General features: G+C 68.8%; 48 protein-coding genes (1 of these 48 running past the window's edge). 40 read left to right on the top strand and 8 right to left on the bottom strand.

Annotated elements, in window-relative coordinates; translation table 11 throughout:
• Positions 1 to 20 precede the first annotated feature (20 nt).
• The 5 genes from QFZ75_RS39060 (at position 21) to QFZ75_RS39080 (ending at position 7,458) form a co-directional block, all read left to right on the top strand.
• Positions 21 to 3,599 (top strand): glycosyl hydrolase family 28-related protein, encoded by a 3,579-nt coding sequence (locus QFZ75_RS39060; protein WP_307545213.1) that lies wholly within the window; start codon positions 21 to 23, stop codon positions 3,597 to 3,599.
• Positions 3,600 to 3,660: 61 nt separating this feature from the next.
• Positions 3,661 to 4,509, top strand: coding sequence for a hypothetical protein (locus tag QFZ75_RS39065; protein WP_307545214.1), 849 nt, complete (start codon positions 3,661 to 3,663; stop codon positions 4,507 to 4,509).
• 113 nt (positions 4,510 to 4,622) lie between these two features.
• Entirely contained in the window at positions 4,623 to 4,952 is a 330-nt protein-coding gene (locus QFZ75_RS39070) for a hypothetical protein (protein WP_307545216.1), read from the top strand.
• Positions 4,953 to 5,014: 62 nt separating this feature from the next.
• Positions 5,015 to 7,051, top strand: coding sequence for a hypothetical protein (locus QFZ75_RS39075; protein WP_307545218.1), 2,037 nt, complete (start codon positions 5,015 to 5,017; stop codon positions 7,049 to 7,051).
• A complete protein-coding gene (locus tag QFZ75_RS39080) occupies positions 7,039 to 7,458 on the top strand; it encodes a hypothetical protein (protein WP_307545220.1) in 420 nt (139 codons plus the stop codon). Before QFZ75_RS39075 ends, QFZ75_RS39080 begins: the two co-directional genes overlap by 13 nt.
• Before the next feature lie 54 nt (positions 7,459 to 7,512).
• Here QFZ75_RS39080 and QFZ75_RS39085 read toward each other — a convergent pair whose 3' ends face one another.
• The 3 genes from QFZ75_RS39085 to QFZ75_RS39095 form a co-directional block, all read right to left on the bottom strand.
• Positions 7,513 to 8,808 (bottom strand): DUF6545 domain-containing protein, encoded by a 1,296-nt coding sequence (locus tag QFZ75_RS39085; protein WP_307545222.1) that lies wholly within the window; start codon positions 8,806 to 8,808, stop codon positions 7,513 to 7,515.
• Complete coding sequence (locus tag QFZ75_RS39090) at positions 8,805 to 9,341, bottom strand: hypothetical protein (RefSeq protein ID WP_307545224.1); 537 nt, start codon at positions 9,339 to 9,341, stop codon at positions 8,805 to 8,807. Before QFZ75_RS39090 ends, QFZ75_RS39085 begins: the two co-directional genes overlap by 4 nt.
• A 76-nt stretch (positions 9,342 to 9,417) precedes the next feature.
• Complete coding sequence (locus QFZ75_RS39095; protein ID WP_307545227.1) at positions 9,418 to 9,912, bottom strand: hypothetical protein; 495 nt, start codon at positions 9,910 to 9,912, stop codon at positions 9,418 to 9,420.
• A gap of 306 nt (positions 9,913 to 10,218) precedes the next feature.
• Between QFZ75_RS39095 and QFZ75_RS39100 the strand changes: the two genes are divergently transcribed.
• From QFZ75_RS39100 to QFZ75_RS39170, 15 genes are all read left to right on the top strand, one after another.
• Positions 10,219 to 10,539, top strand: a complete 321-nt coding sequence (locus QFZ75_RS39100) for a hypothetical protein (RefSeq protein WP_307545229.1) — start codon at positions 10,219 to 10,221, stop codon at positions 10,537 to 10,539.
• 354 nt (positions 10,540 to 10,893) lie between these two features.
• A complete protein-coding gene (locus QFZ75_RS39105; RefSeq protein WP_307545231.1) occupies positions 10,894 to 14,001 on the top strand; it encodes a hypothetical protein in 3,108 nt (1,035 codons plus the stop codon).
• Positions 14,002 to 14,061: 60 nt separating this feature from the next.
• Positions 14,062 to 14,919: a hypothetical protein gene (locus tag QFZ75_RS39110; RefSeq protein WP_307545233.1), complete on the top strand. Its 858-nt coding sequence runs from the start codon at positions 14,062 to 14,064 to the stop codon at positions 14,917 to 14,919.
• Positions 14,920 to 15,084: 165 nt separating this feature from the next.
• Entirely contained in the window at positions 15,085 to 15,585 is a 501-nt protein-coding gene (locus QFZ75_RS39115) for a hypothetical protein (protein WP_307545235.1), read from the top strand.
• Between the two features lie 39 nt (positions 15,586 to 15,624).
• Entirely contained in the window at positions 15,625 to 16,614 is a 990-nt protein-coding gene (locus tag QFZ75_RS39120; protein ID WP_307545237.1) for an HK97-fold major capsid protein, read from the top strand.
• Between the two features lie 532 nt (positions 16,615 to 17,146).
• Entirely contained in the window at positions 17,147 to 17,533 is a 387-nt protein-coding gene (locus QFZ75_RS39125) for a hypothetical protein (RefSeq protein ID WP_307545239.1), read from the top strand.
• A 7-nt stretch (positions 17,534 to 17,540) separates the two neighbouring features.
• Positions 17,541 to 17,855: a hypothetical protein gene (locus QFZ75_RS39130; protein ID WP_307545241.1), complete on the top strand. Its 315-nt coding sequence runs from the start codon at positions 17,541 to 17,543 to the stop codon at positions 17,853 to 17,855.
• 14 nt (positions 17,856 to 17,869) lie between these two features.
• Positions 17,870 to 18,883: a fibronectin type III domain-containing protein gene (locus QFZ75_RS39135; protein WP_307545243.1), complete on the top strand. Its 1,014-nt coding sequence runs from the start codon at positions 17,870 to 17,872 to the stop codon at positions 18,881 to 18,883.
• 173 nt (positions 18,884 to 19,056) lie between these two features.
• Positions 19,057 to 19,719 carry a hypothetical protein gene (locus tag QFZ75_RS39140; RefSeq protein ID WP_307545245.1) on the top strand — a complete coding sequence of 221 codons (663 nt, stop codon included), beginning with the start codon at positions 19,057 to 19,059 and terminating at the stop codon, positions 19,717 to 19,719.
• Positions 19,719 to 20,588, top strand: a complete 870-nt coding sequence (locus QFZ75_RS39145) for a hypothetical protein (RefSeq protein ID WP_307545247.1) — start codon at positions 19,719 to 19,721, stop codon at positions 20,586 to 20,588. Before QFZ75_RS39140 ends, QFZ75_RS39145 begins: the two co-directional genes overlap by 1 nt.
• A 12-nt stretch (positions 20,589 to 20,600) precedes the next feature.
• On the top strand, positions 20,601 to 20,777 hold the full coding sequence (locus QFZ75_RS39150) for a hypothetical protein (protein ID WP_307545249.1): 177 nt from the start codon (positions 20,601 to 20,603) through the stop codon (positions 20,775 to 20,777).
• Entirely contained in the window at positions 20,777 to 21,442 is a 666-nt protein-coding gene (locus QFZ75_RS39155; protein WP_307545251.1) for a hypothetical protein, read from the top strand. The genes QFZ75_RS39150 and QFZ75_RS39155 overlap by 1 nt, the downstream gene beginning before the upstream one ends.
• 38 nt (positions 21,443 to 21,480) lie before the next feature.
• On the top strand, positions 21,481 to 22,194 hold the full coding sequence (gene thyX / locus QFZ75_RS39160; RefSeq protein WP_307545252.1) for an FAD-dependent thymidylate synthase: 714 nt from the start codon (positions 21,481 to 21,483) through the stop codon (positions 22,192 to 22,194).
• Between the two features lie 149 nt (positions 22,195 to 22,343).
• A complete protein-coding gene (locus QFZ75_RS39165) occupies positions 22,344 to 23,072 on the top strand; it encodes a hypothetical protein (RefSeq protein WP_307545254.1) in 729 nt (242 codons plus the stop codon).
• A 206-nt stretch (positions 23,073 to 23,278) separates the two neighbouring features.
• Positions 23,279 to 23,914, top strand: a complete 636-nt coding sequence (locus QFZ75_RS39170) for a hypothetical protein (RefSeq protein ID WP_307545256.1) — start codon at positions 23,279 to 23,281, stop codon at positions 23,912 to 23,914.
• On the opposite strand, the gene QFZ75_RS39175 is transcribed toward QFZ75_RS39170, so the two are convergent.
• Positions 23,911 to 24,429, bottom strand: coding sequence for an HD domain-containing protein (locus tag QFZ75_RS39175; protein ID WP_307545257.1), 519 nt, complete (start codon positions 24,427 to 24,429; stop codon positions 23,911 to 23,913). The genes QFZ75_RS39170 and QFZ75_RS39175 overlap by 4 nt on opposite strands.
• Positions 24,430 to 24,661: 232 nt before the next feature.
• Here QFZ75_RS39175 and QFZ75_RS39180 point away from each other — a divergent pair, with 232 nt between their 5' ends.
• The 10 genes from QFZ75_RS39180 to QFZ75_RS39225 all read left to right on the top strand — a co-directional run bounded on the left by QFZ75_RS39180 (position 24,662) and on the right by QFZ75_RS39225 (position 34,771).
• On the top strand, positions 24,662 to 26,191 hold the full coding sequence (locus QFZ75_RS39180; protein WP_307545259.1) for a hypothetical protein: 1,530 nt from the start codon (positions 24,662 to 24,664) through the stop codon (positions 26,189 to 26,191).
• A gap of 130 nt (positions 26,192 to 26,321) precedes the next feature.
• Positions 26,322 to 26,831: a hypothetical protein gene (locus tag QFZ75_RS39185; RefSeq protein ID WP_307545260.1), complete on the top strand. Its 510-nt coding sequence runs from the start codon at positions 26,322 to 26,324 to the stop codon at positions 26,829 to 26,831.
• A gap of 4 nt (positions 26,832 to 26,835) precedes the next feature.
• The gene (locus tag QFZ75_RS39190) at positions 26,836 to 27,366 is read left to right on the top strand and encodes a hypothetical protein (protein ID WP_307545262.1); all 531 of its coding nucleotides are present in this window, start codon (positions 26,836 to 26,838) and stop codon (positions 27,364 to 27,366) included.
• 32 nt (positions 27,367 to 27,398) lie between these two features.
• Complete coding sequence (locus tag QFZ75_RS39195; RefSeq protein WP_307545263.1) at positions 27,399 to 27,779, top strand: hypothetical protein; 381 nt, start codon at positions 27,399 to 27,401, stop codon at positions 27,777 to 27,779.
• The gene (locus tag QFZ75_RS39200; protein WP_307545265.1) at positions 27,776 to 29,983 is read left to right on the top strand and encodes a hypothetical protein; all 2,208 of its coding nucleotides are present in this window, start codon (positions 27,776 to 27,778) and stop codon (positions 29,981 to 29,983) included. Before QFZ75_RS39195 ends, QFZ75_RS39200 begins: the two co-directional genes overlap by 4 nt.
• 3 nt (positions 29,984 to 29,986) lie before the next feature.
• The gene (locus QFZ75_RS39205; RefSeq protein ID WP_307545267.1) at positions 29,987 to 30,646 is read left to right on the top strand and encodes a hypothetical protein; all 660 of its coding nucleotides are present in this window, start codon (positions 29,987 to 29,989) and stop codon (positions 30,644 to 30,646) included.
• Positions 30,646 to 30,903 carry a hypothetical protein gene (locus tag QFZ75_RS39210; protein ID WP_307545269.1) on the top strand — a complete coding sequence of 86 codons (258 nt, stop codon included), beginning with the start codon at positions 30,646 to 30,648 and terminating at the stop codon, positions 30,901 to 30,903. Before QFZ75_RS39205 ends, QFZ75_RS39210 begins: the two co-directional genes overlap by 1 nt.
• Positions 30,879 to 31,532: a hypothetical protein gene (locus QFZ75_RS39215; protein WP_307545272.1), complete on the top strand. Its 654-nt coding sequence runs from the start codon at positions 30,879 to 30,881 to the stop codon at positions 31,530 to 31,532. The genes QFZ75_RS39210 and QFZ75_RS39215 overlap by 25 nt, the downstream gene beginning before the upstream one ends.
• A gap of 159 nt (positions 31,533 to 31,691) precedes the next feature.
• Positions 31,692 to 34,187, top strand: coding sequence for a C40 family peptidase (locus QFZ75_RS39220; protein ID WP_307545273.1), 2,496 nt, complete (start codon positions 31,692 to 31,694; stop codon positions 34,185 to 34,187).
• Positions 34,184 to 34,771: a hypothetical protein gene (locus tag QFZ75_RS39225; protein WP_307545275.1), complete on the top strand. Its 588-nt coding sequence runs from the start codon at positions 34,184 to 34,186 to the stop codon at positions 34,769 to 34,771. The genes QFZ75_RS39220 and QFZ75_RS39225 overlap by 4 nt, the downstream gene beginning before the upstream one ends.
• Positions 34,772 to 34,836: 65 nt before the next feature.
• Here QFZ75_RS39225 and QFZ75_RS39230 read toward each other — a convergent pair whose 3' ends face one another.
• A complete protein-coding gene (locus QFZ75_RS39230; protein WP_307545277.1) occupies positions 34,837 to 35,793 on the bottom strand; it encodes a hypothetical protein in 957 nt (318 codons plus the stop codon).
• Complete coding sequence (locus tag QFZ75_RS39235; protein ID WP_307545280.1) at positions 35,793 to 36,557, bottom strand: AAA family ATPase; 765 nt, start codon at positions 36,555 to 36,557, stop codon at positions 35,793 to 35,795. Before QFZ75_RS39235 ends, QFZ75_RS39230 begins: the two co-directional genes overlap by 1 nt.
• A gap of 123 nt (positions 36,558 to 36,680) precedes the next feature.
• On the opposite strand from QFZ75_RS39235, the gene QFZ75_RS39240 reads away from it, so the two are divergent.
• The 9 genes from QFZ75_RS39240 to QFZ75_RS39280 all read left to right on the top strand — a co-directional run bounded on the left by QFZ75_RS39240 (position 36,681) and on the right by QFZ75_RS39280 (position 52,938).
• Positions 36,681 to 37,109 (top strand): hypothetical protein, encoded by a 429-nt coding sequence (locus QFZ75_RS39240; protein ID WP_307545282.1) that lies wholly within the window; start codon positions 36,681 to 36,683, stop codon positions 37,107 to 37,109.
• Positions 37,109 to 38,959, top strand: coding sequence for a baseplate J/gp47 family protein (locus QFZ75_RS39245; protein ID WP_307545284.1), 1,851 nt, complete (start codon positions 37,109 to 37,111; stop codon positions 38,957 to 38,959). Before QFZ75_RS39240 ends, QFZ75_RS39245 begins: the two co-directional genes overlap by 1 nt.
• Positions 38,959 to 40,293, top strand: coding sequence for a hypothetical protein (locus tag QFZ75_RS39250; RefSeq protein ID WP_307545286.1), 1,335 nt, complete (start codon positions 38,959 to 38,961; stop codon positions 40,291 to 40,293). Before QFZ75_RS39245 ends, QFZ75_RS39250 begins: the two co-directional genes overlap by 1 nt.
• 53 nt (positions 40,294 to 40,346) lie before the next feature.
• Positions 40,347 to 44,525, top strand: a complete 4,179-nt coding sequence (locus QFZ75_RS39255; RefSeq protein ID WP_307545288.1) for a poly-gamma-glutamate hydrolase family protein — start codon at positions 40,347 to 40,349, stop codon at positions 44,523 to 44,525.
• Between the two features lie 9 nt (positions 44,526 to 44,534).
• Positions 44,535 to 45,317 carry a hypothetical protein gene (locus QFZ75_RS39260; RefSeq protein ID WP_307545290.1) on the top strand — a complete coding sequence of 261 codons (783 nt, stop codon included), beginning with the start codon at positions 44,535 to 44,537 and terminating at the stop codon, positions 45,315 to 45,317.
• Between the two features lie 89 nt (positions 45,318 to 45,406).
• The gene (locus QFZ75_RS39265; protein WP_307545291.1) at positions 45,407 to 47,020 is read left to right on the top strand and encodes a hypothetical protein; all 1,614 of its coding nucleotides are present in this window, start codon (positions 45,407 to 45,409) and stop codon (positions 47,018 to 47,020) included.
• Positions 47,021 to 47,030: 10 nt separating this feature from the next.
• The gene (locus QFZ75_RS39270) at positions 47,031 to 48,344 is read left to right on the top strand and encodes a hypothetical protein (protein WP_307545293.1); all 1,314 of its coding nucleotides are present in this window, start codon (positions 47,031 to 47,033) and stop codon (positions 48,342 to 48,344) included.
• Between the two features lie 54 nt (positions 48,345 to 48,398).
• Positions 48,399 to 51,386, top strand: a complete 2,988-nt coding sequence (locus QFZ75_RS39275) for a hypothetical protein (RefSeq protein ID WP_307545295.1) — start codon at positions 48,399 to 48,401, stop codon at positions 51,384 to 51,386.
• A 1-nt stretch (position 51,387) separates the two neighbouring features.
• Complete coding sequence (locus tag QFZ75_RS39280; RefSeq protein ID WP_307545297.1) at positions 51,388 to 52,938, top strand: DEAD/DEAH box helicase; 1,551 nt, start codon at positions 51,388 to 51,390, stop codon at positions 52,936 to 52,938.
• A 211-nt stretch (positions 52,939 to 53,149) separates the two neighbouring features.
• Here QFZ75_RS39280 and QFZ75_RS39285 read toward each other — a convergent pair whose 3' ends face one another.
• Together QFZ75_RS39285 and QFZ75_RS39290 are read right to left on the bottom strand one after the other, a co-directional pair.
• Entirely contained in the window at positions 53,150 to 53,530 is a 381-nt protein-coding gene (locus QFZ75_RS39285; protein WP_307545299.1) for a hypothetical protein, read from the bottom strand.
• 453 nt (positions 53,531 to 53,983) lie between these two features.
• Positions 53,984 to 55,225 carry a helix-turn-helix domain-containing protein gene (locus QFZ75_RS39290; RefSeq protein WP_307545301.1) on the bottom strand — a complete coding sequence of 414 codons (1,242 nt, stop codon included), beginning with the start codon at positions 55,223 to 55,225 and terminating at the stop codon, positions 53,984 to 53,986.
• Between the two features lie 662 nt (positions 55,226 to 55,887).
• Between QFZ75_RS39290 and QFZ75_RS39295 the strand changes: the two genes are divergently transcribed.
• A protein-coding gene (locus QFZ75_RS39295) for an ATP-dependent DNA helicase (protein WP_307545303.1) crosses the window boundary here: on the top strand, positions 55,888 to 57,671 show its 5' portion. It continues 286 nt past the right edge of the window; the window shows 1,784 of its 2,070 coding nt (coding positions 1-1,784); the start codon lies at positions 55,888 to 55,890; its stop codon lies beyond the right edge, outside the window.

Genomic DNA, 57,671 nt, shown 5'->3' on the forward strand with positions numbered 1-57,671 from the left:
ACGCCCGGCACACCCACCCGATGCCCACCCTGACCCAGGTGGGCAAGCCGACTGCGCCGCTCGACGTCAACGGCCAGCGCATCATCAACGGCTCCCCCGGCATCGCCGCGAGCGACCTGGCCACCGTCGGACAGCTGGGGCAGTCCCTGCTGGGCTGGCTCAACGTCAGGGACTCGGCGTACGGCGCCACGGGCAACGGCACGACGGACGACCGGGCCGCGATCCAGGCCGCCATCGACGCGGCTCCCGACGGCGGCCTGGTCTACATGCCCGAGGGCGTGTACGCCCTGGGGGCGCCGCTGGTGCCCCGGCCGGGAGTCACCCTGCGCGGGCCCCGGGCGTCCATGATGGACGTCGCCGACATCACCGACCCGCTGTGCTTCCTGCAGCCGCTGCCGTCCTTCGTCGGCTCGGCGCTCCTCCTCTTCAAGGACCAGGCCTCCGGCGGGTACGCCAGCATCCCGGCCGAGCACCGCCTTGAGAACGTGATGCTGGAGGGCTCGACCCTCGACGGCACGAAGCCGGTCGACGGGATCTTCGCGGCGGGCAACATCCAGAACATCCGGCTGGCCAACGTCACGATCCGCCGCATGTCAAACAACGGCATCGTCACCGGCGGCGTCGGCGACGTCTTCCCGTACTCGTGGCGCATGACGAACGTCATGCTCGACAACTGCCGGGCCAACGGCATGCTCGTCACGCGGATGACCGACCTGACGATGATCGAGTGCCAGGCCATCGGCAACTGGGGCCGGGGCCTGGTCCTGTCGAACATCGCCAACAGCCAGATCGTCGGCGGCCGGGCGGAGTGGAACGGCAGCCACGGCGTGCACATCACCGGCGCCTGGGGCAACGGCACCGGCTCCGGCGGCATGCAGGCGACGTCCTTCTCCACCGACCGCAACGGCGGCCACGGCGTCCTGGTCGACGCCACCGGCAACGCGCCCATCAGCATCAGCAACCTCGCCACCCGGCGCGACGGCCGCAACGGCGGCTCCGGCGGCGGCGGCCTCGCGGGCCTGGCCGTCATCGGCGCGACCATCCCGGTCATCGCCAACACGGTCACCTGCTACCCGGGCGTGGACGACGACGGCTCCGGCACCAACTCGCCCGACTACGGCGTGCACGTGTCCGGCTCGGCCAGCGTCCAGCTCGACGGCATGTACCTGCACGCCGCGATCGAGGGCCTGCACGACGACGGCACCAGCACGATCATGAGCGTGGGCCCCACCCTCGTCACGGCGACCGGGCCCACGACCTCCACCGGCCGCACCGTCGACTCCCGCTACGCCTCCGCGCTGCGCCTGACCGGCTCGCCGGGCGTCACCTACGTGGTGTCCTCCCAGGCGCCTCCGGCCGAGCAGGGCCGCGCGGACTACATCTGCGACGGCGTCGCCGACGACGTGCAGATCCAGGCCGCGATCGACGCCGTCCTGACCCAGGGGCGCGGTGAGGTGCTGCTGAGCGCGGGCACCTTCAACCTGGCGGCCCCCATCCGGCTGGAGGGATCCGACGACGTCAACGCCGAGGCCGACGCCCGGCTGCGCGGCATGGGCCCGAAGAACACCACGCTGTACGTCAACAACGGCGTGGCGTCGGGCCTGAACCTGACGAAGGTCGTGCGCGCCCACGTCTCCGATCTGGGCCTGAACATCCGGGGTGCGAGCCACGGTGTGGCGTCCTCGACGACCAACGGCGTGAACAGCGGCCACCGCAGCTTCTGGCACTCCAGCTTCAAGAACATGCAGGTCGTGGGCCCGTGGAACGGCACCCACACCGGGTGGGCATTCCACCTCGGCTCCCCGTTCCGCTCCGTGATGGAGAACATCGAGGTCGGCGGCACCGGCAACGGCATCCGGCAGTTCTCCGAGCACGCCGACTTCAACCCCGGCGACTGCCAGTGGACACGCGTGTTCGTCGAGATCTACGGCAACAACGGCTGCGCCTACGAGATCGACTCGGCCGTCTCCGGCGGCTCGATGAACCAGATCGAGTTCTCCATGGTGGAGGCCATCGCCAACGGCACCGGCTGCACCGGCATCCGCCTCAAGGGCCTCACCTCCACCGCGCACTGCCACTTCCGTGGCGTCAACCTGGAGCAGTTCGACACGCTCCTGGACATCCCGCGCGGCACCGGCAACACCTTCCGCTTCAACTACATCGAGCTGCGCGCGGGCGCGGCGGGCCTGACGGCGTTCAACTTCGCCGCGCCGTCGTACAACAACGCGGTGCTCTCGACCGGCCTGCTGTACGCCTCGACCTCGTGCAAATTGTTCACCGACGCCAACACCGCGCTGCCCGGCCAGCCCAACCGGGTCGAGAACGTCCGCTTGTTCGCCGAGACCGGCGCGAACGTCACCTCCACGGAGAACCCGGCCTACACCACCGTGCGCTCCAACATCGTCGGCACCGGCGGCGTCGCCACGCCTCCCAAGCGCGGCATCATCGTGCCGGACGGCTGGGGCCGGTACTGGAGGCCCAAGCGCAACGCGGCGGCCACCGGCGGCAAGGCCCGCATCGTTGTCGTCGGCGGCTCCTCCAGCCAGGGCTTCTACGCCTCCAACCTGCACACCGGCGGCTGGGTGGGCAACATGCGCACCGCGCTGCAGGCGAAGTACGGCAACGGCGGCTCCGGTTTCTTCTCCACCTCCCGCTCGGCGCAGAAGCTGAATGGCGCGGGCGACGCGGCGGCCCTGGCGGCCTGGACGACCGCCGGGTGCATCGCCACCTCGACCGGCACCTGGACACTGGGCGGGTCCCTGTTCGGGCCGGGCTTCACCTACCTGTTCGCGGACACCACCGGCGCGAGCCTGACCTTCAAGGTCACCGGCACCATCGTGAAGATCTACACGGTCTCCGGCAACGGCGCCCGCCCGGCCTTCACGTACAAGATCGACGCCGCCGCTGCCGTCAGCGTCCCCGACAGCGGCATCTCGGCCTCCAACATCCAGGTGACCACGGTGGCCGGGCTGGCCAACACCGAGCACACCGTGGTGCTCACCTGGAACGGCACCGCGACCGGTACCGGGCAGAACTTCTCCGTGTGCGGCGTGGCGGGCGAGAACACGACCGGCATCGTCGTCGACAACAACGCCAAGGCCGGGGCCTCCTCGGGCAGCTTCGTCACCGGCGCCACGACCGGCGCCAGCACCCCGCTCGGCGCGGCCTGGAACGGCGGCGAGGCCAACCCGTGCGACCTGCTGATCTACACCGCCGGGCCGAACGACGCGGCCAACAACGTCGCCCCGGACGTGTGGATGGCGAACGTCGCGAAGTTCATGAAGGCCGTCAAGGACACCGGCGTCCAGACCGGCAACACCGACATCATGATCGTCGTCCCGCACCTGGGCGTCCACGACGTGACCAACTTCGTCTACGCCGAGTACGCGAACCGGGCCGCCGCGATCGCCGACACCTACGGCGCGGCCGTCGTGAACCTGTGGCGCCTGGGCGAGAACAGCTGGAAGTACTGGTCCGACCTCGGGTACTGGGGCGACGCGAACAGCCCCGGGGCCGCCGTCGGCACCGACTCCGTCCACCCCAACGACGCCGGATACGCCCACATCACCGGGCACATCCTGTCCGTCGTCGACTCCTGATGCTGTCCCTGGACGCCTGACCCTCCCAAGGGGTGAGATCTCGACCCCTGGGGAGGAACCCATGACAGCAACTCCCGACTGGCGCCGCCTGACCGACATCGTGATGGCCGTCCCGGAGCGCATCTACGAGGGCTGGAACTCCAAGGTCGGCTACAACAACCTCACCATCTTCGGCAAGCAGTACGGCTGGGACGGCGTCGCCTGGTGCGTCATGTACGACTGGTGCATGTACGAGGACGCCAAGCTGGAGAAGATCGTCCCGAAGGTCGCCTCCGTCTCCGTCTTCACCGACTGGGCGAAGAGGAACAAGCAGTGGTCGGCGTACCCCTCCGTCGGCGCCTGGGTGAACTTCTCCAACGGCGGCCACACCGAGCTGGTCATCGGCTTCGACGAGACGTACGTCTACACCAAGGGCGGCAACTCGATCGTGGCCGGGGCCGCCGACGCCGGGCAGGGCAACGGCGTCTGGACCCACAAGACCGAGCGCCGCGCGGCCCGGATCGTGGGCTACTTCGCCCCGAAGTTCCCCGACGGCGTCTGCCCGCCCACCGCTGACCCGGCGGACCCTCGCGGCGGCAAGGCCGTGAAGTCCTGGCGCTACAGCAAGGCGGCTACCACGCCGTCCACCGGCACCCCGAAGCCGACCCTGCCCGCCTTCCCCGGCCGCTCGTACTTCCTCCTCGGAGCGAAGAACAGCCACGCCAAGCAGCTGCAGACGTGGCTGGCCAAGGGGAAGTTCGGCCCGGCGTACAAGGTCGGCCCGTCCGAGACCATGTCGCAGATCGACATCGACAAGGTCAAGGCCCTGCAGAAGCACTTCGTGTCCGCGCTCGGCCCGGCCGACGGCCTCTGCGGCCCGAAGACCTGGCAGTACGCGTTCGAGGTGGCGAACGGCCTGCGCAAGAAGTAACCCACCGTGACGGCCCCGGATTGCGACCTTTCGCCAATCCGGGGCTTTCGCGCTGTCGCGGGCCGAGTCACCACAGTCCAAGGGGTGAAGGACATATCACCGAGGAGTTGCGCATGAATCAGCCTGACCCCACGAGTCTGGGCGACCTGTGGACCATGATCCAGCGTGACTCGCAGCTCACCCGTGACGCCGTGAAAAGAGAACTGGACGACGTAAAGAAGCGTCTGGACACCTTCGTCACGAAGGACCACTTCGAGGCCGAGAAGCGCCTGCTGGAAGCCCGTATCCAGCACGCCGAGCAGGCCCTGGCCACCCTGGAGCGAGAAGCCCGGGAGCGCGCCCAGGGCCGGGCGCAGAGCCGCCGGGAGTTCGTCTACAAGGGGATCATCCCGGCCCTCGCGCTGCTCGTCGCCGTGATCTCCATCATCGTCGCCGCGAAGTAGCCCCTGTCCGCCGGGCCCTGACGAGGGCCAAGGGGCGAAGAGAACCCCCGAGGAGGACCACAGTGGGCATCCAGCCTGACATCCCGCAGCGTCGCACACACCAGACGCTGGGCGTGCAGCGCCTGGCCGTCCACGCCGAGGACTGGTGGGACTTCAAGCCGGGCCAGGCGGTCCAGACGACCGACGGCCTGCCGGGCACGGTCAAGGCGGTCCTCGACGGCCCCTTCCCGGGCTCCGAGGAGTACCAGGTCGAGCTGGACCGGGGCATGGGCGGCGGCGCCTACACGGCCAGCCAGCTGAGCCCCGCGTCGGTCGCCACGGCAGCCCTGGAGCAGACGGCGGCGGCGGACTATCCCGAGCTGGCCCAGATCCTCACCGAGCGGCCGGACCCGGCCGGGGTGCAGGTCTACGCCGCCAAGGGCAACCCCTTCGCCGACAAGGACGACTCGGACGACGAAGAGCCCGAGGACGACGGCGGCGACGACGACAAGGACGACTCGGACTCCGATGACGATGACGAGGAGGAGGACGACTCCGACGACAAGGACGACGACTCCCCGCCGTGGGTGAAGAAGGACGCCGCCTCCGTCTTCGCCTCCCTCATCGTCACGGCGGCGGCCGACGCGGACTTCCGCTTCCAGGTCACCTCCGCCTGGAAGGACGTCGTCACCAAGGCCAAGCGGATCCGCGCCGAGGGCGGCGTCCGCGTCACCCTCGCCTCCGACGGCCTGGTCTTCGCCGAGGTCAAGGGCGACACCGAGGTCTACGAGGCAGGCCTGCAGCGCCTGCCGAACAAGCAGGCCGTGCACTCCTGGTCGTGCGGCTGCAAGTGGGGCGCCTACCACTGGGGCGCCGACGACGACTTCAGCAAGTTCTCCGGCCGCATGTGCTCCCACGCGCTGGCCCTGCAGTACGAGGCCCAGTCCCGGGGTATGTTCGGCCGCAACGTCGGCATCGACGAGACCCGCCCTCACTGGGTCCCCCGCAAGGTCGTCGTCCGCTACGACATCGACGCCGACCAGCACCGCCTCGCACCGTCCACGGCCGCTCGGCGCGAGGCGGCGGTCAACCCCCACGGCATCTACCTGCGGTTCGGCGACTGGTCGCATGACGAGCGGTCCAACAACAACCTCACGGGCGGCAAGGAGGACGGGGTCAGCGTCTACGACCTCGACCACAGAGGCAACCCGATGGACCCCGACCCCGAAAATGAGACCGACCACTGGCCGAAGGAGGACATGCACGGCCGGATAGGGAAGGCTCAGGCTGACAGAAAGTGGGGCGATGACCGGCCCCACCAGCGTGCCCACCTCGTCACTGGCGACCACGTGGGATTTGGCGCAGACAACGAGCCCCTTCTGCAGAACGTAGAGCGCGTCGGCGACTGGATGGACCACAGGCACCACTTCATCCCAGAAGCCAACCCGCACCCCCTCGCCCGCAGCGAGGACCACGAAGACTACGAGCCGCCGGAGGTGCCTCCCAGGCATACCCACGTAGCGATCCTGGCGTCACCCCCACTCGACATCGCAGCCCACTCAACCGTGGCGGCCGGTGAGACTCGGGAGGAGGTCGAGCTGGCGCTGGGCGCGATTGGGGTGACTGCCTCGGTCGACAGCCCCTTCGGGGAGCCGTCCGGCACCGCCTATCAGCTGCCGAAGGCGCCGGGTGCGACGTCGCCGAAGTTCCCCTGGGAGAACCCCGCCTCGGCCGGTCCGCTTGCGGCGGCCGACCCGGTGGGCTGGAACCGGCGGCTGCCGCTGGAGTCGTTCGCGGCGCTGGACGACCAGCACTCGATTTTCGAGCCCGGCGGCACGGAGGCCGAGCTGAACGAGGAGCCGGAGGGCGCGCTGCCGTCCACGGACGGCGTGCAGCTCCCCTCCGACGACGAGGCACTGTCGCCGTCCATCGTGGCCGGGGCCGGTCTGCAGCGCCACGCGCTGAAGGACTTCACTCTCGCCCAGCGCGAGGAACTCATCAACGAGGGAGAGGGGGTCCGGGCCGCCAACCTGGACCTGCTGAAGATCGAGGGCACCCACTACGCCGACCTGGAGAGCATCCTGGCGGCACAGGAGGACGACACCACATGGCTGAGCTGATCGCGGGCGACGACATCCCCCAGGAGGCCGTCCGGCCCGGCTCCATCGACCCCTTCGGCGGCGACAGCCAGACCTTCACCTGGGGCCGCGACGTCCAGGTCGGCCAGCTGCAGGCGGAGCTGGACGCGGAGGTCGGGCCGGAGGTACGGATCGTCGTGGCGTTCCCGAGGGACGGTGAGGGCGAGGTGGTCGCGGTCGACGCGCAGAACCCGCTGACCGTGTACGTCACGCCGTCCTCGGCCGACGTGGCGGCGGTGCGCCAGCTGATGGGCGCGCACAAGCCTGACCCGTACTTCGGCATGTCCGACGAGGAGCGCCAGGACGCGCAGCTGCGTGAGAAGATCGCGGCCGGACAGGATCTGACGCAGCAGGAGATGCAGCGGGCGTTCCGCCTGCTCGTCGCCTGACCCGAACACGACGAAGGCCCTCCCCATCGGATGGGGAGGGCCTTCGTCGTACGGTCAGGCCGTCACGCGGCTGCGCCGGTTGAACTTGCCCATGACCACGGGGTCCCGGAGCGTCTTGCAGATCGGCAGGAAGATCCGTGTGGTCGCCAGCGGGTCGTCGGCCGGGGTGAGGATCGGGCAGCCCGGGTTCTCGGAGTGCGGCTTGCTGCCGCTGCGCTTGTAGTAGATGGCCATGTGCAGCATGTAGGCAGGGACGGCGTACTCGGGCAGCCCCAGCTCCCGGGCGGTCGCGGTGGCTTCGTTGCGCAGCTCTTCCGGGAGGTAGGAACGAAGGTGTATGGCGGCGTCGCAGATCTCGGTGACGCGGCGGTCCAGCCGGTGGTCCAGCCGCCTCCAGTTCCAGACGTCGGAGGTGTGGCGGTACAGCCGGTCGATCAGCCTGAAGAGTCTAGGGAAGCGCGGCAGCAGGTGGTCGACGGCCCACTGCTCTCGCCGGTTGAGGTAGATCACGGTGGGCACGGCGTAGGTGAGGGTTCGCCACATCGGCCGCAGGTCGTTCATGGCCTCGTGCATCCTGACCCTCAGGGACATCCGCTCCCACAGCGGGACGGTGACGCCGAACAGGGTGAGGAGGACGAAGCCGGAGAGCGCGAAGGCGGAGGCGACCTCGACGAAGACGTCGCCGCCGAGGAACGGCTTGTCGAACAGCCGCACGACCAGATATCCGATACGCAGCAGAGCATAGGTGGTGCAGAACAGGCAGCCGACCGCCATGGCCTTCATGCCGCGCACGAAGGCGTTGCTGACGTGCGTGGCGCGGCTGGCGGAGGAGAACATCGCGGCGGCACAGATCGTGCCGAAGACCTGGTACGAGTAGAACAGGATCAGGTGCATCGAGCCGCCGAGGTGACCGGCCTGCAGGAAGAGGACGTTCTCACTCTCGCCGGGGACCCGGATGGTGTACGGAAACAGGACGATGCTGGCCAGGATGACCAGCGCGGTCACCACGCGCCGGAGGCGGCTGGTGATGAGCCTGCGGTAGAGGGGCTCAGGCTTGCCGTCCATGCGACCCGGAACCACGGTGGAGACCCACCGGAGCATGAGGGAGATGGTGCACAGGCCCAGGATCCGTTTGACCAGCAAGGTCCCGTCGTCGAGGTGGGTTGCCTGGTCGACGAAGGTCTCGACGTAGCTGATGCGCAGCGCCATGGTGGCGTCCAGGGTGAGCAGGAAGAACCACAGGGAGCGGCTCTTGCTGTTGCGGACGGCGGCGGGCAGGCGTCGCAGGACTTCGAGGCTCAGCGGGACGACGGAGATGAAGGAGACAAGGTCAGGTGGTGTGGCGGTCACCAGTACTCGTTTCGGGTGTCGAGGCTCTCTTGCAGATTGCCGATCAGGCTGGCGCCCGGAGGGAGAGTCCGCGACAGCCAGTCTTCCGCGTAGTAGCTGAAGGCCTCCGCATGCTGTTCTCGCGGATCGCTGAAGTCGGTGCGGCACATCGCGTCCGCCCACAGCCCGGAGGTCTCGCTGGCGGGGCAGACGCTCTGGAACAGCCGGACCATGTCCTTGAGGCCGATCGGGTCCGGGTTGTCCCCGTTGACCATGTGGCCCAGCTCGTGCGCAACTATCCGGCGCTCGTGCATGCCGGACGCGCCGGGATGGATCCAGACAAGGTCCACGCCGTCGGCGGTGAGCCACATGCCGCTCGGGCCGAAGGGAGAGACGACGTTAGCGTCGCGCTGGAGAACGAGACGTTTCCCTCGCACTTGACGGGTGTACTCGCGCAACAGCAGCTCAGGGGTCCTGGGTTGGGCTGGAAGGACGAGGCCCTGGAGAGCCTTGTCCCAAACGTTCTTCTTGTCCCGGCCCAGCCTGAACTTCACAGCGCCCCCTCGTGTCTCAATCCCGCCCTTGCCATATTCGGCCTCCAGCGTATGCCAAGGGGCTGACAGTGGCGGCTCAGGAAGCGGAATTTCCCTTGGCGCGCTTGATGACCTCCAACTGCATGAGGATCATGCCCCTGGCCTCCCTCGGGTCCATCTCGCTGGCTCCCCGCATGAGGGCCATAGCCAGTTGCGGAGCGTCCTCCTGCCCGGCCTCCTTCATCGTCCTGACGAGCTGGGCGACGACGACCATCAGCTCGACCTCGTCCTCAAGGACCGACGTCTCCGGGGTTCGCTCGTCGCCCTCGAAGAAGTAGGCGGGACTGATCTTGAAAAAGAGAGCGAGGTACTGCAGGACGTTCTTGGTCGGGTTGCGCCGCCGACCGTTGAGCATGTCGTTCAGGTACTGGCGGTTCAGCACCGGCCGCTCAGATTGATGCCTCTCGGCGTACAACCTTGAGACGCCCTCGGCGATCTCACCAATGTCGTACTGCTTTTTGTCTTCCCGGAGCTTGAGGTACCTCAGCATCCGGAGTTTGTTGGCGAGCGGGCCAAGCTCGGGCTCGTACACGGGCGGCTGCATCAGTCGCCCTCCCCTCATTTAAAAAAGTTGCCCCCACGGATGTCTTAAGTATAGCGGCGATGTCGACATCAGCGGCACGACCCCCCAGAAGTTGAACTTTCTCGCGTCTGAAGTTGACACGGACGGAGGTGCGGGACGTACGATTCCGTTCACTGGCAGGAAGCAGACAGACGGACGGATGGGGGCAGGGTGACGGTCGCGACGCATGAGGCGGACACCTCTCCGTTCCTGTCCAGGAGCGGAGTTGCGACGGCAGGGAGTGAGACCACTCACTCGGCCCGAGGAGCACTCGTGGTGCAGACCCCCGCAGTCGTCCGTACGATCACCCCCGTCATCGCGGGTGGGATCATCTCCTTCTTCGCCGCCCGTGGCGTCCAGGTCGACGGCATCGGCCGCGACTACCTGGCGTCCGGCCTCACGATCGTGATCACGGCCGCGTACTACCTGATCCCGCTCGTGCTCGAATCTCGCTGGCCCAAGATCGGCGTCCTGCTCGGCTCCACCGCCAGGCCGATGTACCCAGGACGACACCGTAGGGCCAGCCCCAGTCCGGCGACCGCCACGTCGGACAGCTCCGGAAGAACAGCCGTAGACCGCCAACTGCCGCTGAAGTAGACCGGAGGTAGGACCCCGGCCGACCACACTTCCCTACCCAGGAAGGTCGGCCGGGGTCCTCTCATGTGCAGCGGGAGAGGGCTGCTCTCGTCTCGATAACGGCGCCGGGGCCGAGAGGTAGCGGCTTCTTCGCTGCAGATTCTCGACGGGATGTCCGGTGGCCGGATCAGGCCCGCCAATACGTTAACACCGGCCTTACGTAATTCCCCGAGGGGCTCCGTCCTCTCCACGGCTCCTACACAAACCACGTCTGCCCTCAATACGCAGATGCATGCCGTCCTGTTCAGAACCGTTTGAACCTCCTCAAGGGGCGAGGGCGCACCATGCGCCGCCGCCCGCTCAGGAGGACCCGGTGTGCTGAAGTTCGCCACGGCCCAGATCATCGCCGCCAGCCTCGGCGACCAGCAGCGTGTCACCAAGGCGGCTCACCGGGCCGTCTTCCAGTACGACGCGCGGCCGGGCTACCTGTACGTGCGCTCTCGGGCGATCTCCTCGCGGTGCAACGACAACTGGGACGAGTTCCCCGCCGACGAGATCGCGGCGTCCTACCGGACGTTCGTCGGCAAGCCGGTCTTCGTGAACCACAAGAACGACAACCACCGCAGGTCGCGCGGCGTGATCATCGACGCGGCCCTCCACGAGGACAAGAACCCCGACGGCTCGGCCGACACCTGGGCTGAAGTCCTGATGGAGATCGACGCCAAGAACTTCCCCAAGCTGGCCAAGGCGATCCTCAAGGGCGAGATCGACCGCACGTCGATGGGCTGCGACGTCGAGCGCTCCGTGTGCTCCGCCTGCGGCAACGTGGCGACGACCCCGGCCGAGTACTGCGCCCACATCCCCGGGCTGAAGGGCAAGCGGATCTTCCGGCACACCGCGTCCGGCCAGCGGGTCGGCGAGCTGGTGCGAGAGACCTGCTACGGGCTCAGCTTCTTCGAGAACTCGGTCCTCGTCGAGCCCCCGGCCGACCCCACCGCACACTTCCTCGGCGTGGACTCCTCCGGCCTGGGCAAGGCCGCGTCGAAGGCCGCCGCGATCGATTTCAGCGAGTTCGACCACGAGGACGATCTGAAGGAGGAGCCGGACGAGGAGGAGAACAAGGCGCACACCCCCACGCCTGCCTCCCAGCCCGCCCAGCACCCGGCACCGGCCGCGCCGCGCGTCCCGAACGAGGGCACCGCGCACGACACTCAGCGACGTCGTGACGTCGTGACCCAGTCGAAGCCATTCGAGCCGCTCAAGCCGAGCCTGAACACCCTGCAGGCCGAGGCGGGAAGCTACAGGGTCGACCACGAAGCCCCCACCGCCGAGACTGGGCACCCGCTCCACGAAGTCAGCGAGCACGCCCCTGACGACCATGTCAGCATCTACCGCGCAGTCCCCCAGCACATCTCCGAGATCAACCAGGGCGACTGGGTCTCCACGCACGGAAACTGGACACAGGAGCGCGCCGACTCCAGCAAGGGGTGGCACGTCCTGCACGCACGCGTCCCAGCCCGGCACGTCCACGTAGACCGCACGAGCAAGGACACCGACGAGGCTGGCTACCAGGGCCCTTCCTTGCGCGGCCCCGGCGTTGGCCGCTCTACCCACGGAGGCGAGTGGGACCAGGGGCGTCTCTTCGAGGGGAGTCGAAAGACGGCGGCCGGGCCGCAGTTCGAGAACCCGGCCGATCACCCGTGGTTCAAGCAGGCCAAGCTGAGCCATGAGCACGTCCTGAACCACTGGAACCAGGCCACCGACGAGGAGAAGAAGCAGGGCGCCCGCTGGTACTCCGATGCACACCACGTCGCCAGGTCGATCGCGAAGCTGAACCCGGACATCACCGACGACAAGGAGGCCGCGCACAAGGGCGCCGGTGTCCTGTCGGCGTACAGCCCGCAGCAGAACTGGTGGGCCAACCAGCACAACGCGGCGAGGAGCTTTGTCGATAAGAAGGCTGTCGGCAAGGGGGAGGGGTTGATGGTCATGTCCTCTCACGCCAACGCCGCTCAGCGGATTATGGACGGCGAGGACCATCAGAAGGTCCTCAAGGGTCCCAAGACGGCTGATTTCGCGCACCTGATCGAGCACGCCGGGAACAAGCCCCAGGGCGACGAGGACGCCGCAGCGGGCAAGCCCCGCGAGCACTCCGACAAGGTGGTCGTCGACCGGCACGCCTTGTCGGTCGCGGCCGGGCGGCGCCTCAGCGCGGACGACTCCAAGGGGTTTCCGTCCGGCAACCGGCACTACTACGAGCACGCGGCCTCGCACTTCCGCACGGCCGCAGCCGTCATCTCCGACCGCGAGGGGCGCAAGGTGGCGCCGCACGAGGTGCAGGCGACTACCTGGCTGACCCGCCAGCGTCTGAACGCGTCCGAGGACGAGAACTCACCGGGCGGCAAGGGGCGCCAGACCGTGCAGCGCAACCAGCGCGAGCAGTGGAGGGGCCTGGCCGGTGAACACACCCCGCATCTGCAGGATGAAGGGAACTCCCACGTGGCCACAGTCATTGACGCCACGTGCATCGACCACGACGGCACGATCCGTGCCGAGGCGTACGGGGAGGTCAAGGCGCCGCAGGACGTGGACACGCTGCGCGAGGAGAACTGCCCCGTCTGCGGCGACAAGGACACCTACGACGGTCAGTCCTGCCAGATCTGCGGGTTCATCAGCCCGCCCGCCCAGTTCCGCGACCCGGACCTGGACATGGCCAAGCGCCTGGACCTGCGCAAGCAGGTCGTCGATCCCTCCCTCGTCGACAACAACGGGGAGCTGCAGCGCGTGGACGAGGGCGGCGACGCCATGCCGCAGGACGGGCAGGACCCGAACGCGCCCGTCGACCCCAACGACCCCACCGCGCAGGGCGACCCCAACGACCCGAACTCGCAGTTGATGGATCCCGACCAGCTCGACGAGAACGGCCTGCCGCCGTCCCCGTACGGCGACCAGGCCCTGGACGGCACGCAGCAGGGCCCGGCGGTCTCCGACCGCAACGGCGACGGCATGATCCAGCCCCACGAGATCGACATGGACGGCAACGCCAACGTCCAGCAGGACGTGGTGGACCCGGGCCAGGGCGGGCAGGCCGGGCCGCGCGAGCTGCCGGGCTGGGGCAAGGACCGCACCGGCGACTCCTTCACCCCCGGACCGGACATGCCCTACCGGCCCGACGACCCGTCCAACCCGAACGACACCCTGGGCCAGGACGACGACGACCGCGACCAGATGGGCATGCCGACCTCGCCGATGATGGGTCGGCCCGGCGACGGCATCGCGGACCTGATGTGCGGCAGCTGCGGCTTCGCGGCCGACGCCACCCCGCCCCAGAGCCAGAACATGGGCGACCCCATGGCGTCCACCGACGGCGTGGTCGACGGCGACGTCTGCCCCAGCTGCCAGCGCGGCCAGCTGCTGACCCCCGGCGAAGTCAACTCGACCTATTCCCAGGCTCCTGCTGTTGAGCGTCCCGCCTACAGCTGACAAGGGGTGAAGACCGCCCACGGTGCCCGCCGTGAGCGCCCGTCTCAGAAGGAGATCAGTATGAGCCGACCGCTCATGGCAGCTCTGCAGGCGCAGCAGTCCGTCATCGACGAGCTGCGTGCCAACAACGCCATCCTGGGTCAGCAGATCGCGCTCATCGCGCGTCTGGCCGGTGTCAGCACCGAGGTCAACGCGATCGGTGCCAAGACGGCCGACATCGCCAACCCGGCCCAGCCGATCCCGGACCCGGGCGAGCAGGCGCCCTCCGAGACCACGGAACAGGCCGCCACTCCCGAGACCAACGACGACGTGCGCAGCCCGGGTCAGACCGGCAACTCCACGCAGGGCGTCCCGGCCGCGTCCACGGACACCGCGCTCACCCCCGGCGGTACGCTCCCGGCCGAGCCGTACGGCAACCTGCAGGACGTCACCGCGCCGGTCTCCGGTACCAACACCGGCGAGCTGAGCCCCGAGCAGACCCGCATCGAGACCGACGTCCGCGTCGACAACCCGATGGTGCCCGACGTCGCGTTCCCCTGGACCATCTCGGACAACCAGTCCAACAGCAACCCGCCGAGCACCGGCGAGATGAGCCACACCAGCAGCGGATCCCCCAGCCGCACCCACGCCTGCCTGCGGCTGGCCCGCCTGAAGGTCCAGGCCGGTATCGCCACCGGCGACGACCTCACCCTGGCCGCCTCCCTGGAGGCCGACACCGGCCTCACCGACCAGCTCATCAACCACGAGATCAGCATCCTGACCGGTGTCGTGCGCACCGCGACCAGGACGGTCGCCCCGGACGCCCCGGCCCCGCGCACGGTGCGCTCGGCCGCCCGCGTCGCGCCGTCCCTGGCCTCCCAGTCCACGGCCACCAGCACCGCCCGGGAGCACATCGCCGACGGCGACATGTTCCTGTAAGCCCCCCATGGCAACGGGCCCGGCCACAACGGCTGGGCCCGTTGCTGTACCCGGCGCAGAAAATTCCTTGCCAACTCTCCCTGTCTCGTACCCATCAGCCGCCCGTAGGGGGTGAAAGCGGCCTGCCGGTCCTGGCAGCCAGCCGAGACACAGGAGGGCTCGCACATGATCCGCGTCCGGGCGGCCAACGCCCACATCAAGCGCACGTTCCGCCCGACCTACGCATGGACGCAGGCGACCCCGAAGGCGGCCTTCCTCGACCCGGCCTGGGACCGCAGCGTCCTGATCTACCCGGGCATGGTCCTCATGCGCAAGGGGGGCGAGCTGGTCAGCCTGATCGACGGCACCGGCCTCCCCTACGGCTTCGCGGCCGACTACGTCGGTGGTGACGGCTTCGACCCGCTGCTCGACGTCGGCGTGAACGCCACGGCGGTCTGGGTCTTCGGTGCGGACGCCGAGGCCGAGATCCTCGCCCCCGCGTTCGACTCGACCCTCACCTGGACCGACCCGACCAACGGCACCGAGCTGCTCGTTCACGCGCAGACCACCGGTGCCAACCGAGGCAAGCTCGTGCCCGCCGGAACCTCCGGCGCCTCCTCGCAGCCGGTGGCACGCCTGCTCAAGGTCAACAGCCCCAGCAAGATCACCATCGGCGGCCTGCGCTAAGCGCGCCCGAGAGCCGAGCGAGAGGAACGAGAAAACACCATGACCGCAGCGCTCCACGCTGGGCACAAGGGCGGCGTCACCGCCAAGAAGAGCGACGACTACGTCAGCGACATCATCAGCCGCCGCGAGAGCCAGGGCAACGCCCCCCTCTCCACGCAGGCCAAGATGCAGCGCCTCCAGTCCGTCGTCTCCGACCAGACCAACGGCATCAAGCGCCTGGGCGTCGGCATGATCGGCCCCATCCAGCTCAAGCTGCGCTACCAGGGCATCACCCGCAACGTCCTGGTCGAGGACCCCTGCACCCCGGGGACCCCCGTCGAATACGACGTGTGGGATGACCTCGGCCAGGCGTACATGATGTCCGGTACCGAGGGCGAAGTCCGCATCACGCCGTTCGAAGGCAAGCGGATCCAGGTGCGGTTCTTCCGCATCGCCTCGCGCCCGGCGATCCGCAAGGAGGACCTCCTCTACCTGCGGATCAACGCGGTCGAGCAGGCCCAGGACGAGACGAAGCAGGCGATTCTCAAGCAGGAGGACTCGCGCCTCGTCACGATCCTTCAGGCGGCCATCGCGGACTACACGGGCCGCGCCGACCACACGGTCACGCCGAACCACGTCGTGACCGAGGCGAGCGGCTACCTGACCCCGGGCTCGCTCTACTCGGCGGTCTCCCTGACCGACATGCACGAGCTGCAGTCCAGCCGCATCCTGATCAACCCGATGGACTACCGGGACATGTACCGGTGGGACATCAACCAGACCGGCTGGGCTTTCAAGGACCGCGTCGTCGCGGGCGAGACGATCACCTCGTTCGGCGAGTTCCAGATCCAGCGCTCGATCGTCATCCCCCAGGGCGAGACGTTCCTGACGCCGGACCCGCAGTTCCTGGGCGTCTTCCCGGTCCTGTACTCCCTGGACGTCGAGGAGAACCACCGCGTCGAGTCCTTCTGGAAGGGCTGGGTCTTCGACGAGATGATCTCCATGCTCATCCTCAACCCGCGCGGCCTGGCCAAGATCGTCAAGTCGTAACGGCCGATGCAGGACCAGACGCCCCGGGGAGAGATCCCCGGGGCGTCTGGCATGATCGAACAGCAGAGGCCCCTCTCTCATCAACAGTGAGAGAGGAGCCTCTGCGTGCCTGCCATACCTTGGGGGTGGGCCGCCACGGTTAGCTCGGGGTCTTCGTCTGTGCAGGCGGACGGACGAACCTCGCGAGCCCCTCACCCCCGAGGGGGTAAGGGGATCACTCGATGGCGCGCTGTGGGCTGGTCATCTCGGCGGGTGACATGTTTTCACTCTGACACATTCGCAGCACGATGTGTAGTCGATCTCTCCATTTTAGTAGCCCTGCGATTGTTTTTAGCCAACCTGCTGTCCCCGGGCGCGTCGCCCGCCTTAGGGGGTGAGGGTTTGTGGTGGGCCCTCGTGCGGCTCCGTTCTCCGGCCGCCCACTCAACCCCCGGACTCCCTTCCGGGGGTTGAGTGCTGTCCGGGGGCCGGTGGCGCCACCAAGGGGTGACGGATGGCTTCGTGTCCTCATCCCCTAGTTCTGGAGGCAGTCATGCAGGTGCAGCGGATCCAGGTCAGCAACCCCTCCCCGGAGGTGGTCGTCCTCACGCCGGACCCCGAGAAGCCCAAGTCGTACCTCCGTTTCGACGGCAAGGGCGATGTCGAGGGCGGTGACGTGCAGTTCCTTGCGCGCGACACCGTGCTGCAGACGCCGGTCATCAAGGCGGTCAAGCGGGGTGTGCTGACGATCGACACCGATCTCGGCGGCGACGAGGAACTGGAGCTGCTGCTGCGCGTGACGCCCGGCGCGAGGGTCGACCGTACGCCGAGGGCCCTGACGGCCACGCGCGTGGTCTACCAGTACGACGACGAGGCCGAGGTCTACAACCGCGTCGAGAAGGACATCCCCGTCATCGTCGAGCCTCTCGTAAGGGTGTGACCCACGCATGAGCATGAGTGACAACGAGCGGCGGCTGCTGTTCTCGGGAACCCTGGACACCTCGGGCATCGGCGGCGGCCCGCACGAGTTCCTGGCCGAGGTCTCGGAGGCCTGGGGCGAGCCGGGCCTGGAGCCCGAGGTGGAGCCTGAACCTGAGATTCCCGGCTGGTCGGATGCGACGCCGGACGGCAGCGAGCACCGAGTGCCCGAGAAGCCTGCAGAGCCCGCCGCGCCTGCGGTCAAGCAGACGGCGGCGCAGAAGCGCGCGGCGGCCAAGAAGGCCGCATCCACGGAGCAGGCGCCCGCGCCTGCTGACAGCTAAGAGAGGGGGCTGCGATGGCCGCGACGGATCAGAGCAGCACGTACGAGACTGACGGTGCCATCGGCACCAAGGGCGCTCCGGTCCCGGCTCCGGTCCCGGTCACGCAGCCCGACACCAGCGGTGTGGGCCTGGTGAACAGCAACGGCTGGGCCCCGGCCAACACGGGCCTGACGGAGTCGCCGGAGACCCTGGCGTCGACCGTCGTGAGCGTGGAGCCGCCTTACAAGGCGCCTCCCGGCCCGGTGCCCGGCGGCAACAAGGACACGACGCTCACGGACAGCCCGGTCGGCAACGGTACGGACGGCAACGCGCTGAACGCGGCGCTGGCCCTGACCGGAACCCAGGAGACTGGCTCGTTCGGGGCGGTCCCGGCCGGATCCGCGCTACTGCCGGTCGCTCCGGCCGCGCCGACGCTCATCTCCGGGGACCGCTTCGTACGGGTCTCCTGGGCGGCCGTGGCCGACCCGCACGCCTCCGCCAAGGTCACGCAGTACGTCGTCGAGGGCGACACCGGCGGCCACACGTACGCGCCGCGCGCGGCCAGCCCGACGGTGAAGGTCGAGAACGTCACCGGCGGCCGTCCGCAGAAGTACCGGGTGGCGGCCGTGAACAAGAACGGCCACGGCCCCTTCGGTCCGTGGTCGGTGGCGTCGGTGTCGCCGACGAACGAGGACCTGGTGCGGCCCACGTCGCTGGCGGCCGACAACGCGGTGAACCCGATCTACCGCCAGGACGGCACGATCGTGCCGGGCTCGTACGGGCGCCCCACCGCCCCGGGCAAGCCGACGGTGGCGGCCGGTGCGACGACCACGGCCAACGTGACATGGACGGCGCCGACGTCCGGGCAGCCGTCGGGCGGCTACGACGTCAAGGCGTCGTCGGGCCAGACGGTCCACGTCGGTCCGGCCCTGCTCACGGCGAACGTGCCGGGCCTGACGCTCGCGGCGTCGGTGACGTTCACCGTGACGGCCGTGGGTCAGCTGGCCTCGACGGTGTCTCCCGCGTCGAACGCGTTCACCGTGGTTTAGGCGGTGTCCGGGCCCGGAATTACCGCCCGGACCAGAGCGCCAGAGTGAATCCGGATACAAGAGCCCTGACCGCGACAGACAGCCCCGCTCCATGACTCCGGAGCGGGGCTGCTTGCTGTTCAGGCGCCGCCTGCTGGCCGAAGGGGCGGAAGGCGACCGCGAGGAGACAAGGCATGTCCGGTACGACACCCAGGCTCGGCCTGAAGACGTTCGATCAGTCCGACCCGTTCCTGCGGGGGGACTTCAACGACAACTCGTCCCGCATGGACGCCTATCCGGGCGCCTTCATCTGCACGTCGGCGTCGCGCCCGGCCTGGGGTCCGGCCCAGTCGGGCATGCGGATCTACGAGACCGACACCCGGCGCGAGATGGTGTGGACGGGCACGGCCTGGCGTGAGCCCCTGCCCGCGCCGCCGCTGTGGCCGGGGTACGTGCAGCCCGAGATCTCCATGGGCCACGACACGCACGTCTACTACAAGCTCGCCACCTTCAACGTGAACCGGCCGGGCGCTCTGTACGTCGACATGTCGGTGACGTTCCAGGTGCAGTCGCTCTACACCATGAACGCCCACATGCGCCCCCAGGTGGACGGCAACGACTGCTCGCTGGGCTCCGGCACGGCGTCCTTCATGCGCGTGCCGCAGACCAACACCTCGGGCACCGGCTGGTCGCGGCAGTGGACGGTGCCGGTCCAGGGCCTGCGCGCGGTCGGCGTTGGCTCCCACAACTTCGGCCTGCACTTCTTCACCACCCCGACCTCCGTCACCAAGCAGGGCTCCCTGCGCCTGGTGAGCGCGCGCGGTGTCGCCCAGCTGGTCAACAGCTCGGACACGTGATGGACGAATACACGGACAGGGCGTACGTATCGCGGTACAGCGCGGCCGAGTTCGGCCTGCGGGTCATGCGCCAGGGCGTGCCGGGCGACGCGGACGGCACGGTCACGGCAACGCTGGTGCACGACAACACGGCGGCCACGGAGGTCTTCTCGCGGGAGCCCGACCACCCGGCGACCGGCGAGTACACCGTGCGCCTGACGTCCAAGGAGACAGCCACCGTCGGCCCGTACATCCTGGTGTGGGAGTACCAGGTCGACGGCACCGCCGAGGAGTGGCGGGTCTGGCTGGAGGTCGGCAAGTCGGCCCCCGAGTACGACCCTCTGGTCGAGGACATGAAGGGGATCATCGAGACGACGTGGAACCGGTTCAGCGACCTGTTCGATTTCGCGACCGAGGGCCCTCACCTGCAGACGTACATCCAGTCGAACTTCGGGCGCAACCGGCTCGCGCAGCTGCTGCGGATCGCGGTCGGCCGCCTCAACACGGTGGCGCAGCCCTTCCAGTCCTACACGATCGACGGTGACGGCGGCGCCTCGTTCCCGGTCGCCCGCTGGGGCTCGCTGCTGGAGTCGGCGCTGTACGTGGAGTGCCTGCGGCACCTGATGCGCTCCTACGTGGAGCAGCCCGAGGTGCAGTCCGGCTCCGGAGTGTCCCGGCTCGACCGGCGGGACTACCTGGACCGCTGGGGGATCATCCTGCAGGGCGAGGAGGCAATCCTCAAGCAGCAGCTGGACCACTTCAAGATCGCGAACATGGGGCTCGGCCGCGCCCGGGTCCTCGTCTCCGGCGGAGTCTGGGGCCGCTGGGGTCCGACCCGCATGCCGCTGTCCGCCGCCGCCCGGCCGCGCTGGCTCACCCGGATGTACTGAGAGGGAAATCTGATGGCTTATACCGTCGTCATCAAGGCGGGGCTGACGAACGTGGTCCTGCCCAACGGCACCATGTACCAGGCCGGTGACACCGTCATTCTGACCGACGAGCAGTTCGGCGTGATGCCCGCTGCCACGAAGACGGCTGTGCTGCAGTCCTCGGTGATCGTCGCCGTCCCGGCGAGCTGATGTCTTACGTGCGCGGGCGCTACGTCCGCAGCCAGCAGAACTGGGCGGTCGAGCAGGAGCGGCTGCGTCACGAGCAGGCGCTGTGGTCGCTCGGCGAGAACGTCCTCTTCTGCCTGCTGTGGACGGCCCGGGACCACGACGAGGGCCTGGTCGGCCTGTGCCCTACGTGCGCCAACGACCGCGTCTCCAAGGCCTACGGGCAGCCGTCGCGGAACAAATGCCCGGACTGCTTCGGCACGCGCTTCGAGGGCGGCTTCCGAGCACTGATCGTGCGCCCGGCCATCTTCACCGACGCCGACGACAGCCAGTCCTTCACCGCGCGCGGCGTCGTGGCGCCGCAGGAGGTCCACCTGGAGACCACCTCGGACTTCCGGGCACACTCCGGGGACTACGCGATGCGGGCCACCGGCGAGCGCCTGCAGCTGCGCGCGCCGCAGCGCACCACCCTGCGCACCGGCTTCGGCACACCCCTGCAGAGCGAGGACGGCACCGCCTACAACCTGTCGCGCGCGGCCGTCGAGGACTCCACATCGGTGGCCTACGACATCCCGCCGGACACCGACTCCCTCGTGACGATCCTGTCCCGATCCGGGGCGGTACCGCCCACTTTCGGCGATGTGGAAGTAATTCGGGCTCCGCTAATTCCGCTGTACGAGCGAGACTGAGCGGCGTACCCGCCAAGAATCCACCATGTGAGGCCCCGTTGACCCAGATCACCATCCGCAACGACGTCACCGCCGAACTGGTCAAGCACGCCGCCGAGGACACCGACGTCACCTTCGCCGCCCGCGTCTCCACCATCGGTGGAGAGAGTCGCTTCAACGAGGCGACCGAGGAGGACAGCGGCCTGATCAACTACCTGATGCGCGACCGGCACGGCAGCCCCTTCGAGCACAACTCGATGACCTTCTACGTCGAGGCGCCGATCTTCGTCTTCCGCGAGTTCATGCGCCACAGGGTCGGATTCTCGTACAACGAGGAGAGCGGCAGGTACAGGAAGCTGGAGCCGGTCTTCTACGTCCCTGCGCCGGACCGCAAGCTCGTCCAGAAGGGCAAGCCGGGCCGGTACGAGATGGTCGAGGGCACGGAGGAACAGTTCCTCATGACCCGGGACCTGCTGGCCGAGAACTCGTACGAGTGCTACCACATGTACCTGACGCTCCTGGAGGCGGGCGTCGCGCGCGAGGTCGCCCGTGTGGTGCTGCCGCTCAACACCTTCAGCTCGATGTACGTCACCTGCAACGCGCGGTCGCTGATGCACTTCCTGGGCCTGCGCACGACGCACCCCGACGCGAAGGTGCCGTCCTTCCCCCAGCGGGAGATCGAGATGGTGGCCGAGCTGATGGAGGCCAAGTGGGCCAAGCTGATGCCGCTCACCTACGAGGCCTTCAACAAGAACGGCCGCATCGCACCGTAGACACACCGAAGGGCACATCCGTCTTTGACCCTTGGGAAGAGGCTCCGGATGTGCCCTTGGAGGACGTGCCCCATCCCTGAGACACGTTCGGAGCCTAGCACTGTCCATGCCCTCCCGGTCGCCCGAAGAGGTGACGGGAGGGCGTTGTCATGCCGCAGGCTGAAGTCGCCGAGGTGCACCTGGTCACGCACCCGGACCGCATGATCATGATCGAGAAGGACCTGCGCCCCAACCAGGCGCGCGCGGCGGCCCGGGATGCAGTGCGTCTGGCCCGGCGGGCGATGCCGAAGATGTCGGGCGCGGCGGCGCGCGGAATGCAGCCGCTGTACGGCAAGGGGTACTTCGGGATCTCATGGTCGACCGAGATCGTCTGGTACCAGGACCACGGCACGAAGCCGTTCACCATGCGGAGCCTGGCCGGGAAGGTCATCCCGATGTGGATCGACGACCCGACCGGCCAGGAGCGGCGCGACAACCCGAAGGCGAAGACCCGGGTCACGGAGTCCGGCAAGATGCAGGTGCTGATCTTCCGGCGGGCGGCGCTGATCGGCCAGCGCAAGAAGGTCTACAAGCGCGACCCGAAGACCGGCCTGAAGGTCCTGGTGTCCGACAAGCCCGCCTCGTACCCGGGCGCCCCTGGCCGGATCGCGTGGCGGGAGGCGTCGCGGCCGTGGACCCGGACCGGCAAGCGGCCGGGCGCGATCCACCCGGGCAACGTCGGCGTCCGCTGGCGCCACCCGGGGCTCAAGCCGCGCAGCTTCCTGAACACGTCGATGACGGCCGCCGCGCAGAAGGCGGACATGCTGCCGTCGCGGGTCTACATCGCCGACAAGGGATGGCGGAACTACGTCCGCCTCCATGGTGAGGAGTTCAAGTGAGGGTGTTGGGGACTTTTTGGCGAGCCGTACCCTAACGCTTCGCTGTCGCCCGGCGGACCGAGAGGTGGGCGGCTGCGTCCGTTGGCCGTGAGTCCCACTGCGCGGCTGAAGGTGCCCCAACTGCGGCTAAGCACCGGCAGGCTACCACGCGTGAGCCTGTCCGCCCCTTCTCCCGCGCCCCAAGGGGTGACGGAGGAGAGGCGCACGTGTATGTGACCAGGGTCAAGACGCTGCCGATCGAGGCGCTGCACGCGGCGTTCGACGATCAGTACCCCGTGGCGGAGTTCCGGGGGCTGCACTGCAGCCTGGAGTATCCCGTGCGGGCGGTGAACCTGCCCGAGGTGTGGGTGCGCTACTCCGACTCGGCGCCGCTGCGGCAGTCCGGCGTCGCGCACGTCGAGGACGAGCACCCGGTCTCCGGCGGGAAGATCGAGCCGTACACCCGCTGGCGTTTCGAGGGCTCGTGGGAGTTCGTGGTGGTGGCGCTCTCCAGCGTCGAGCGGGACCGGGTCTACGACGAGCTGATCTCGACCATCGCCTGGAGCGGCTTCGACACGGTGCGCGGCCGGTTCCGCAAGTACCTGGAGACCAACGACCTGATCGACCTGACCGTGCGTACGGACCAGATCGAGTCGACCGGCGAGAACGCGGAGCCCGGCACGCCGTGGGGTACGGACGAGGTGCTGTACGAGCGGACGCTGAACGTTGACCTGATCGGCGACTTCGTGCCGAACCCGCAGACCGGCGTCATCGTGCCCCTGTCCAGGATCCAGGTCGTGCCGACGGCGGACCTCTCTCTCGACACCGAGGCGCGCGGCGAGGGCTTCGACGCCTGGCACTAGGGCCAGAGCATGGGCGCTTCCTCCAGCAGCTGGCGCTTGAGCGCCGGATTGACGATGGAGATGATCATTTCGATGCTCGCGGAGCTGGCAGCAGGCCACAGGATGGAGCGGGCCTTCGCATACTTCGCCTCCAAGCGCTCGCGCTGTGCTGGGGAGAGCGCTCGGACTCGGTCAGGACGGCTGTTGTGGGCGTTGTCGGCGATCTTCACCAGCGTGGCGTCACGGTCGGTCGCGATCCGCTTCAGCTTCTCTGTGTAGGACCTGTCGTCGTTCGTGACGAACTCGACGATCCTGACGACGGAGGCCGGAACGCCACGCTGCAGGAGCCGCTCGAAGGTCCAGGGGGTGTCTTCGACGATGTCGTGCAGGAGCCCGGCCATCTGCAGCTCCCAGCCGAAGGGGGCAAGACCGGCGGCCACCGCGCGGACGTGCTCGATGTACGGGACGCCGATCTTGTCGGTCTGGCCAAGGTGGGCCTCTGCGGCAAAGCCGTCTGCTTCTTCGAGGGTAATCACACCTCATTGAACTACCAGAACTACCAGCTCAACTACCAGGAATTACCAGATTAGTAGTTGAACCCCGAAAGCCCTCCCCGGGCCGCCAAGCACTGGGGAGGGCTTTCTCTGAACAGAGGCCGCCAAGCACTCCGTTCACCATCGTTGTGGGCCAAAACTAGCAGGGGTTGCTGTCCGTCAGGACCACTTCGCCCCAAGGGGTGACAGCTGACCGACGCGACTGGTGGGTGGCATGCCCGACATCTCTTCCTCGACGTACACGCCGCCTGGCGTCTACGTCAGCGACGAATCGACTCCGGCGGTCACCCCTCGGTCGGTAGCGACCTCCACGGTGACCATCATCGGCCCGGCCCTGGGCTACGAGACCTTCTCCGAGGTCGTGTCCGTTTTCTCGGCCTCGTCCACGGCGCTGGCGCAGCAGGGCATCTACGCCACGGCGGTGACGGGGCCTCCGGCCATCGCGGCGCCGGTGGTGCGCAACCTGGCTGGCCTGCTCATGGTGTACGGGGACGACTACACGTTCGAGGTCGTGGCGGGCTCCGGCTCGGCCTCGGCGGCCATCACGCGGATCAAGCGCCTGTCCGGCGACGAGGATGACCTGACGGCGCCTTCGCCGAACGGCCTGGTGGACGGTGCGCAGGTGCGGGTCACCTACGCGTTCACCAACCCGTCCTACTACGAGCCGACGCTGCACGAGGACTACGACCAGATCGTGTCCATGTACGGCCCGGCTCTGGTGTCGACGGCGCCTGCCAGCCCGACGGCCTCCCAGGTCGCCTCGGCGCTGACCCTGGCGGCGAAGATCGCGCTGGAGAACGGTGCCGCGTCGGTCCTGTGCGTGCCGACGAACCCGGCCGCCGGTGACTACCGGGTACAGCTGGGCACGGCGTACAAGAAGATCGAGGTCGACTACCGGGCGCAGATCCTGGTGCCGCTCTTCGTGGACGGCGCGTACGACACCAGCACGGGCGCGAACATGGCCAACCTGCTGGCGGACGTGAAGCTGCACTGCGAGACGGCGGCGGCCGACGGGTACGGCCGGATCGCGTTCACCGGCGCACCCGCGAACTTCGACAACGTCGTCGGGCACGACGCGATGGCCATTCAGCAGGCCAGCAGGCGCCTGGTGCTGGTGTACCCGAACCGGCTCCTGACCTTCAACAGCGCGGTCAACGCCAGCACGGAGATCGACGGGTTCTACCTGGCCGCCGCTCAGGCCGGTCGGCTCGCCCGCAACCCGGTGGCTCGCGGGCTGACGCGGCAGTCGCTGACCTCGTTCACCGGCCTGCCCGCCACGGTGGCGCAGGCGATGACGAGGACCTTCCGCAACAACCTGTCTCGCGCTGGCGTCTCCGTCGCGGAGATCACGCAGGCGAACCAGCTGGTGGTGCGCCACGGCCTGTCGACCAACATGCAGGCGGTCCTGACCCAGGAGATCTCGCTGACCCGGGTGGGCGACACGCTCCTGCAGATGGTCCAGACGGGCATGGAGAACTCGGGTCTGATCGGTGAGCCGATCAACGCCGAGATGACCACGAACGTGAAGTCGGCGCTGCTGGGCCTGCTGGAGCAGGCGGTCGGCGACGCGGTCATCGTCTCCTACGCCAACGTGCTGGTGCGTCAGCTGAGCGCCGACCCCTCGATCATCGAGGCGACGTTCAGCTACAAGCCTGCGATCCCGATGAACTACATCGTCGTGAAGTTCTCCGTCGACCTGACGACGGGCGACACGACGGCCGAGGAGCAGACCGCGACTCCGTGAGCCACGCGCGGCGGGCGCTGACGGGCCGCCTGCCGCGCTTTCGAGAGGACCCCGGGGTGAGGGCCCCGGGGTCCTCTGCTGTCCGCTGCCGCGCTGCCCGCCGTAGGGGGTGAGACCTACGGATGGGGTGGTGAGCATGCCTGCGGGCAAGGCACGCGTTACCGGCTCCGGCTACAGCACGTTCGTGTACGCCGGTAAGCCGATCGCATATCTGATCAGCGTGGAGGATGCGGGCCAGCGGGCCTGGTCCGACAAGGGGCAGGCGTACTCGTTCATCCACCCCATGGGCAGCAGGACGCCGACCGAGATCGCGACGTCGCGCGTGCTCTCCGGCGGGACGCTGCAGCTGACGATCCAGGAGCTGTGGGACCAGGCGCACTGGGAGCACATGGCGGGGATGGCGGGGACGAACAACGTCGTCGAAATTTTCGAGCGGCTGTCCCGGACGGCGAACTACGTGACGGCGCAGACGATCATCAAGCCGCCGGGGACGGAGTCGAACCCGTCCAAGTGGCGCGGCAAGATCTACCACAACGTCACGATCGTCGACATCATGGACGGCGACACCCTGACGGTCGGCGGCCTCGACGTCGCCAAGCCGGTGGTCTGCGCGTTCACCCACACCTCAAGGCTGCGGTGACGGCATGACCGATACCCACGGCACCTACGACCCCGCCGACCGGCCGGGGCGCAAGGCCGCCACGCCGGAGGGGTCCACGCTGAAGGCGGAGGACGGCACCGAGCTGCCGTCCTTCGACCGGCGCTACGAGGAGGACTTCAAGGGGCTGCTCTACATCGGGTCCCTGACGGACCGGTTCAGCTGGCTGGGGCACGAGTTCGTGATCCGGACGCTGGGGGTCGACGAGCAGCTGGCCATCGCGCAGGTGCTCAAGCCGTACGTGGGCACCGGTGGCGGCGAGCAGCTGGCGTATGCCACGGCGCTGGTGTCGCTGTGCGTGGTGTCGGTGGACGGCGAGGAGCTGCCCACGCCGATCGCGGAGGACATCAAGCTCGCCGAGTGGGCCCAGCGGCGGTTCTCGTACGTCAAGGACAACTGGTACCAGTACACGATCAACGAGGTCTTCAACCGCTATCTGAAGCTGGAAGACACGGCTTCTCAGGTGGTGGAGGCGATGGGAAAAGCCTTCGCGCCGACGGCCTCGACCCCTGGGTAGAGCGGCAGCTGCGGCTGGCCGAGCGCCGGGGCGTGCTGCAGCAGCGGCACCTGTCCAAGGTCCAGGACCTCGGCCTGCAACTGCTGATCCTCCTCGACGGCTGGGCGGCGAGCGACGCGAAGGCGAAGCAGCGCAACGAGCAGCTGCGGCTGGCGCTCGTGGCAGCCGGGATGTCGCCGGAGGACGTGTACGAGGACCAGGACGTCGAGACGGACCCGGCCAAGTACGACGCCTACGACGAGGCCGACGACGACTACTCGGCCGTGGACTGGACCGAGAGCGCGTCGCCGGACGACTGGGCCCTGCTGCAGCAGCAGCTGGACTCCACCCGCGTGTCGGTGGAGGGCAGCGCGGGGGCCGAGGAATCCGCCCCTGACCTGCCGGACGTGGACTTCGATCGGGAGTGGCAATGACGACGCCTTCGCCTGGCGGCGGGCCCCAGAACATCACGGGGGCCCTGCGTCAGCTGACGATGCAGCTGCAGGCGATGCTGCACCAGAACCAGACGATGAACAACCTGCCGTCCAGCGCCCGGCAGTACCTGCAGCAGGCGCGTCAGCAGATCGCCAACCCTGCGGCGCTGCTGGGCGGGCAGGTGCCGGTCCCGCAGGCGCCGACGGCGCAGTGGCTGAACCAGGCGGCGGCCTCGTTCCTGAGCCAGGTCGTGCTCAACCAGCCCAACCGGGGCACGTCTGGCCAGGGGCCCCGGCCTCCGGCGCCGGGGCCCACGCCGCCGACCACGCCTGCGGCCCCGAACCCGCCGCAGCTGCCCAACCCGTGGATGTACGGCTACCCGGGCTTCATGCCGCAGGGCGGCGGCGGCGCGGGCTACAACGGGCCGCAGCCGGGGCCCTTCGCGGGCCCGCTGGTGGCCCCGCACCACTCCGGGGTGGGCGGAGGCAACGGCGGCGCGTCCACGGGCATCGGCTCCTGGGCCCGCTCCAGCGCGCCGATGATCGGTGCGCGGATCGCTGGCCCCTGGGGAGCTGTTGCTGGCGCGGCCGTCGCGGCGGCCACGCAGATCCCCGCAGAGGTCCGCTCGCAGCGCGACAAGAACGCGTACTACCAGTCGATCGAGGGCGGGTCGAACTTCGACGGCTTCGCCGAGCGCGCGCACGAGGAGGCGTACCGCTGGACCACGTTCGGCGTGCTCAGCAGCGACGAGTCCCGCAAGGCCTTCAAGGGCGTCACGAAGCTGGGCTACAACAGCAAGGTCGAGGGCGGCCCCGGCCGCCAGGACGCGCTGGACTTCGTCTACCACGGCAAGACCCGTCGCGGTGCTTCGGTGGATGAGTCCCTCCAGACCCTGCAGGTGAACTCCAAGAACGCCCTGGGCAGCCTGAACGACCTGAACGACGCCCTCAACGAGGTGTCCGACAGCGCGGGCAAGGCGGGCATCAACTCGCAGATGGCGCGCGCGGAGTTCACCCAGCTCATGGACCAGGCCATCAAGCAGGGCTACGGCTCGTCCTCGTCCGGCGTGGCCGCGCTGGAGCAGAACGTCAAGTCCTCCTACGGCCGCTCCTTCCAGGACGTGGACGCCTCCGGCCGCCTGGGCGTCAACCGCGCCTACCTGGCCGCGTCCATGACCGGCACGAGCGTCTCCGACTACATGACGGCCGGGCCGACGGCCAAGGGCCGGGCCGACGCCGTCACCGACGCCGCCGTGGCGAAGATCGGTCTCAAGCCGGGCGTCGAGGCGTGGATCAAGACGCAGATCGCCAAGTCCGGCGGCAACGTCACCGAGGACGTCGAGCAGCAGATCGCCGAGGAGATGCTGCAGAAGTTCTACCCGAACGACCCCATGGCGCTGGCCGCCGTGGTGGGCAGCCTGTCGGGCTACCCGGACATGGCCTCGAACCCGGTCCTGGCGGCGGCCTGGATCGTCAAGCAGTACAACGGCAAGGGCGCCGGGGCCGAGGTCAAGGAGCTGACGTCTGCGCAGAAGAAGAGGCAGCAGGCGGCCAGCAAGAGGAACTCGGTGTCCACTGGCGTCGGCGACAACCTGCGCGAGCCCGTGGCCAGCGACTCCTCCTCCGCGAACATCCCGCTGGGCCGGGTCCTGGATACCGAGAAGTCCGGCACCACGCTGGGTTTCGGCGGCCACAACTCCAAGGCGGTCGACGCCTACAACGACTGGCACGACAAGAAGGGCGGCCAGGAGGACCCGGTCGTCTACGCGCTGCTCAACGCGATCGAGGGCGACGACAAGTCCAAGGTCGCGGTGAGCACGAAGGACGGCAAGAAGGTCGTCTCCCTGGCCGACGCGATCAAGCGCCACCGCAACGAGCTGGCGTCGGGCAAGGCCGTCGTCGTCGAGGGCGACCAGGCGGGCAAGTCCGTCAAGGACATCCTGGGCGAGAAGGGCGTCGACCCGCTGCGGGACTTCTCCAAGGAGGCCTCCAAGTCGGAGAAGGCGGGCAAGTCCTACCAGACGTGGGAGAAGGACCACACCAAGAAGGACAAGAAGGGCGGCGAGAAGCTCACGATCGGCCTCACGGCCGACGCGCGGCGCCTGCTGACCGTCCTGGACTCCACAGGTGTCAACGGGGCCTCAGCGACCGGCTCAGCGCCTTTGAGCCCGTACGCCGAGAACCCGAGTTACGGCGGGGAGTAGGCCATGGCTCTGGCATCTCTCGGGTTCGCGGGCGGACCCCAGCTGACCTTCCGAATCAACCCCAGCAGCATCGACTGGGGCTTCGACATCCACAGCAGCGTCACGCCGACGGTCGGCGGCCGGGTCGTGCAGATCACCGGCGCGACGCTGCGGGACCTGACGGTCACCGGCTACCTCGGGGAGGACCGCCGGGCGGGCGCCTCCCCGGACGGCCTGGCCGACCACGCGGGCGCGAGCTGGCGCCTGCACGAGGTCTTCATGCGCCGGTGCCGCCAGATCATGGATCACCAGTCCCGGGACGCCAGCCGCGCGGGCATGATGCACGCCCCGGCGATCTTCAACTACCCGGACCGGGACTGGCGCTGGCAGGTCTACCTCAAGAGCGTCGAGGATCTCGACGGCTCGGCCAGCATCGAGCACCGCACGGGCAAGTACTCCCACGGCTACAAGCTGACGCTGTTCATCGTCCAGTCCGGCTCGGCCAGCCTCGTCACCGCAGGCCAGAACAGCAGCGAGATCGACGGCGCGCAGGCCAAGGCCATCGCGGCGTACATCGAGCGCATCAGCGAGGGCATCGGCTGGCGGCAGAGCCAGTACAACGGCGGCCTCTCCGACGCCGACAGCCAGAAGGAGACCGACAAGGGCCAGCAGGAGGACGAATAGTGGCAGACCAGTGGGGCTCCGACGCGCCCGTCTCCATGCCCGAGCCGCTGCCGCACGGCCTGACCGGCCCCACCGTGGCGATGGGCGGCTTCGTCATGACGGAGAACGGCCTCTTCCACGACCTGTCGGCCGCCGACCACGAGCGCATCTCGCGGCCGACGTTCGCGCCGTACGACCCGATGAACCGGCAGGACGAGTCCGTCCCCGACCCCGCCGACGACGAGGAGGACTGGTGGCAGACACAAGGAAGGGGCTGAACTGCACCCTGACCTACCCCGTCGGCGGGGCCAACCGGCAGATGCGCGTGCGCGTCGACATGGTCGGCCACGGCATCACGATGGTCGCCGACGAGTCCAGCGCCCGGAACTCGCGCGCCTACTACCCCCACCGCGTCGCCCCGGCCCGCTTCTACATCCGGGTCCTGCTCAAGGGGTACGGCGAGCGCAAGGCGTTCTCGGACTGGATGCAGCGCTACGCCGACCACGTCATGAACCCGGGCCTGGCCGTCGGCAAGAAGTTCCCCGACATGCGGGTCCTGCTGCCGTCGCGGAACTTCGACCGCGAGGGCGTGCCGCTGACCGGCTTCGAGTGGGGCGACACCATCGGCGCGATCCTGTGGACGCCCACGATCACCTTCGAGACGACCGCCGAGCCCCAGGACACCGAGTCCTGGACCACGAGCACGTTCGTGGACGCGGCGGACCCGGACATGAAGTACTTCTGGCCAGCCGGGACGCAGCTCGGCGGCAACGCGGTGCCCTCCGGCAGCTACCAGAACGTCATCGACGGCTCGGACGGCGGCTCCGACTCGGGCCAGACGCCGCCCTCAACCCCCATGCCCAACGAGGGGCAGCTGCCGAGCGACCGGTACGACTACGGAGACTAAAAAAGCCCGCCCCTGGCGCTGGGCCTGGGGCGGGTCTTCGGTCCTCTCATGCTTCGCGGGCCCGAGGAGACCAGTTGGATTCACCAGCAAGGTAAGAATCCGCTGCAAACCTATCAGCGCCTGTGTTTCAGCGTCCACCTCCGACCCCAAGGGGCGGAGGTGGTCCCCATTCCGAACTTCGTGATGGCGCCGGGCGTGAAGGTCTACATCGCGACCGAGCGCAACGGGATCATCGACGTCTCGGACGACCTGGTCGACGGCGAGATGATCCGCCGCTCGGACGGCGTGAGCAGCTTCCGTTTCAGCCTGCAGAACGTGCGCCGGAAGTACGACGGCATCCTGAGCCCGAACGACCGCGTCGCCGTGCAGATGAAGCGGCTGAAGTGGGTGCAGGTCTACACCGGCTACCTCAACAAGGTGCCCCTGGTCACCGCGTGGCCGCGCGTGGTGCACCTGACGTCCTCGTGCTCGCTCAAGCGCCTGCAGTACTGGTACTGGGACAGCCACGCCGAGGCCTCGCAGATGATGGTCAGGCAGGCCCTGGAGGACGCGGGCAAGGAGTCCGGCGTCTCGGACGGCGGCATGACCAACGTGGCGCTGACGGTCCTGAAGAAGGTCGTCGGCTGGCCTGCCTCGAAGGTCCACATCACCAAGATCCCCGGCAACTGGTACGGCGTGGTCGAGACGCTGGCCAAGCAGATCGACGCGGAGCTGGACGAGGCCGACAAGGTCGCCCGCGCGCTGTACGACTCGCTGGGTCCGGCCTCGGTCGGCTCCGGCGGCGCCGGTGGGGACGCGTCGTCCCTGACGGGCAAGTACGGCGGATTCAACAGCAGTGAGCAGAAGTCCAACGCGGCGACGATCTACACCGTCGGCAAGCAGAAGGGCGGCTCGACCAGGGACTGCATCATCGCGATCATGACCGCGATGCAGGAGTCCGGGCTGAACAACCTGGACCACGGCGACCGGGACTCGGTCGGCCTGTTCCAGCAGCGGCCGAGCCAGGGCTGGGGCACCAGGGCCGAGATCATGACGCCCTCGTACGCGGCGGGCAAGTTCTTCGAGGCGCTCTTCAAGATCAAGGGCCGCAACTCGATGGAGCTGTGGGAGGTCTGCCAGGCCGTGCAGCGCTCGGGCCACCCGCGCGCGTACGAGAAGCACGAGAAGCCCGCCACGGCGATGGTGAAGGACCTGGAGAAGGGCGGCGGCTCGGAGGCGGAGGGCGCCAGCCTGGACTCCAAGCCGCAGGGCACGTCCAGCGGTCTGGCTTTTGCGCAGATGGGTGTGAATTTCTGCAAGAAGTACCCGAATATTCCGTATACGCAGAAGTATGGCGGCACGCAGATGGCCGTGCTGTCGAAGAACCCTCCGCCGGGGCTGGACTGCTCCTCGTTCGTGCAGTCCATGTACCTGCGGACCATGGGCAGCCTCTACAACGTGCCCCGGGTGGCGTCGGCCCAGTACGCGTTCTGCAAGCCGGTGTCGGTCGCCAAGGCCCTCAAGACGCCCGGCGCGCTCGTCTTCAAGGGCGGCTCGCCCGGCAGCATCCACCACGTCGAGGTGTCCCTGGGGGACGGCAAGAACACGGTGGGCGCGCACAGCTCGCGGGCCAACCCGCAGGTCGGTGTCGGCCCGGCGCTGCCCGCGAGCTACTGGGACTACGGCGGCTTCCTGCCACGCCTGGCGTACACCACCGGCGCGGGCAGCGTCATCTTCGAGGGCACCGACGGCACCGAGGGCGCTCTGCCGTCCGACATCCAGGTCGTCGAGCTGGTGACCGGCGCGGACGCGCCCGGCTACAACCCGAAGGACCCGTTCGACAAGATGTTCGGCGACAACGCCTGGCTGCCGATCTCGACGGCCGAGAACGACCCGAACTACGCGATGGCGCAGATGCTGGCCGGGCCGCGCGCGCTGCTGAACGACCAGCCGCTGCTGCCCTACCTCAAGAACCTCTTCAACAGCACCATGCGGAGCTTCTGCAGCGCGCCGAACGGGGACCTGATCGCCTGGTACCCGGACTACTACGGCATGTGGGGCGCCGCAGCCAAGATGGTCATCCAGCCGATCGAGGTGCAGGACTTCGAGGTGTCCTGGTCGGACGACTACATGGTCACGCACCAGTACGTCGTGACGAGCCCGCAGGGGTCGACGAACACCTTCGACCCGTCGACCGGCACCGCGCAGTCGATCACCCAGGACTACCTGGCGACGGCCGCGATCTTCACGACCGGCGTGGTGTCGATCGACTTCCCCGGGGTCTGGAAGGCGCTCTTCGGCATGGATATGACGGAGAAGCAGGCCAAGAAGTACGCCGACGACATCAAGAAGCGCTTCGGCGCCCGGCCGGACTACCAGCAGCTCCCGGGGCTCGTCGGCCCGAAGGCGGCCTTGTTCGCCGCGATCTTCCTCTTCATGCGGCAGTTCGCCTACCAGTACCAGGCGTCGGTGCCGCTGACGTTCATGCCCGAGCTGTACCCCGGCATGATCATCCAGATCCCCGAGTTCAACTTCCAGGCGTACGTCACGACCGTGACGCACAGCTTCAAGTTCGGCCCCGACGGCTATTTCAACACGTCCGTACAGATCGCGGCTCCGGCTCGCCTCACCGGCGACAAGAAGCTGCTCGGCCTCCCGATGGCAGGTGGAGCGTGATCCGCAGCGCCGCGACGAGAGGGCTCGCCTGGACGTACAAGCAGGTCCAGGTCAGGGAGATCCTCCCGGCCAAGCGGATCGCGCTCTGCGTCGACACCGAGGGGCTGTACGTCGAGGTGTCGACGCTGTTCCGCCGCAGCGACGCGGCTCCGGCCGTGGGGCAGATCTGGATCGTCGACCGCGAGCTGGGAGGGTGGGCGTTCGCCGCCCGGGTGGACATCGCGCCGCCGGACGCCACCGGCGGGCAGTGGACGCCCCTGGTGCTGAAGAACGGCTGGGTCGTGTCCGCCGGAGCGGGGGACCCCGCGCCGCAGGCCCGGCTGAGCGACGGGTGGATCGAGCTGAGCGGCGTCATCTCCGGCGGCACCGTACCCGCGCTCGGCCTGGACCTGGTGGCCGCCTCACTGCCCGAGGGATTCCCGGCCCGGCTGCGGGGCAACGCGGTCCTGGCCAGCGCCCTCCCGGGCACCAACGGCTACATACGCGGGGCGCTGGCGGTGAACGGCGATGTCACCATCCGCGTGTCCGCCACATACGCACCCGCGTGGATCGACCTGACCGGCCTGAAGGCCCGGGTGACATGAAAAAGTGAGACCCATGGGTCTCACTTTTTCGGCCTCGAACTGAGACCCATGGGTCTCAGTTTTGGCTACCCGACAATTTCAGCCGCAGCCTCGTAGGCGCGCTTCAGATCCTCGACGTACTGCTGCACGGCCTCCGGGTCCTTCTCCTTCGCGTCCCTGAGCACCTCCAGGGGGAGGATCCGGTTCGTCCGGCGAGCCTTGGCCAGCTGATCTGCCGCTCCTGGCCCCGAGTCAGCGCCGGGCTCGGGCTCGATGGCCTCGGTGTCCCTGCCGAGCATCAGGACCCTGCGGGCAGCGACTGCCCCCGCCGAGGTGATTTTACCCATCCTCTTCATCTCGGCGAACTGGTCGCGCAGAAGCTGCTGTCGCTCCGGGGAGACGTTGGGCTCCCCGTCGGCCGTAACGGGAATCTCCCCCTTCTCGTCCACGATGGTCGAGTACAGCTCACGGTAGGTGCGTTCGTTGAGGGCGCCCTCGATCATGTCCCCGATGATCCTGTGCACGGGGACTGCACGACGAAGGCGATAGACGTCCTGGGTGGTCAGTCCGAGGGGCTCGGCGAACTTGGCAACGGATTTGAACCCTGCCGCCTTCAGCCGGGTCCCCTGAGTGACCCACCACAGATACTCGCCCGCCGAGGTGACGTACCCCCGCTGCAGTCGTCCGAGGCCGTTCTCCAGTGCCCGGTTGGCCTGCGCGATTCCGCGTCTGGCCATGCCGACCTGTTCCAGGGCGTCCAAATCCTGGGGCGGCTTGACGAACTCGAAGGAAGCGTCGTCCCTCTCTGAGGCTTTCACCACGTCGTCCTGATGCGGCACGTGAACGGCACTCTCGGCCTGGTGAGGAACAGCGGCCTGGGGCTCCTCGGCCGGGGCGCTCACGGCTGCCTCAGCGGCCGAGACGAGGTCGTCGTCCTCTCCTCGTCGGGCCTGGGCGGTGACGGCGCTGGACGCCTCCAGCGCGGCCTGGGCGCGTTTCTGAGCGGCGGTCGGCTTCTTCGAGGGGACGGTAACGCGGGCCATCAGGCGACGATTCCCTTCATCAGGTGGCGGAACAGGTGACCGAACTCTTCGAGGTGCGGTCGCTTCGGGGTGGTCTCCCAGGAGCGGATGTAGTCCGGGGAGCCGCTGATCTGGAACTCCTCAGGCACCAGAGACACCTGCACCTTGGCGGGATCTTCTGCGCTGACGATGGCCTGAAGGACCGGCCTCTGCTCCTCGGCGAGGGTGTTGTTGCCGGAGCACCTCACCAGGTAGACGGAGACGCGAAGGGCGGAGTTTGCCTTGGTGCCCTTGGATGCCTGGCGGAGCGAGGCCTTGATGCGGGAGATCTCGAAGCCGGACGGAGCAACGGGCAGGACCAGCATGTTGGCGACCTTGCACATCTCCCAGTAGGCCTCCTTGCCCGCGCCGCCGCTGTCGACGATGACGACCTGGTACTCCTCCTTGAGGGCCTCGATGACGTCGTCGAGGTCGGAACCCTCTTCATCCTTGGGGTCGTAGGAGACGATGTCGAAGGCGACCTTCTCGTCCCGCTGTTCCCTGATCCGGTACCAGTTGTCGACGGTCTGGGAGTTGTCGTCCGTGTCGACCACGACGACCTTGAGGCCGAGCATGACGGCCAGATAGAGCGCGAAGAAGATCGCACTGGTCGTCTTGCCGGTGCCTCCCTTGAGGACGCCGACGGCGATGACGAGGCAGCCGTTTTCGTCGATCCAGGCCAGGATTTCTTCTCGTGTGGCCATGAACGTCTTGAGGCGCTGCCGGGGCAGCGTAGAGGTCTTCACGATGGTCCCTTCCTTGGCGGGCTCGTTGTGCTGCCCCATCCTGCCGCAAGATCTGGCTCCATAGGTGCAGCTGCTCATGTCTCGGCCCGCCGTCGCGTCCTTCAAGGGGCGAGGAGGTGGCGGATGAAGACTCTGGCGCTCGTGGGCGGCGACCTGGCCCCCGGGGATGGCGGATACCGGTTTCTGACCGGTGCCCCACGGCTGCGGCAGGACCTGGCGCTCGCGCTGGCGGAGCCGTACGGCCATGACCCGTACCACCCCGAGTACGGGTCGGTGCTGGCGTCGTACATCGGTGAGCCGTTGACGGCTGAGCTGGAGTTGCTCGTGCGCGCCGAGGTGGTGCGGGTGGTACAGCAGTACGTCGCGGCGCAGCAGGCGAGCATCGCGGCCGACTCCCTGTCGGGCTCGCGCTCGCGCTACTCCTTCCAGGACGTCGTGAAGAACGTCAGGTCCATCACGACCGAGATCAAGTACGACGTGCTCAAGGTCGCAGTCTCGCTCACCACGGAGTCCGGGGCGACGGTCAAAATCCTGCGGACGGTGGACGTGTAATGGCAGTCTCTCGCGACGACATCGTCACCCAGCTGCGGGACGCGCTGCTGATCTCCGATCCAGAGATCGACACCTCCGTCGGCACGCCCCTGCGCAAGATCATGGACGCGTTCTCCGCCTCCCTGGCCGACGCGTACATCGAGAACCACCTGCTGTCGTACGCGTACGACATCGACTCGAAGAGCGACGCGGATCTGGATGCGTTCACGTCCCTCTTCGGCATCTCTCGGATCCCGTCCCGGCGGGCGTTCGGCACGGTGACGTTCTCCCGGACCGGAGACCTGACGCCGACCGTCTTCATCCCGGTCGGGACCGAGGTCGCCTCGTCCTCGGACACGGCGCTGATCGTGCAGCTGGTGACCGGGGCGACGATGATGCCCGGGTCGGCGTCGGTCACGGTGCCGGTGCAGGCGGTGGCGGCCGGGCCGGAGGGGAACCTGGGGGCTGGTGTGGCTACGGTCGTCACCTCGCCGATCCAGGGGGTCAACTCGGTGGTCAACACCGCCGCGCTGACCGGCGGCACGAGCCGGGAGACGGACACCGAGCTGCGGGCCCGGTGGAAGGCTACGGTCTTCCGGTCCATGGCCGGGACGGAGCAGATGTACCTGGGCGTCGCGCTGGACGACACCGACTGCTACGCGGCCCAGGTGGTCGGCTCCTCGAAGACCCGCTCGGAGATCCTGCAGGTGCCGCTCAGCGGCGCCACGCCCGCGCAGATCACCGACGCGAAGTACGTCTACAGCAACCCGGTGAACGTGGCGAAGGCGGACGGCACTCCGCTGGTGAAGGACTACGACTACACGTGGATCCCGAGCAACCCGCCGCAGCTGACCGGGCTGTCCACGGCGTTCCCGGCCGCCGGTGAGCTGCTGACCGTCGAGTACCAGTACCTGCCGGTGGTCAGCCGCAACGACCCGGCGGCGAACATCACCAACCGGGTGGACCTGTTCACCGGCGGCACCCGGGCCCAGGCCGCCCAGGCCAGCCTGATCTTCAAGCAGGACAAGAAGTGGCAGACGGTCTCCAGCGTGGACCTCTACACGGGGCACTGGCTGCGCGCGGACCAGACGCGGCCGGAGGCGCTGAACGTCTTCATCCCGCTGCCGTTCGGGCCCATCCTGACAGTGCCCACGACCATCACCATCGGGGCGACGACGTACGGCCGGGCGACGAAGGCGAACCCGCTGGGGACGGTGACGAGCGGCATCACGTACGCGTACCAGATCGTCCACGAGGACACCGTGGACGGCTGGACGCCGACGAGCCGGTTCGGGCTGGAGTGGCACCGCAACTACCTGCCCGCCAACGGCACGGCGTTCGTGGTCGGCGGGAACGGCGACTACACCTACAACGAGGTCCCGGCCTCGGTGCAGGACGCCGTCAACCGGTGGCGGCTGGCGGGCATCGACGCAAAGGTGCACCAGGCCAAGCAGCGCTGGCTGCGGTTCGCGCTGGGTGTGATGTACACGGCGTCGTCCACCGGCGCGGTCGCCAGCGTGCAGGACGCCATCCGTACGGCACTGAGCGACTACCTGAACCGGATGGGCTTCAACTCGAACATCCAGATCAGCGACGTCCTGGCGGTCGTCCATCAGGTGCCCGGGGTGGACAACTGCCGCCTGCTGCACGGCAGCGACGTGATCGGCTACAGCTCGGCGAACCCGAGCGCGTCCATCGTCGGTATGCAGCAGATCGCGCCGGACAGCGCCCCCGAGTCCGGCGCGCTGACGTCGTACGTCGAGGCCGCCACCGGCCGGGCGAAGGACATCTACTTCCAGGACGATGAGCTGCCGGTCCTGGGCGCCGTGGTCTTCAAGACCCTGGCCCGCAACTCCTTCGGGGTGCTGTGATGACGACTCCTCTCCACCAGGGCTCCAGCCTCTACACCGGTGACGTCGTCTCCGGCGGCCTGATGCCGCTGCAGGCCGACGTCACGGTGCCGCAGTCGACGTCGCTGGCGAGCGCAACCGGCATGCTCGTGGCGGACGTCGCCATCGCCGAGCAGATGCGGCACTTCCCCGAGGAGGTGTACGACCTGCGGCCGACCTCCCACCTGGTGCGGCTGATGCAGGTCCTGCTCGGGGAGTCCGGTGTCGGCCAGCTGAGGAAGCGGCTCCTGCTCGCGCAGCTGCAGACCCTGTCGTCCTCGGGCGCGCGGTTCTTCGACCTTGACCGGTTCTACGGAGCGTTGTTCGGGGCAACCCGGTCAAGTGCCGAGCAACTGGCGATCAATCCCATGGAGACGGCGACGGCAACGGCCGCCGAGTGGGAGTCAATCGAGGCGGCCGACGCGTCGTTCCGGGACCGGATGACCGCGCTGGCCCAGTCAATCGCCATGGGCGGCACCATGCCGGGCCTGACGGCGGCGGCCGAGGCGATCACCGGCGCCGAGTGCGACGTCTTCGAGTCCTGGGCGCTGCTGGAGGCCGTCGAGGATCCGGAGGAGGCCGGGCATACGTGGGAGTGGATGGGCGGCGCCCCGTGGTCGGAGTACGAGGGGCAGATCTGGGGTGCGCTGGAGGGCACGCCGTTCTACGGCCGTTCCGGGGTGTTGACCCGGTCCGAGGTGCTGGTGCGGGTCAACCGGGACTACCCGGCGACGGCATCGGGCCGGGCCCAGCGGGCGAGCGACGAGTGGGCGTTGGTGCGGGTGCTGGAGCGGCTCAAGCCCGCGCACATCCTTCTCACGGTCGACACGCAGGGCACCTCCGCGCTGTTGCCCCGGGGCATCTCGGCGGTCAGCGCCGACAGCGAGCACTGGGAGATCGCGACCCGGGTGACCCCGGGCGGGCAGGTGCCGTTGGGGTCAACTCCGTACCCGCTGTCGCCGCAGCAGGAGGCGGATGGTGTTGACCCGGGGTCGCCTCGGGTGTTGCCCCGGCCGCCGCTGGTCACCAAGGTCGGTGACGAGTGGGCGTACGGGTCACAGATTCCGACCTGCCGTACGTACGCGGTCATGCCGACGGACGACGTCGACTTCACCGAGCCGGGGCCGGTGGCGGACCTGGGCGGCGAGGCAATTGACCAGTCGGTTGTCTGGCGTGACGGGGCAACCACGGTCTACCGGGCCACGCTCGGGGCGATGGACCCGCTGCTGAGCCAGGCGGCGCGGGCGGGTGCCGACGGAGTGCTGGTGGCCAACCCCTACAGCGGTGACCGGCGGATGGTCCTGCCGACCGACTGAGTACTGTCCGTGTCCTCTCCTCGGCCTGCAAGGGGTGAGCCGAGGAGGAACCCGTGGCAGACCTGTATCCGAACTACGCTGCTCTGGCCGCTGCCCGCCAGATCGGTGTGGACTACCGGCTGCTGGTCCGCACCCCGGCGGGCTCGCGGCTGGCGCATCTGGCCATCCACGGTGGCGGCATTGAGCCGGGCACCACTGAGGTCGCGGACTACCTGGCCGGGTCGGCCAGCCGCTTCTACAGCTTCGACGCGATGCTCGCCTCGGGCAACGCCGACCTGCACCTGGCCAGCACTGCTTTCGACGAGCCGCAGGCCCTGGAGCTGGTCTTCGCCAGCGACTTCGTCATCTCCTGGCACGGCGCGGCCGGGGACGAGCCGATCACCTACATCGGCGGCCTGGATACCGATACGGGCACGCGGATCAAGGAGACGCTGGAGCAGGCCGGGTTCGCGGTCGGGGCGACGCCGACGGAGATCGGCGGGAGCAGCCCGGACAACATCGCCAACCGGGGCGCCCGCGCGGTGGGCGTACAGATCGAGATGACGGCCGCTCTGCGCCAGTCGTTCTTCGAGGACTTCACCCGCGTGGGCCGGGACAGCGGGGCCCGGACGTCAGATTTTTACACCTATACGACGGCGATACGGACCGCGCTCAACGGGCTGGATGTCCCGGGCAAGGCCCTGGGGGCCGTGTGGCGTGACCGGATTGCCCGGCCGGTCAAGGGCACGGGCTCGGTCTCCGGCGACTTCGGGATCCCGGCTCTTGCCCCGCTGACCGTGGACGGCATGCCCCTGGACGCGGTCAAGGACGCTCTGCGCCTGCAGGTCAACAACCGGCAGGTCAACAGCAGCAGCGGAGAACGGTTCTGGTCGAGCGAGCCACGGGCCAACGGTGACCGGCTGCGTGAGGTGTACGAGTTCAGCTTGACCTCGGAGAGGCCGGTCAACCGCCTGTCATTCTCTCTGGCGCGGTTCCCTCAGCGGGCCTGGGTGCAGTGGCGTGACCGGGACGGGGTGTGGCATCCGCTCACGCATGCCCGGACGCGGGCGCCGGTGATGCTGAGCATCATCGACTCGTTGCCCGCGATCATCCCGACCGGCGTGCCGGATGACTCCAAGCTGCACCCGCAGCACTTCGGGGCCGGGCACTGGATGCCCCAGCTGGTCGATGTTGCCCCGGTCAACTCCTCCCGGTTCCGGATCATCATGACCCGGTTGCCCTCCTCGTCGGCGCCGGTGGGCACGGACGGGCAGCCGGTGCCCTACTCGCTGGGAGTCAGGGACGCGCAGGTGTCCTACCGTGCGGCGTCCCTGAACGACCTGCCGTGGCTGCCCCAGACGGATGCCGAGTACACCGCGCCGATCACCGGGTCAACCGACCTGCTGGGCTCGCAGATCGAGTACACGGTGCGGCGCAACCGGGCCTCGAACCTGCTGCCTCCGGCCCAGGGGGTGTGGCGCTGCGCTCCGCAGCCGGTCCCCAACGCCGTGGTCAGCCTGCACCTCGATCTGCGGAACGCGGCGGGAAAGCCGCAGGTGATTGACCGGCTGTACGTGGACCCGGTGACCTCGGGCCCCTCGGTCAACCTCTACTACACGGACGACACGACTGTCCCCGAGAGATTCGCGCCGTCAAGCACGGCGTTGACCCTGCCGCTGGTGCGCCCGTCGGCCGAGTTGCCCGTGGCGGACGGCGAGGGCGTGCTGTTTGACCACGTGCGCTCCTACCTGGACGTGGACAACCGGGCCTGCCAGTTCACCCCGTCCAGGGCGTTCCTGCTGGCCATGGTGGTCCACCCGCAGTTCACCTCCGACGACCCGGGTCAACACACGGTCCTGGACGCCGGGCAACTGTCGGTCACGTTCTCCGGCGGCCTGCTGATTGTCCGTCTCGGTGACCGTCAGGTCGAGATGGACCCGGTCACCTTCGGGGTCAACGCCGCAGTTCCCCTGGCAATCGCGTACGACGGCACCCTGTTGACCGTGCGGACGCCGTGGGGGCGCCGGGAGCAGCAGGACATCCACCTGCCGCTGGACCCGCCGGGGACGCTGCGCCTGGGCGGGCCGCTGACGGGCGAGGGCGGGGCACTGCGGATCCGGAGCCTGCTCCTGGCCCAGGGCCGGGCGGCCGACGTCGAGACGATCGAGGCGTACTGGGACGACCCGGCCGGGTACGCGATGCCGCCGGGGCTGGATGGCGACGAGACGCAGCACACGAGCGCCAGCGCGATCCTGCGGATGGACCCCAGCCTGATCACGCCCGGCGTGGAGTCGGTGTGCCCGTGGGGGCTCATCGGCGGCCCGGCGATCTGTTACGACACGCAGGTGTGGACGCCGGTGCCGGGCGACTTCACGCTGCGCAAGGGGCTCTTCAAGTTCCGGCCGATCAAGGCCGCGCACGTGAAGATGGAGTTCACCAACCTCGCGCCGATCGTGCTGACGCCGTCCCAGGCGATCCCGATCGTGAGGACGAAGCTGTACCCGGCGGACTCCGGCCGGGGGAACATCGTGGCCCGGTCGGCGGGCGAGGAGTCCGGGGCGCTGCCGACGGGGGCCCGGGTCGCCACGGAGCAGGGGGCGGTGTACCGGTACGTCGATGCCAGGAACGTGACGGAGGCCGGGCCGTCGGCGGCGTACCTGCCTACGGAGGCGCTGTACGCGCCGGATCCGCTGGACGCGCAGGTGCTGCGCCGCTCGGGCCAGCGCTTCCCGTATCAGCCGCTGCCGGGTACGACGGCGCCGCGTTTCACGAGCACGGGCGTGCACCACTACCGGGTGGCCGAGCTGGCCATGGACACCAAGGTCGGCTACACCGTGGCGCTGGCCCAGGTACTCGCCTACGCCTCCGACCCGATCGCGCAGCGGGACACAGAGCAGTACGTGGATCTCTTCCACGACACGGCCTACCTGTCGGGGTACTCGGACAGCGACCCGAACGGCTGGCGGCACAACGGCGAGGCGATGGTGACGCACGAGCAGCCGCCGTGGCTGGGTACGCGGATCATGTCGAAGACACTCGTGTCCAAGCGCCGGGTGCTCGCCGTGCAGTTCGCGGCGCAGGCCTCCGATCCCAAGCAGCTGGCGCGCGACCCCGATTTCGACGACGAGTCCCTGCACTTCTGGCGGCCGGTGGGCGATGCGACGATCGAGTCGTCGTCGCGGTACTCGGCCTCCATCGGCCGCATGGCCCAGGTGACCCGGGGCCATGCGTCGTCCTCCTGGGGTGCGCTGGAGCAGCAGTTCCCGACGTGGGGCGACATCGAGGAGTCGGACCCGCTGCCGAACCGGCCGCTGTGGTACGAGGTGGAGAACTCCACCGTCGAGGCCAGCAACGGCGGCATCGAGTCTCTGCGGCCGGTGACCCCGGCGCCGGGCGGGCGGCTGTACGCGGCGGCCCGCGTCTACACCGAGGGCCCGCTGGCGCAGCCGCTGCGGCTGCAGCTCGTCAACGGCGACGGCCGGATCCTCGCGGAGGCCGAGCAGGTCATCGACTCGGCGCAGGTCGTGGAGTGGTACGTCGGCGCGACGATCCGCACCGGCAACCCGGTCGGCATGCCCTCATGGACTTCGGTCGAGGCGCTGGGCTCCTGGGCGCAGGTGGAGGCCGTCGGCTCCTGGGGCGATGTCTCCCAGGACTGGGGCATCGACAACGTCTACGACGTCCGGGTCCGGCTCGTCCAGGAGGGCACGGCCGGGACCGGGCAGTGGCTCACGGACTCCCTGGCGATCTACAACGACCCGCTGGTGTGGGAGGTCTCCAGGGACGGCGGCCTGACCTGGCACGAGATGGTCTCGATCCGCAACAACCCGCGCGGCGTCTTCACGTTTCCTGACCTGGAGCCGACGGACCGCACCGGCGGCACGCAGCTGCGCTGGCGGGTGACCGGCTACTCGGCCGGGCTGTCGATCTCCTCCATGGTGCTGCGGCCCTGGTACGCGACGCTCTCGGGCGCGGTGCCCTACCTGGACACGCTGCAGGCGGCCGGGGCGGCGACGTCGCTGGCGGACTACTACCCGGCGATCGAGTCCGACCCGCTGTTCCAGGGGTGGCAGCACCCGATCCCGCAGGAGTGGTGGCTGGCGGCCCGCCAGTGGCTCCAACAGACCTACCCGCCCACCGGCCCGCTGCCCCCGATCACACTGCCGGAGGCCGTGGCCGAGGGCACCGACGAGGGCAGCCCGCCGTCGGCCGCGCGGCACACCCTGCCGAACGCCTTCGTCCTCAACCGCTAAGGAGCACCCGTGCGCGCGCACTTCAACCGCCCTCTGACCGACCGGGAGGGCAACCAGATCGACGAGGCCGTGGTGCGCCTCCTGGTGACGGGCAGCACCACGGAGCTGATCTCCGACATCGTCTACTCCCAGGCGACGGGAAGCCTGACCCGCACCAACCCGTGGAACATCACCAACGGCGAGGTCGACTTCTTCCTGGACGCCCCGGCCCGGCTGCAGATCGGGGTGAAGGTCGGCGCCGACCCGGAGGAGTTCTGGGACAACGTCGACGTGCTCGCGGTGGCCGCCGAGTCGACGCACCCGGGCACCGGGGAGGGCTCCATGTCGATCGGCACCGGCGCCGTGGCCTCCGGCACCGGTGCCATGGCGCTGGGAGCGGCGACGCTGGCGGACGCGGACGCGGTGACCGTCATCGGATATCAGGCCTCGGGCTCCCAGGCGGGCTCTACGGCCATCGGGGCGCAGGCCTCGTCCACGGAGGCCGGAGGGCTGGCGGTCGGCCAGTCAGCGCTCGCCCAGGGCCTGCAGGCGGCTGCTCTGGGCAGCGGTGCGCAGTCCGTGTGGGACCAGGCCACCGCCGTTGGCGCGGGCGCCCAGACGACCCGGCCGAACCAGGTAGTCCTGGGCACCGATGTCGACCTGGTCGACATCCCCGGTGCGGCCGTCCTGCACAGCCCGGACGGGACTCCGTTCCTGCTGCAGGTCGCCGACGACGGCACCCTGTTCACTCAGCAGCTGGCGCCCTACGTGGTCGAGGAGCTGCCGGACGGGCCGCCGGACGAGATCCTGTAGCCACCTCGAACTGAGACCCATGGGTCTCACTTTTGCTGTGCCTGCCTCTCTCTGCGCCGCCAAGGGGTGACGAGAGGGAGGTAGGCACAGTGGCGCGAGCACACGTGATGCGGCCGATCATCGGCGAGAACGGCGACCTGCTGTACGGGGCCACGGTCACTGTGCGCGAGGCCGGTCTGTCGGTGCGGCTGGCCCAGGCGCTGTACGCCGGACCGACAGGGGCCGCGCAGCTGTCCAACCCTCACGTCGCCACCAGCGGCTTGATCGACTTCTGGGTCGAGGTGCCCCAGCGAGTCTCGGTTCTGGTGCAGCGCGATCAGCACTCCGACATCCTGGTCTATCTGGATGCGGGGGCTCCGCCTGAGGAGACCGCCCGCACCGACACCCCGCTGCTCATCACGGGCAGCCAGGTGCCGGGCAACGTGCTCATGGCGGGCAACACCCCAGGTCAGGCCGTGTGGGGGGCGCCGACGATCAACGCGGGTGTGACCCCGCTGGTGACCGTCCTGAGCGAGGCCTTCGCCCTGGCCCGCGACCCGGCGGGCTGGACGTTCACGCAGGCCGCGAACTCCGCGCGCGACTACACCGACGCCGTCCCCGAGGGGCAGGGCTACACGAAGTCGCTGCGCGCCCGGCACACCGGCAACTCTGGCAACTTCGCAGCTGTTTCTCCGGGATTCACCCTGACCGAGCCGGGCTTCGTCTCGATGTGGCTGCGCCCGAGCCTGACCACCGGCGAGAGTGCCGTCATCGCGGTGACGAACCAGGCCAACGTCAAGACGGTCCTGCAGACCATCACCACGACCCGGGACTGGGGCTTCTACCGCTTCCCGCTGGCGGCCGGTACGTACAAGTCGGTCTCGGTGGAGTTCCCCGGGGCCGCGATCTTCACCGGCAGCACCGGGCACGAGATCTGGGTGACCGGCCTCAAGGCCCAGTACGGCGGCTTGGTGCCCGCGCACACCCACTCCGGCGCGGGCGCCAACTCGGTCCTGCTCGGCCCGGCCGCCGCAGCGGCCGGTGTCAACGCGGTCGCCGTGGGCAGCGCGGCCACCGCCTCCGGCCTCAACTCGGTTGCGTTCGGCCGCCAGAGCCAGGCGACCGCCGAGGACGCCACGGCGATCGGCCCCGAGGCAAAGGCGGTCGCGGAGGACGCGGTGGCAGTCGGCGTACGGGCGACCGGCTCGCTGGCCTCCACCGGCTGGACGGCCGTGGGCGCCGAGGCCTACGCCGACGCCAACGAATCCACGGCCATCGGCCACAACGCCAGGGCGTACGGCCTGCGCAGCGCGGCCGTCGGAGCAAACGCCTACGTCGGCCCCGGCGCGGACAACGCCCTGGCGCTCGGCCAGAACGCGCAGGCCCTGGCGGGCGCCGCCGTGGCGATCGGCATCAACTCCGTCGTCGCGGCCGGACACACGGCTTCAACAGCCATCGGCGAGTCCGCCTCGACCACCGGCGCGGGCCAGATCATGCTCGGCAGCGCGAACACCGCCTACCGCATGGTCATCGCGCTCGGGCGTCTCTACGCCGTGGGAGCCGTGAACCTGGGCACCGACGCCACCTCCCGCCTCGGCTTCTACGGCAGCGAGGGGACGATCAAGCCCGTGGTGACCGGCTCCGACGGCGGCAACATCGCGCTGCGCAACCTGCTGGCCGCGCTGGCCGGGCTCGGCCTGATCACCAACAGCACCACTACCTGAGCGGGCGACCATGGGACTGACCTCTGTGCCCGGCCAGGTCTCGGCCGGACCGATCGACGGATACCTGCGCGACGACGCCGGGGACGGCACCCTGGGCCTGCCCGACCTGTCCCAGGTGCCGTACACGTACGCGCCGCTGCTCGGCGAGGTCGACGCCGGGGCCTCCTGGTCCGTGGACAAGTTCCGGCTGGGCGGGTTCGCCGCTTTCAAGGGCAGTCCGGACGGGTACGGCGCGCTGCGCTCGGCGGGCGGGCCCCGGGGCGGTGCAGGTATCGCGGTCAACCCGGCGCCCACCGGGACCAGGGCCACCAGCCCGGACGGCAGCCGGGGCGCGGACTACACCTGGGGGCCGCGCGACTTCGCCATCGCGGTACGCCACCCGGGTACCGAGGCCTGGGCGCCGGGCAACATCCGGGCCTACGTGGCCTTCACGCAGTCCACGAACAGCGCCGGGATGCGCCTGACCACGGCGGAAGCCGAGGGGCCCTGGGACGCGGAGCTGGCCGACTCGGCCGCCGTCTCCCTGACCGGTCGGGTCAACCTCTGGGACGGCGCCCCGCACACCTTCCACGTGGCGACGTTCGGCCAGAACGTGTTCCTCCTGATCGATGAAGTGGTCGGGATCCCGTTCCGGGCGCCGAGGGCCTACAAACGCAACGCGAACGGCACGACCAACCCGGCCGTCTTCGCCACGATGCCCACCACCGGCGACTACATCGGCTACGACTGCCGGGGCGCGGACAATGCCCTGTGGTCCTGGCAGGCCCTGCAGCCCGCCAGCGGAGATTTTTTCTACTACGACATGGGCGCGACCGCCGTTCAGACGCCGCCCGTGACGACCAACGGCCTGACCGTGACCTCCTCCGGCGAGGCCTGGACCGTCTCCGGCACCGCGACGGCGTCCAAGGACGGCGTGCTGCTGGCGGCCAGCGCGATGGCCACCTTCAACGTCGCCCACCCCTACGGGATCCTGGCCACCCGGTGGGGCACCTCCACCACCGAGGGCGGCCTGGTGTTCCGGCGCCAGGATGCGAACAACTATTTCATGGTGACCGCGAACGGCCTCTGGCGATCCGTCGGCGGCGTGCTGGGCCGCTTCCAGACCTTCCCCACCCTGCTGGTCCCCGGCGACCATGTGACGGTCCGCAACTGGGCCGACCGGGTCCGAGTCTGGATCAACGGGGTGTCCGTGGCCTACTTCCTGGCCTCCGACTTCCCCACCGCCGCAGGCGTCGGCTTCCGCGCGTCCCCTTCCGGCACCAGCCAGTGGCGCTACATCGCCTACCAGCCCATGGTCTCCGACCCTGTCCTGCCCACCACCTGAGAGGCCGTCGTGGACCGCTGCCACCTGTACCTGCCGTTGATCGATTCCTCTGGCGTGACCTATCAGTTTGCCGAGGTGACGCTGCTCGATCCCGAGACCAGCACGCCGATCGACACGCAGGTCTTCCTGGAGCCGAACGGCGGCGCGCCGCAGGAGTGGCCGGTCCTCTTCGACCCGGCCGTCATCGACCTGTGGCTGGACACGCCGCAGAGGGTCACGGTCCTGGCGCTGCTGCCGGGCGGCTCGACCCTGACCCGGACGGGCGTGGACGTCTCTCCTGCCCCGGCCGCCACCGTCCGGACGGAGGCGCCCCTGCACATCGGGTCGGCCGAGGGGCTCAGCAGCCAGGCCGTGCTGGCGGTCTCCCCGGACGGCTCGGCCGTGTGGCAGTCGCTGGACGTGCTGCGCGACCACCGGCACGAGGGGGACTCACCCGACTCGACCGTGCTGGGGATGCTGGACCTGCAGGACATCTACCCGGGCCAGACCTGGCTGGGCCCGGCCATCAGCGGCGAGCAGGGGCCCGACGCCGCCGCAATGGGCTACCAGGCGCACCCCGGCGGCGCGGAGGCAACCGCCGTCGGCCGAGCGGCGGGCGCCGGGGCCCGGGGCACCGCGCTCGGCGCAGACTCCAGCGCGGGCGCCGAAGCAACAGCGCTCGGCGCCAACTCCAGCGCGGGACACCAGGAGCAGGTGGTGGCCGGGCGCAACACCAGCGCGGCGGCCGGGCCGCCGGGCGCCGTCGTTCTGGGAGCCCAGCTCAACGCCGAGGCGCTGGCCTCCGTCCGAACACCGGGGGTGCGGGTGTACGAGGACGGCCGGGTGGTCCTGGGCCAGGGCGTCCTGCCGGACATGAGCTGGGCCGACGAGGCGTACACCGCGATCCTCGGCTCGGCCGTCGTGCCTAAGTTCTTCGGCGCCCGCAACGACGCCACGATGGCGGGCCGCGCGCAGACGCTGGGGTTCTTCGGCGCATCCGGGCAGACGGTCCCGCTGCTGAGCACCTCCAGCGTCGCCGTCGGCACGCCCGGCCGGGACGCGCTGCTGTCGCTGATGTCCGCGCTGGACCGCATGGAGCTGATCCACCTCACGGACGGGGCCATCGACGACGAGCTGGCCGACTTCACCAAGTCCTTCGCGCACAACGCCAACGCTGTCATCGAGACCGGCGCGGACAACGGCACGAAGCCGGGCGAGACCAGCCTGGTCAAGCGCAACGCGGCCGGGCCCGCCACTCTCACCTACCGGATCGCGAACGGCATCCGCGACTTCCGCTCCCGGGTCTTCGTCTGGTCGACGACCGGCAGCCCAGCCTCTCCGACCACCGAGCTGGTGGCCGACGTCTCGCCCGACAACACGACCTGGACCCGGGTGCCGCTGTCGTGGCAGCCGCTGATCCCCACCACCGACTCCTGGAACCAGTGCTGGGCGGCCAACCAGAACCCTCTGCCCGCCGGAACGCAGTACCTGCGCCTGACCCTGGACAACAACCCCGCCATCTTCACCCCGATGATCGGCCGGGTCATCGTGCGCCCGATCGGGGACCCGGTCCTGACGACAACCGTGCTGGCCAACCCCAGCCGCCTGCAGGTGTCCGACAACACGGGAGTCCTCGCCACCCTCACGGTCGGTGCGAAGACCGTGGCGATGCGCGGGCCGCAGCGGACGTTCACAGAGAGCAAGCGGCCGTTCACGGATCCCTTCGACCGCACCACCAGCGACGGCTGGGGAGTGTCTCCCGAGGGCGGCACCTGGTCGCACGCCAACGGCGCCGATACCGACTACAGCGTGTCAGGCGGGCTCGGCCGGATCCTCGTGACCGATGTCAACGCCTCCCGTCACACCTCGCTGGTCGACAACGTCACCGACGTCGATGCACGCCTGTCCTGGTCCCTCAGCGCGATGCCCACCGGTAACGCCTCCTCCCTGGGGCTGTCGTTCGGGTACACCTCGTCCACGAGCCACTACCGCGCCCGCATGTCCGTGCTCACCTCGGGCAGCGTGCAGCTCGCCCTGGAGTGCCAGACCTCCGGCGGCACCACCACGCTGGGCGCGCTCACCACCATCGGCACCGGCTACGTGGTCGGCGACGTCTGGCACATCCGCGCCCAGCGCACCGGTACCAGCTTGCGCTGCCGGGCCTGGAAGGACGGCACGGCCGAGCCGTCCACGTGGACGCACCAGGTCTCGGACGCCACGCTGGGCGCGGGCCGCGTCGGACTCCGGGCCCTCGCCTCGACGGGCTCCACGGCGGTCCCGTTCACCTTCAATGTGCACGACGTCCAGGTGTACTCCGGCACGTGGCCGGACCCGCCCTCCGTCACCCACACCACCTGGGTCCGTACGCTGGCCCAGCCGTTCAGCGGGACCTGGACTCCGGCTCTCGCCGCGCAGATCCTCGCCTGGGGCGCCGACACCAGCGCCGACGCCCTGGCCTTCGCGATGCGGTACATCACCGGGGCGCCGGTCATCACGAGTCCGGGCCTGGGCGGCGCGCAGGTCGCCGGGCAGGCCAAGTACGGGCCCGACGCGGCCGACGGAACCCGCATCGAGGGCGCGGACTTCCACGACTACATGGCCAGGGACTGGACGTTCCCCAACGGCGAGACGCTGGCGGCGAACCCGGCCGAGCCCCTCTGCATGGACTGCTCGGGCTACGTCCGCATGGTCTACGGCTACAACATGGGCATCCCCATGGTCCGCACCGCGAATCTCAACGGCACGAACCTGCCGCGCATGACCAAGGACATCGGGCCGAGCGGGCCGGGCATCATCGTGGCCCAGGCCACCAACGCGCCCCCGTCGCTGACCTCCCTGCAGATCGGCGATGTCCCGCACTTCGACGCCGACACATCAGACCTGGTCGCCGGGCAGATGGACCACAACGGCATCTACCTCGGCCTCGACAACCACGGCGTACCCCGCTTCATCAACTCCCGAAAGACGCCCAACGGGCCGACCTTCGGCGACCTGGGCGGCACGTCCACCCTGACCGGCGAAGGCCTCTACGCCACCAGCCTGCGCATCATCAGGCGCTTCTGAGATGGCCCCCACCTTCAGCAGCCCGCACGGCCTCTTCCCCTGCCAGCAGGAAGGGGTCGGCTTCGCCTATCTCCAGCGCTCGGGCCTGATGGTCGCGGACACGGGGATCGGCAAGTCGGTCATGGCGCTGGCGCTCGGCGCTCTCCTCTCGGACGAGGGCGGCGAGGACCTGGTGCTGCTGGTGTGCAAGACGAACAAACTCTCCGAGTGGGCCGAGGACTTCGCCGCGTTCACCACGCTCTCCCACCGTGTCCACCACGGCCCCAACCGGCACAAGCAGCTCGCCAGGCACGGTCTGCCCCACGCCCTGATCTCCACCTTCGAGACGCTGCGCACGGACCTGGTGGACTTCGGGGTGAAGCCGGGCAAGCGGGCCACCACGGCCTCGGACGCCCCCCTGCTGCAGGCGCTCCTGCAGGCGCAGGCCGACGGCCGCCGAGTCCTGGTGGTCTACGACGAGATCTCCGACAAGCTGCGCAACCGCTCCAGCCGCATGTACAAGGCCCACTGGTACGCCCTGAACCGGCTGCGCAAGGCCCAGCCGGACATGCGGGCCATCGGGCTCACCGCGACGCCCATGGCGAAGAGCTACGAGGACGGCTTCAACCTGCTGCGCCTGCTGGTCCCGGACGCCATGCCGACGGTGAAGGAGTTCGAGGGCGTCGTCATCAAGAGCCGGGACGACTACGGGCGCCCGCGCTACGACCAGCTGGGCGTGAGCTGGTTCGTGGAGCTGGCCCAGCAGCACATGTGGCGCAAGCGCAAGACCGACCCGGACGTGCGCGGGCTGTTCCCGGCGCGCATCGAGGAGTTCCGCACGCTGCAGATGAACCGCGATCAGCAGCATCTGTACGACGTCGTGACGTCTCTGCAGGACGGAATCGACACTCCGGTGCCCGGTCTGTGGACCGCTCTGCGCCAGATCGCGGCGCATCCGGCCGCGCTCATCCATTCCGCAACGCACGGGGAGTCCCAGATGGCCCGTGCCCTGGTGGGGCAGCTGGGGGAGGAGTACCTGCGGTCGGTGTCGTCGCGGAAGACCGAAGAACTTGTCGAGTACCTGTCACCCATCATCCATGGGCAGGGCGACAAGGCCGTCGTGTTCTCCCAGTTCGGCCCCTCCGTGCTGCCGCTGCTGGCCGCAGCACTTCTCAAGGAGGGCATCCGCAGCTACCTGTACGTCGGCTCCATGAACACCGCCGAGCGCGAGCGCGCCCGCCAGGCCTTCCGCGCCGATGGCTCCCCGTGCGTGTTCCTGACCAGCGACGCGGGCAAGGACGGCATCAACCTGCCCGAGGCCACCTACCTGGTCGAGTACGAGTCCGCGCTGACCTACGAGACGCGCACGCAGCGTCTGGGCCGCATCGACCGGATCTCCTCCACGGCCGCGTCCATCACCTGCACCACGTTCGTCCTGCAGGGCACCGTCGAGAACGGCATCGTGGACACCATGCTGGAGCGCAACGAGATGGCCGACCGGTTCCTCGGCGACACCGGCGCCGAGGGCCACGTGGGGGCCGTACAGCGCCGCGCCAGCCTGCTCTTCGCCTGAACGGCCAAGGGCCCCGGGTCGTGACTCCCAGGGCCCCGCGTCAGCTCCAGCAGGTCATGCTGTTGCTGTGTGGTATCGGCCTGCTTGGACAACCCCCTCTGCGCCCCCACGACGCAGGCGTGTTACTCGTTGTCCACCGATACCCGACTTGCCGCGCAGCGATCACACCAGGTCCCCTCGGCCATGACAAGTGTGCACAGATGAAAAACTGTCATCGGCCAGAAGATGGCCTGTTCCCGTCCCGGTGACGTTCACGGGCCGGGCGGCAGCGCTCCAGATATTTCCGCTGGTCAGAGGCTAGTTTCTCCAGGAACTCACAGAACTCCACAGCTTCGGCTCTGCGTTCCTCCTGCACGCGCACCGCGTCTTCACGAAGCTCCCGCTTCCGCTCCGGCGCCAACGCTGCCTGCCAGGCCATCATCTCGCGCAGTCTCTTGGTTCCCCGTGCTTCATCAGCGATGTCTTCCTCCGACATCTTGCCGCTCAGTTCGTCCTTGACGAACTGAGCGGTCTGTTCCCGCGTCGGTTCCTTGCTCGCAATCTCGTGCCACTTCGCCAGGACCGCAGAGATCGTCTCCTCATTGGTCGCCATGAGGGCACTCCACGCGATCGGCACGAGCGACGGAGACAGCGTCTGCAGGACCGTCCTCAGGTCTCGTGGCAGGTCTGGGTTTCCGAGTTCCATGACGGCATGCTCCCAGTTTTGACCTGTTGCCCACCGGCTTTCTCAGCAACGACTCATCCCCAGAGGGGCGCAGCCTGGGGGGGCTCATTGAATGTGTCAAACCTGAGAATCTGCAGCTCAAAAGGGGTTTACGAATCTACTGAGCCTCGAATCGAAGGCAGTCCCGGCAGTTGAGGCACCTCTTGCCCAGGCTCATGGAGTCCGCGTGGCCCAGCTCAGGATGTCCGCACCGGCACAGGACGGGCTGGGGACGTTCGGGGATGAGTGCGACGACGTACGGATGCTCTCGACGGCGCTGAAGAGCTGCGTTGATCAGGGAGTTCAGGTCTTCCACGGTCTCTCCAGGGACAATCTTGCAGGTCAGGCGGCCTGTGCGAGCTGATTCATCCGGACCAACTCCTCGTACGAGGGCTCCTCGTCGATCACCAGCAACCTGCCGTCCGAGGCGACCACCATGTCCGTGACGATCTCGCCGGTGGCCGGGTCGATGATCTCGTTGCCCCACCGGAAGCGCTGGTCGACCTCGTCGCCCCGCACGGGCTTCACGTCGGCCGTACGGCGCTGACGCAGGCGGGGAAGAGTGATCTGGTGCCACACGAGGCGCTGGGCCCTGTGAAGCTCCAGGCGGCGCTGGGAGACACCTTCGGTGCCCTCGTGGGTTGCGATGCCGTCCCAGCCCTCCCAGGCGCCAGAGAGGGCCTCCTGGGCTGTCTCAGTGAGCGTCCACAGGCTGTCCTCGCGGGTCACCAGGTTGTGCTCGGCAAGGCGGCTGAGGTGGCGGTATGCCGTGGCGGTGCTCACCATGGCGCTCTCGGTCAGCTCGGCGGCCGTCTGGCGGTCCTGCTTGCGCAGGGCGGCCAGCAGCTTCAAGGAGGAGGCTCCAAGGCCCCGGTGGGCGAAGGCGTCGTGGGACATCAGCTGAGTGATCACAGCCCCGTCCAGGTCACCGTTTCTCAGGTTCGACACACTCGACTGTGCCCCCCCAGGCTGCGCCCCCTTGAGGCTGTGTCGCTGCTGAGAACGGTCTTCGAACAGCATCCATTCGGAACCCTTCTCGCCCGAGCCGGACTCCATCAGCCGCACCCAGTTCTTCAGGCGCTGCGTGGTGGCGATGTAGGCAGTCCTGGCGGTGCACCCGGCCATCTCGGCGGCCTCGCGGAAGGACAGCGTGTAGACACGGCCTCCGGCGCGGTAGGCGGCCTTCCAGTGGGCCATGAGCACGCGCAGGGCGGTCGAGCCGGAGGTGCCGCGCCATGAGGAGCTGGCGATCTTGTCCCGCAGGGCGATGAGGTCGATGATCGCGTCCTGGCGGGCGCCGATGACCAGGCCGCTGCCGACGCACTTGCGGGCCCGCTCCCAGACCCGGTCGATGTACTTGTGGGCCGACGGCATGCTCATGTTGCGCACGTGGTTGCCGCCGAGGGACGGCCAGTCGATGAGGGCCTCGGTGAGCTGGTTCTTCGTCCACCCGAAGCGCACGCACCCGGCGGCGAGGGCGGAGGTGACAGCGTGCCCGTGGGCCGTCTTCGCGGACTGAAGGCTGGAGGAGCCGGTCGCGCCGTAGCGGGCCTCGGCGTCGCCGTCGATCATGAGTGCGGCCATGCGGGGGGAGAGCGCGGGGAAGGTCCGTGACCAGTGGTTCTTCTGCAGCTCGCGCGGAGATGAGGCCAGGAGTGACGAAGTCGTCGAAACTCCTGCGAGATTCACGTCACTTTCGGCGTGCGACGGGCTCGCCGAGAGATTAAAATAGCCAGGCACGGATGTTCGCGCCTTCCTGTTCTGAAGTCCAGTGAAGGTCCGGCAACCGTGAGGGCGATCGTCAGACCGACGAGGTCGGGTCGCCTGGTGAGGGATTTGAGGAAGTCCCTCCCACCCCGCTCGGTCTGCTTGGCGGCTTTACCGAGTCGGATGAGACCTCCAGGCGGAGGTCGAGCTGTACGTGAGGGGCGCGGAACCTGTGGCGGGTTCTAGCGCCCCTCCAGCTTTTCCTACGTGGAATCCATGATCGAAATCTCCCTTGGCGGGTGCTGATCAGCGTGCTGACCAGCGAGAAGTGATGGTGGGCCGTGTGATGGCGGGTACGGGCCCAGGGCCATTGAACATCATCCGGAGCCCGGATGGGGAGTCGAGTGCCGAATCCCACCCCGCAGGCGTGTCGGCCCGGCGGATCCGATCGACGAGTTTCGTGAGATGTGGCGACGCCTTGGGTAGCGTGCGAAATCCGCCAAGATAACCGCCACCGCGTTGCCTAGGGGCCCATCACCATGTCTTCAGCCCTCCCCGGAACCTTCCTGTCCTCCCAGGCCGTCCTGGCCGAGTCGCTGCCGTACTACCGGCGCCGCCCGCAGCAGGAGAAGTTGGCCGAGCGCATCGAGTCCACCTTCGCCGAGCGCCCCGAAGAGGAAGCGGACGAGCTGCCGCACATCCTCATGGCCGAGGCGGGCACCGGCACCGGCAAGTCGCTGGCCGCGATGATCCCGCTCGTGCACGCCAGCCGCCGGGGCGGCCGGTACATCGTCGCCACCGCCACGATCGCCCTGATGAACCAGTACATCCGCAGCGACCTGCCGATGCTGCAGCGCGAACTGGGAGCGGCGGGCGTCGACTTCACCTGGGCCCCGCTCAAGGGCGTCAGCAACTTCCTGTGCAAGGTCAAGCTCGCCGAGGGCCCTGCCATCCCGGGCCTGCGCGCGCTGCTGGAGGAGATCAAGCCGGACGACGAGGGCAACGAGACCCACACCGGCGACAAGGACGACATCCAGACCCCCATCGACCACCGCACCGAGTGGTCCCTGCTGTCGGCGTCCTCCGACGAGTGCCCCGGCCGCTCGAAGTGCGGCATGGGCGACGCCTGCTTCGCGATGAGGCACAAGGACGCCGCGATGGAGGCGGGCATCGTCGTCACCAACACGGCCGTCCTCATGCTCGACACCAAGCTGCACCGCCAGACCCGCCTGTCCAGCGCCAGCGGCGAGGGCATGCACATCCTGCTTGGCGACTACGACGGCCTGGTCGTGGACGAGGCACACGAGCTGGAGTCCACCGCGACCAGTCACCTCGGCTTCGACGTCCGCCAGGGCGGCCTCATGCGCTACGCCGACCAGGTGGTCAGCTTCGTTCAGACCCACGGCGACGACACGGCCGCCGGGGCCGAGATGCAGCAGCAGAAGGTCCTCGACCACCTCGACGAGGTCGGCAAGGCCATCCTCGCCACCCTCGGCAAGGAGAAGCAGGCCACCCTCGGCTCCGACTTCATTACCGAGCACTTCCCCGCCTTCGAGAGCCTGTTCGTCGAGCTGATGGAGCTGGTGGCCCAGCTGCGCAAGGTCAAGATCGTGCGCGGCGCGGCCGAGCGCTACGAGGACATCAAGGACCGCCTGTCCACCCAGGGCAGCAACTACCTCCAGCACCTCAAGGAGATCCTCCTGGCCGAGCCCCACAAGGTCGTGCGCTGGGCGGAGGTCTACGGCGAGCGCAACCGCTGGATCATCAAGACCGCCCCCATCGAGGTCGGCGACTACCTGCGCGAGGAACTGTGGGACCGCGTCCCCTCCGTGCTCATGTCCGCCACGCTGAGCGCCGGGATCGGCCAGTCCCGCTACGACTACGTCCAGCGCTCCCTGGGCCTGCAGGGCGCCGAGGTCCTCGACGTCGGCACCCCCTTCGACTACCCGACCCAGGCCCTGCTCTACGTCCCTGAGTCCGGCGTGCCCTCCCCGTCGCCCTCCAGCCGCGCCGCCTGGGAGACCTGGGCCCGAGAGGCGACCTACGAGCTGGTCCGCATGGCCGGGGGCGGCGCCATGCTCCTCTACACCTCCCGCAAGGCCATGAACGACGCCCACGGCGCGCTGTCCGGCCGCCTGGCCGACATCGGCTGCACCTCGTTCATCCAGGGCGCCGACCTGACCAACAAGGAGATCGCCGCCCGTTTCCGCGACGACGAGGACTCCGTCCTGTTCGGCCTGCGGTCCTTCATGACCGGCATGGACTTCCCCGGCCGCACGAACCGGCTCGTCGTGATCGACAAGCTGCCCTTCGCCGTGCCGAC

The organism is Streptomyces sp. V3I8, assembly GCF_030817535.1.
Lineage (GTDB): Bacteria > Actinomycetota > Actinomycetes > Streptomycetales > Streptomycetaceae > Streptomyces.

Excerpts from the sequence above, each read along its gene's own strand:
- QFZ75_RS39060 (WP_307545213.1), top strand. The coding sequence starts at position 21 with ATGCCCACCCTGACCCAGGTGGGCAAGCCGACTGCGCCGCTCGACGTC.
- QFZ75_RS39065 (WP_307545214.1), top strand. The coding sequence starts at position 3,661 with ATGACAGCAACTCCCGACTGGCGCCGCCTGACCGACATCGTGATGGCC.
- QFZ75_RS39070 (WP_307545216.1), top strand. The coding sequence starts at position 4,623 with ATGAATCAGCCTGACCCCACGAGTCTGGGCGACCTGTGGACCATGATC.
- QFZ75_RS39080 (WP_307545220.1), top strand. The coding sequence starts at position 7,039 with ATGGCTGAGCTGATCGCGGGCGACGACATCCCCCAGGAGGCCGTCCGG.
- QFZ75_RS39110 (WP_307545233.1), top strand. The coding sequence starts at position 14,062 with ATGAGCCGACCGCTCATGGCAGCTCTGCAGGCGCAGCAGTCCGTCATC.
- QFZ75_RS39115 (WP_307545235.1), top strand. The coding sequence starts at position 15,085 with ATGATCCGCGTCCGGGCGGCCAACGCCCACATCAAGCGCACGTTCCGC.
- QFZ75_RS39120 (WP_307545237.1), top strand. The coding sequence starts at position 15,625 with ATGACCGCAGCGCTCCACGCTGGGCACAAGGGCGGCGTCACCGCCAAG.
- QFZ75_RS39125 (WP_307545239.1), top strand. The coding sequence starts at position 17,147 with ATGCAGGTGCAGCGGATCCAGGTCAGCAACCCCTCCCCGGAGGTGGTC.
- QFZ75_RS39130 (WP_307545241.1), top strand. The coding sequence starts at position 17,541 with ATGAGCATGAGTGACAACGAGCGGCGGCTGCTGTTCTCGGGAACCCTG.
- QFZ75_RS39135 (WP_307545243.1), top strand. The coding sequence starts at position 17,870 with ATGGCCGCGACGGATCAGAGCAGCACGTACGAGACTGACGGTGCCATC.
- QFZ75_RS39140 (WP_307545245.1), top strand. The coding sequence starts at position 19,057 with ATGTCCGGTACGACACCCAGGCTCGGCCTGAAGACGTTCGATCAGTCC.
- QFZ75_RS39145 (WP_307545247.1), top strand. The coding sequence starts at position 19,719 with ATGGACGAATACACGGACAGGGCGTACGTATCGCGGTACAGCGCGGCC.
- QFZ75_RS39150 (WP_307545249.1), top strand. The coding sequence starts at position 20,601 with ATGGCTTATACCGTCGTCATCAAGGCGGGGCTGACGAACGTGGTCCTG.
- QFZ75_RS39155 (WP_307545251.1), top strand. The coding sequence starts at position 20,777 with ATGTCTTACGTGCGCGGGCGCTACGTCCGCAGCCAGCAGAACTGGGCG.
- QFZ75_RS39165 (WP_307545254.1), top strand. The coding sequence starts at position 22,344 with ATGCCGCAGGCTGAAGTCGCCGAGGTGCACCTGGTCACGCACCCGGAC.
- QFZ75_RS39180 (WP_307545259.1), top strand. The coding sequence starts at position 24,662 with ATGCCCGACATCTCTTCCTCGACGTACACGCCGCCTGGCGTCTACGTC.
- QFZ75_RS39190 (WP_307545262.1), top strand. The coding sequence starts at position 26,836 with ATGACCGATACCCACGGCACCTACGACCCCGCCGACCGGCCGGGGCGC.
- QFZ75_RS39200 (WP_307545265.1), top strand. The coding sequence starts at position 27,776 with ATGACGACGCCTTCGCCTGGCGGCGGGCCCCAGAACATCACGGGGGCC.
- QFZ75_RS39205 (WP_307545267.1), top strand. The coding sequence starts at position 29,987 with ATGGCTCTGGCATCTCTCGGGTTCGCGGGCGGACCCCAGCTGACCTTC.
- QFZ75_RS39230 (WP_307545277.1), bottom strand. The coding sequence starts at position 35,793 with ATGGCCCGCGTTACCGTCCCCTCGAAGAAGCCGACCGCCGCTCAGAAA.
- QFZ75_RS39240 (WP_307545282.1), top strand. The coding sequence starts at position 36,681 with ATGAAGACTCTGGCGCTCGTGGGCGGCGACCTGGCCCCCGGGGATGGC.
- QFZ75_RS39245 (WP_307545284.1), top strand. The coding sequence starts at position 37,109 with ATGGCAGTCTCTCGCGACGACATCGTCACCCAGCTGCGGGACGCGCTG.
- QFZ75_RS39250 (WP_307545286.1), top strand. The coding sequence starts at position 38,959 with ATGACGACTCCTCTCCACCAGGGCTCCAGCCTCTACACCGGTGACGTC.
- QFZ75_RS39270 (WP_307545293.1), top strand. The coding sequence starts at position 47,031 with ATGGGACTGACCTCTGTGCCCGGCCAGGTCTCGGCCGGACCGATCGAC.
- QFZ75_RS39280 (WP_307545297.1), top strand. The coding sequence starts at position 51,388 with ATGGCCCCCACCTTCAGCAGCCCGCACGGCCTCTTCCCCTGCCAGCAG.
- QFZ75_RS39285 (WP_307545299.1), bottom strand. The coding sequence starts at position 53,530 with ATGGCGACCAATGAGGAGACGATCTCTGCGGTCCTGGCGAAGTGGCAC.
- QFZ75_RS39290 (WP_307545301.1), bottom strand. The coding sequence starts at position 55,225 with ATGGCCGCACTCATGATCGACGGCGACGCCGAGGCCCGCTACGGCGCG.